Origin of the sequence: Weissella muntiaci (genome assembly GCF_008107635.1) — a bacterium.
Taxonomy (GTDB): Bacteria; Bacillota; Bacilli; order Lactobacillales; family Lactobacillaceae; genus Weissella; species Weissella muntiaci.
On record NZ_SDGZ01000025.1, the window covers coordinates 1 to 41,096 of the forward strand.

Below are 41,096 nucleotides of genomic sequence, written 5' to 3' on the forward strand. Positions count from 1 at the left end.
TACTTAACCAAGTAAAAGCAGTGTAATAGCTAGGAAAGATTTACAAAGAGATTCAGTTTTGAGAGGATTAAGAGTTCTTTCTAAAAAAAGAGTGTGGCTTCATCGATCAGACGAAGATCACATTTAAGAAACAAACGTGTCGTGATGATGGCACTGAGGATACACCTGTTCCCATACCGAACACAGAAGTTAAGCTCAGTAGCGCCGAAAGTAGTTGGAGGATCTCTTCCTGCGAGGATAGGACGTCGCGATGCAAAGTAGAAGGCACCCAGTGATGGGTGTCTTTTTTTGTGTCCGAAAAATCACCGGAAGGATTGACTAAGGAGATCTAGAAAACAATAATATACTTAAAGTACGACATATCGGACGGACAGGCACAAAATACTTATCGGGGATCGAAATCCAAATTGGATAAAAATTGAATAAACTGAATAAAGGTAAAATGGACCGAACTTGGAAATGTTTTATGTGAAAATTATGAGTTTAAATCAAGATTGCTTTGTACAGTTCTCAATGAAATTGCTTCATGAAAAGGGCATTCTTTTAGCTTAGCTGTGCAAAAGAACTGATGAAAGGTCACTTGTAAATAATTGCACAATAAATCGGACTTATTTTTAAGGAAACCAACTCAAATCCACCGTTTGCCTAATGAAAATGAAATTTCAAAATCAGCATAATTCTGAAAATGCATGAAAACGACTAGCGATATTTTTCAGAATCTGGGTACAAAATTAAGAAATGAGCTAGGAAATTCCTTGCTACAAGGGCATTTATAAATAGTAAGGGCGTTAAATGCATATTTGAAATTTTATGCAGATATCCTGCAAAAAGGACTGTTTATGAAAAATGAGCGGTTGATTTTTGAAAACATCATCCTATAATAATATCTGTAAGCGGTTACAAATAAGAGTACTTATTTTTAACCAAATAATTAATTTTCAACTTGAAAGGATGTATTAAATCATGGCCCAAGGAATTAATGTTAATTCAGAGATCGGTAAGTTGACTTCAGTACTTTTGCACCGTCCAGGAGCAGAAGTGGAGAATATTACTCCCGACACAATGGAGTCACTTTTGTTTGATGATATTCCATATTTGAAGATTGCTCAGAAGGAACATGATTTCTTTGCTCAAACACTTCGTGATAATGGAGCAGAGACAGTATATATTGAAGATCTTGCAACAGACGTATTTGCTAAGGATACAGCAGTTAAGGATGAATTCTTAACACGTTTCCTTACAGAGGCCGGCTACAAGCATGGTCGTACATTTGAAGGCTTGAAGTCATATTTGGAGAGTATGGACACAAAGGACATGGTCGACAAGGTCTACGCCGGTGTTCGTAAGAACGAGATTGACTTGAAGCGGACCGTTTTGTCAGACATGGCTGGTTCAGACGCCGAGAACCCATTCTTCTTGAACCCACTACCAAACGCTTACTTCACTCGTGATCCACAAGCGTCAATGGGTAAGGGAATGACGATTAACCGTATGACTTTCCCAGCACGTCAACCAGAGTCATTGATCACTGAATACATTATGAAGCATCACGAGCGTTTTGCTGACACACCAATTTGGCGTGATCGTAACCACACTACTCGTATTGAAGGTGGTGATGAACTAGTTTTGAGTAAGAACGTTGTTGCAATTGGTGTTTCACAACGTACTTCATCAAAGACGATCCAAGCTTTGGCAAAGGAACTCTTCAACAACCCATTGTCAACATTCGATACAGTTGTTGCAGTTGAGATTCCTCATAACCACGCAATGATGCATTTGGATACAGTGTTTACAATGATCAATTATGACCAATTCACGGTATTCCCAGGTATCTTTAGTCAAAATGGTAACATCAATGTATTTGTTTTGAAGCCTGGTAAGGATGGCGAAGTTGATATCACTCGTATGTCAGACCTTGGTCAAGCTTTGAAGCAAGTTTTGAACCTATCTGAACTTGATTTGATTGAGACTGGAAATGGTGATCCAATCATTGCCCCACGTGAGCAATGGAACGACGGTTCAAATACATTGGCAATTGCACCAGGTGAGATCGTAACCTACGATCGTAACTATGTATCAATTGAATTGTTGAAGCAACATGGTATCAAGGTTCACGAAATTCTATCTTCAGAATTGGCCCGTGGACGTGGTGGAGCTCGTTGCATGTCACAGCCATTGTGGCGTGAAGAGATCTAAGAAACTTGTTAGATAGACACAACACATTTATTAAATAGGAGATATAAAACAATGACAGTTGCAAAGATTAACTCAGTATTCCAAGGACGTAGCTTGTTGGCAGAAAAGGATTTCACACCTTCAGAAATTCAATATTTGGTCGATTTTGGGCTTCATTTGAAGGCAATGAAGCAAAACCATATTCCTCATAAGTATCTTGAGGGTAAGAACATCGCTTTGCTTTTTGCTAAGACATCAACACGTACTCGTGCAGCCTTTACTACCGCTGCCATTGATTTAGGTGCTCACCCTGAGTACTTGGGTGCCAATGATATCCAACTTGGTAAGAAGGAATCAGTTGAAGATACTGCCATTGTTTTGGGATCAATGTTTGACGCAATTGAGTACCGTGGCTTTGCTCAAGAAACTGTTGACGGTTTGGCAAAGCACGCTGGTGTGCCAGTGTGGAACGGTTTGACTGACTTGTGGCACCCAACTCAGATGATTGCTGACTTCATGACTGTTAAGGAGACTTTTGGTCGTTTGAAGGGAATCACTTTGGTATACGTTGGTGACGGTCGTAACAACATGGCGAACTCATTGTTGGTTACTGGATCAATGTTGGGTGTAAATATTCACATCGTTGCCCCAGAGTCATTGCACCCATCACAAGAGATCATGGATCTTGCCAATGGTTATGCTGCTAAGTCAGGTGCAAAGCCAATGGTTACAGCTGACATCGCTGAAGGTGTTAAGAACGCCAACGTTATTTACACTGACGTTTGGGTATCAATGGGTGAGTCTAACTGGGAAGAGCGTGTTGAGTTGTTGACTCCATACCGTGTAACAATGGATATGTTGAAGATGACTGGAACACCTGATGACGAATTGATCTTCATGCACTGCTTGCCAGCCTTCCATGATACTGAGACTGAGTATGGTAAGGAAATCAAGGAGAAGTATGGTCTTACTGAAATGGAAGTTACTGATGAAGTCTTCCGTTCAAAGTATGCTCATCAATTCGAAGAGGCCGAAAACCGGATGCACTCAATCAAGGCAATCATGGCCGCTACAGCTGGAAACCTATTCATTCCTGCTGTACCAGAAATCTAGTTTAGAAAGCGAGTAGGCAGATGGATACTGAGAACAAAAATGGTATTGGTCTCCTGTCACTGGTTGCCCTGATTGTTTCAGGTGCGATTGGTGGTGGGGTATTCAATCTATCAAATGACTTGGCAACAGGTGCTACACCGGGTGGAGTGATCGTCTCATGGTTATTCATCGGATTCGGAATCCTGATGTTGGTCTTGAGTTTGAATCACCTTGTTGTTAATAAGCCTGAACTTTCAGGTGTGTCAGATTACGCGCGAGCTGGGTTTGGTGATTTTGTCGGCTTCTTATCGGGTTGGGGGTATTGGCTCTCAGCCTGGGCTGGAAATATTGCTTTCGCGGTGCTAATGATGACGTCATTTAACTACTTTTTCCCTGGCATCTTTGCCAATGCAAATGGTAGTTTGACCCTGTTTGCCGTGATCTTTGTATCGATTATCTCTTGGTTGCTAACAATTCTAGTTGTTCAAGGAGTTGAATCAGCAGCCTTGATTAACACAATCGTGTTAATCGCTAAGTTGATTCCTTTGGTTGTCTTCATGATTACCGGAATCGTCCTCTTTAAAGCCGGAGTTTTCGACGCACATTTCTGGCAGAACTTTGTTTCAAACGTCAATGCTGACGGTGTCATCAAGAGTATGTCGTTTACAAGCATGACAAGTGGCGATGTCTTTAAGCAAGTTCAAAATTCATTGATGGTCATGATCTGGGTCTTCGTTGGTATTGAAGGTGCTGCAATGATGGGCGATCGTGCTAAGCGCAAGTCAGATGCTGGTAAGGCGACGATCCTTGGTTTGATCAGCTTACTCTTCATCTACGTTTTGCTATCACTTTTGCCATTTGGCTTCCTAAGTCAACAAGAATTGGCAAATATGAATCAACCAGGGTTGGTTTATATCATGAAGTCGATGGTTGGCGGATGGGGTGGCTCATTAATGGCCATTGGTCTGATTATCTCTTTGCTGGGAGCCTGGTTGTCATGGACAATGCTACCAGTTGAAGCAACTTCACAGTTGGCAGATCAAAAGTTGTTGCCAAAGTGGTTTGGTGCGTTGAATAAGAATAATGCTCCAGCTAATTCACTTTGGTTGACTCAGATCTTCGTACAAATCTTCATCATCATCACGTATTTCGTGGCAAATGCATACAACGTTTTCGTTTATCTATGTACAGCCGCTATCATGATCTGTTATGCACTTGTTGGTGCATATATGATGAAGGTGGGAATGGAAGAAAAGTCTGCTAAGCGTGCAATCATTGGTTTCTTCGCAGTTGCTTTCCAAGTAGTTGCATTGTGGTTATCTGGATGGCAGTTCGTTTGGATGGCGTCAATCCTCTATATGATCGGAATTGTTTTGTACTTCCGAGCTAAGAAGGAAAATAACCGCACAATTGGCCAAGGTGAATGGATCATGATTGCATTTGTGACTATTCTAGCACTTGGCGCCTTGTACGGATTGATTGCTAATCAGTTTGGACTAAGAGCTTTGCTTGGTTTGTAAAATTAAATTATAGATAGCAGGTAAATTAATTATGGTTAGACGGATAGTTGTTGCCTTAGGTGGTAACGCAATTTTGACGGATGATCCTTCCGCTAAGGCACAAGAGCGTGCTTTGGACGAAACGGCAGAACAATTGATTCCATTGATCAAGGATAATGATGTCCACATGGTTGTTACTCATGGTAATGGACCACAAGTCGGAAACCTATTGCTCCAACAATTGGCAGCTGATTCACCAAAGAATCCTGCAATGCCACTTGATACGGACGTTGCGATGACAGAAGGTCAAATTGGCTTCTGGATGAGCAATGCATTCACCAAGGCACTTAACAAGCATGGAATGGGACAAGTTCCAGTTGCAGCAGTTGTCACACGTGTTGTTGTTGATAAGAATGATCCAGCCTTTGAGAACCCAAGCAAGCCAATCGGTCCATTTTATAATGAGGCAGAAGTTGCTGAACTTAAAGCTGCTCATCCAGATTGGCAAATGGTTGAGGACGCTGGTCGTGGTTATCGTCGAGTTGTTCCATCACCAAAGCCAGAGCGAATTGTTGAAGCTGAAGCAATTGCTCCAATGATTGAAGCAGGAGTTTTGACTACTGTTTCAGGTGGTGGTGGTACTCCAGTGGTTGAGGTCGAAGGTGGCTTTGAAGGTGTTGAAGCTGTTATCGACAAGGACTTCTCAGCAGCTCGCCTAGCTGAATTAGTTGCAGCAGATGATCTTTTGATTTTGACGGCGGTTGATAATGTCTACGTTAACTTCAACAAGCCTGATCAGAAGAAGCTCGAGACAGTGACAATCGCTGAAGCTGAGGGTTACATTGCTGAGGGCCAGTTTGCTAAGGGATCAATGTTGCCAAAGGTTCAAGCAGCGATAAACTTTGTTAAGCGGACAGGTCGTCCAGCTACGATCACTTCACTTGAAAATGTTGAGGATTTCATTGCCAATGGTACTGGAACTCGCATTGTTAAAGACTAAAGAATAGAAATTAACAAAAAAGGTTGGGGCGGCGGTCTCAACCTTTTTTGTATTTTTATGGAGAATGATGTATATTTATACCACTTGTATTCGATAGGAGTTAGCTTATGAAAATTGCTGGATTTGGTGTTGAGGAATGGTTGAATGTTTGGGAGAAGTCGGCAAAGTATGATATTGCACAATCGACAATCTCATCAATGAAGTTGAAGGATATTTTGGCTTTGGAGCCGGATAGTGGTAAGGATTTCTTGGATGCGATTATGCAGGAGAAATTCAACTATGGTTGGATTGAAGGCTCACCCAGCTTTAAGAATGAGGTTGCAAAATTATACGAAAACATGCCAGCAGATAATATCTTGGCAACTAATGGTGCAACAGGTGCCAATCATTTGGCGCTCTATAGTTTGATTGAGCCAGGTGATCATGTAATCGCCGAATATCCTAGCTATCAACAGCTATATGATATTCCTAAGTCCCTTGGGGCTGAGGTTGGCTACTGGCATATTTATGAGGAAAATAACTGGTATCCTAAGCTTGAAGAATTACGGGCGATGATTCGTCCCAATACTAAGATGATTGCCCTAAATAATGCGAATAACCCGACAGGGACGATCCTTGATCGTGACTTTTTGAATGAAGTTGTGAAAATTGCCCGTGAGGTTGGTGCTTATGTCTTAGTGGATGAAGTATATTTGCCTTTGGAGTCGGACAGTAATTATGCACCGATTGTGGACCTCTATGAAAAGGGAATTTCGACTAATTCTCTGTCGAAGACCTACTCAGTGCCAGGGGTTCGGCTGGGCTGGACAGCCTCGAATGCCGAAGTGGCGGATATTTTCCGTAAATATCGTGATTACACGATGATTTGTGCCGGTGTGTTTGATGATGCATTGGGGGCATTAGTATTAAAGCACCGCGATCAGGTTCTTGCACGGAATCAAAAGATTGTTAGTCATAACTTGGCGATCTTACGAGAATGGGTAGAGAACGAACCAGCGGTATCGATGATTTATCCAAAATCTGTTTCAACAAGCTTTGTTAAATTTAACGACCTTGATCCGGAAAAAACGGAAGACTTTGCGATTCAGCTATTAAAGACTAAAGGGGTTTTGATTGTTCCTGGTAATCGTTTCGATTTGCCAGGTCACGCACGAATTGGATATTGCACCGACGAGGCGACCTTGCGTCAAGGATTGGCTGCACTATCAGAATTTTTGCATGAATATAAGTAAGGGGATTGAAATGAGGGGTTTTACAGAAGTTAAAGAATTGATGGCTGACCTTACAATCCCTTATGAGATTGTGGAACATCCAGCAAGTCACTCAACGGCGGAGTCAGACGCATATATCGAAGGGCATCCAGGGTCGCGCTCGAAAACCTTAGTTTTGGCGAATAAGAAATCAAATCATTTCTATATGGTGATTATGGATGATGATAAGAACTTAGATATGGAGGCGCTGGCCGAAAAAATTGGTGTTAATCGGCTACATTTAGTTTCTGAGGGTCGCCTAGCTGATTTGATGGGGTTAACGCCTGGAATTGTTTCTTTCTTTGGTCTAGCAGGAACTAGCTACGATAACTTCGAGATATACTTTGATCAGGCAATGCTGGATCGTAACGAGATTATGACCTTGCACCCAAATGATAATACCAAGACAATTTTCTTTGCGATGGCGGATTGTTTTAAGATTTTAGATGCGTTTGGGTATCCGTATCAGATTATTAATCTTTAATAGCCTATAAGAGCACCTCCAGTGGGGTGCTTTTTTATATAAAAAAGAGAGAATCGCTATATAATAGCGATCCTCTCTTTTAAATTATGCACCTAGCAGGACTCGAACCTGCAACCTTCTGATTCGTAGTCAGACACTCTATCCAATTGCGCTATAGGTGCAATAACTAACAACAGACTTAATTATATCTCAAAAATGAATAATTACAAGTTATTTTTGAAAATTTATTCATCAGTATACGGAACTTCAGCCAAGACTTGCCGCCCAACCTTGAAATCAATTTGACCGTTGGTTAAATCAGTTAGTGTTTCTTGCAACTGGACTAAATTAGCCTCATCAACTGGTAGCAGTAATTCAACTTGATCGGTGTAGGTAATCGCTGGTGCGGGATAATTATTCTGTTCCAGCCAGTATTGAACTTTATCTAAGGTATTGTAACTGAGCGAGATGTGGAGCTCTTTTTGAGGAACAAGTTGGACAAAACCGACAGCGGAAAGGGCTTCTGCGGGTGAGCCAGCATAAGCCCTGATTAATCCACCTGCCCCGAGCTTAATTCCACCAAAGTAGCGGGTAACAACGGCAACAACATCGTGGACTTGATTCTTTTTAAGAACCTCTAGGATTGGTACACCGGCAGTTCCAGACGGCTCGCCATCATCAGACATTCGTTGAATTTGATCACTGTCGCCGAGCACATAAGCAAAGACATTGTGATTGGCATGATAGTGTGTTTTGCGAATTTGTTCGATAAATGCGCGTGCCTCATCCTCATCCTTAACACGTGCTAAGTTAGTGATGAAGCGTGATTTTTTGATGACAACTTCGTGGGTGTAATTTGTTTTGGAAATTGTTAAATACATTTTTTAGCTCCTTTCGAAAAGTTGGCGTCCTGTTAAATTAGAGGAAAAGGAAGATGGACAAGCAATTATTATTTGGTCGTTTAGTAGCAATAGACTCATTATACCGAAAAGAATCTTTATCCCCAAATATTGAAATAATCCCGGCGCTTCAAAATGGTCAGTGTCAGAGATGTTTGATATCACTTGACCCGCTTTGGCAACAGGATAACGGAGTTGCATACTGTTGAAACTGTGCTATGTTCGGTCGATTGGATAGTACAATGTTTTTGATTCATTTAGCTGAAGAACGCGCATTTAACGTTGAACGACCAGTCTTATCATGGACTGGTGCGTTGACGTTATTACAGCAAAAAGCCAGCCAACAGTTGCTGGTGGCAGTTCGTAAAAAACAGACGACTTTAGTTGAAGCAGTTACTGGCGCGGGAAAGACCGAGATTCTTTTCGGCACACTGGCAGATGCAATTGAACAAGGACAGCGTATTGCGGTTCTATCGCCACGGGTTGACGTATTGAATGAGTTGTTGCCACGGTTACAAGCGGCTTTTGCGCGAGTTAAAATCTGCTTGATGCATGGTCTTGTCGAGCAAAGCTACCATTACTCTCAATTTGTCCTAGCGACAACGCATCAAATTATCAAGTTTAAAGCCGCCTTCGATTTGATTGTGGTTGATGAAGCAGACGCTTTTCCTTTGAGTAATAATCGTGAATTATGGCAGGGAATTTTTAGAGCAAAACATCCCGAGGGTACTTGTGTTTTCTTGACCGCGACACCTAATCGTTATTTGCGAAAGATCACGGAAACCACCATTAGTTTATTAAGCCGTTACCATGGGTACCCGCTGGTAAACTTGGAATTTTATCAAACTGCAAACTGGCGGAAGCAGTTGCCAACTAAATTATTAAGGTATTTAGAAGATTTTCATCAGGTTACACAGAAGGTTTTAATATTTGTGCCAGAGATTGATGATATTTCCGATGTGGTTAGCAAGGTGCAAGCCATTTATTCGGGGATGGTTACTGGTGTGTTTGCTGCAGATCCAGAACGGTTGACGAAGATTGAGGATTTTCGAACGAATAAACTTAGAATATTAGTTACAACAATTATTCTTGAACGTGGAGTTAGTTTTTCAAATCTTGATGTAATGATTTTGGGTGCTGACGAGGCAGTTTTCACTCAAGCCAGCTTATTACAAACCTACTAAGATATAGGAGTAGATGATTATGTTTGATTTAAGGATCAAACACAGTCACTTACTCCTATTTTTTTTTTGCCAGGAAGATCCTGGATTTTTTTTGAAACAAATCGCTCATGCATGAGCAGAAAGGAAGCACTGAATGGTAAAAGACAAGTCATTAGCTAATGCGTTGAAGAGTTGGCGCATGGAGCGACAATTTAGTGTTCAAGCTGCTGCTGATTATGCACAAATGAAGCGACAAACCTTTGCAAGATTTGAGAATCGATCAGGAGGGGAGCCTAGTAGTGAAAATATGCTGCGAATGGCCAAGATCCTCGATGTTGATCCAGAAGAAATTCTTAGGTTAGCTAAGTTTGATAAACAATGCAGAGCAAAACAAAAAGACCAGCAGGCCTAGTTGAGTAAATCTCGCCAAAGATTAAACATTACTCAACAAACTACTGATCTTTTTCAAAAATCAATGACCAAAGGTCAAAAAATTTAAAATCGAACACCCTAACTTTTGTGTGCCATTAAGCCCACGCGTTAAAGTTTCTACAAATAATAATATCGTGTTTTTGCTGATTTGGAAAGCGCAAACACTCAATAAAATATAAATTTTTGTAGGATTCTGCTTATTTTTTGGTTAAGCAGCATTATCTGAATTGAATAAGCAGAAGAGGAAACTGAAATTATGGAACGAATTAATATAAATCAAGTTCTTACAAGTGAACGTTTTTACCAGGTGCCGAAAGCATTGTTTGAATTATCGTACTACAAACCAATGTCATTAAGTTCAAAAATGGCGTATGGAATTTTGAAGGATCGCTTCCAGTTATCACTTTCTAATAAATGGATAGATGAAAATGGTCATGTATATTTTATTTTCACTATAAAAAATCTCCAAGACATATTGGATATGGGTAAAACAAAGGTAATTCAAGTTAAGAAAGAACTTGCTGAATACGGTTTGCTGGTAGAAGTAAGACAGGGCATGAATAAGCCTAACCGATTGTATATTGGATCCATTCAAGAAGTTATCCACAGGGACGAGCCCAGTGATAGCAAGGAGGTTCAGAATGTGAACCTCCGGAAGTTCAGAAAACGAACCTCCGGAAGTTCAGAAAACGGTCGTCCGGAAGTTCAGAATATGAACCCTAATGATACTGATGTTAATGAAACTGATTATAAAGATACTGAGATTATTTCTTTTTTAGATGATGATCAAATCAGTCAAACAACGCGTGTGCAAATGGCAAGTGAAGAGCAAGTGATTGCTGACGAATTACAAAAAGACATGGGCATTGATTATTCCAAGCTAAATACGGCTCAGAAGAAACAACTACTGGAGTGGGTTAGTAAGACAGAACTTTCCACTGTATTAGCTGCAATCAATAAAAGTGGTTTAGCTGGCGGGAAGACTGTTGGTTACGTTGTTTCAACAGTGCAGACAATTGAGAATGAAAATCAGGAAAAAATGAGAGCTGCGGCTGAAAGGTATTAGGAGGTACGGAACTATGTTTGTTTTAAAGGGGGTAGGAATGATTATTAAGGTATTGTTCAACTTACTCATGCTGATTGTTAGCTTGTCATTGAAGATATTTGAAGCAATATTTTGGATTGCTTTAGTTTTGATCTAGGCGGAGGACGAAATCATGAACGAGACAGAGCGTAAATTGAAGAATGACAGAGCAAAGTATAAATCCGAATTAATTCGGAAACGGGAACTTGAAGAAGATGAAACTCGTCGATCGAACCAGGAGTTTATGGAACGGTTGTCTATCAGAAAAAATGTAGTTGAAGATGATATCCTCAATCAGCTTGTTAAACATAAAGTTGTAAAGGTGTATGTAAATCAAATTCTTAATATTTCGAATGATGAGCGCATTGTTCATCGTCAGGAAGTCCATTTGTTTTTTAAGGAATTTGCCGAGCAGACAGGGTTAAAAATTATTAATTTAAATAAGCAAGAGGCTAGGTATTTTTTTGAATTAAATTGGCATGAAGAAGAGCAGTTTTTTGAAAATTGGAGACGTGATGAAATATACATATTTTCCACCGAAGGTGATAGGAATTTGCTGTTTGCAAAAAGGTATATTAATACCTGGTCTGTGCCATTAGGAATAATAATATCTATTGTGATGATCTTATTTGGAATTGGTCAATTTACCGAATGGCTAAATCCTATACTTACTTTTGTGTGGACGCTTGGGCTCAGTCTAGGTTATCTACTAATTGTGGGGATTTATAGATTGGTCGTAGTTGATATATTTGATTCAATTTGAGAAGTGAGAGAGTAGGAAAATGATAGATATTTCCATGAATGCAATTACTATTTCTTCTTTGGTAATAGTAGGTATTGGTTTGATTTTGCTTTTTGGAATTATGGAAACTATTTCGCATTATGAAACCATAATCAACCTAAAAAAGTGGGACGAAAAAGGACATTACACTTTGGGAGAAAGAATTGAAATAGTAGACAAATGGATCCGTATTTCTATGTTACTGTCTGTACTAGCATTTATAATGTTCGCATTTCTAATGTTAATAAAATACAGTTAGCAAAGCTTTTCATAGTTTTTCAACTTAGCGAAAGCTAAGATACATATTCGACACAGCAAAGTCGTTAAAACACCAGCTTGTAATACTGAGGTTGGTAGTTCATTGACAATTGAAAAACAAAACTACTTTCTGATTAGCGTCGCTATGGATAAACAAAGAATACAGAAAGTAGTGGAGTAAGCAATTACTCTAAAGACTGCGAAACCAAGCAGCCCCAGCGAGAACGATAAAATCCCTGCGCGATCAGATCAAACAAATTTTATGGCGTTTGCGGTAAGCCAGACGACAAACCGTGCGAAAGAATTATAGGAAACATTGAAATACAAATATAACCTAAGGAGGTTGGTGCAAATGTATGAGTTGGAATTGAACGAATTACGTCGAATTGGACGGAAACGAAACGCAACTGCCAAATTGACTACTGGAGAGGTCGGAGAATTAAGACATGACGGTTTGTACGTCATTCACGATCACGCCTATATCAGTGGAGAATTTGGTGAGGTGAAGCTACGTAAGAGTTATAAAGACGCTTACCCATTGATTAAGACAATTAAACAAGGCAGAGCATTGATAGCTGAACGTAGACACGGAAAGCTAATGACTACTTACAAATATAACCAAAGCCAGTCGCGCTAGTATTACGCCTAAGGAGGCAATTAAGATGAAGATCATAACAGTGAACGTAAACAAAGGTGGAGCAGGTAAAACAACTCTTTCATTCAATATGGCAGAGTATATGAGGAAAGAAAGTAGAGTTTTGCTACTGGACTTTGATGATTCAGCGAACTTAACCAACCGTTATGGATATTTTCAAAACATGGAGAACACTGTAATCGACTTGTTCGATAAGAAGCAGGTTACACCAATCCATGCAGCGGAGAACCTGGATTTAATTGCAGGACACAGAGAAGTAGAGCTTTTGAAAGAACGCTTATCCTCACGTCGTCGTCGCGAATATATCTTTGGTAGTTGGTTGGCTGAAAATGAAGAATGGTTAGCTGATAACTACGACTACATTATTATTGATACAGAAAATGACGAGGGTATCTTAACTTTGAATGCGATTGTTGTTTCTGATGTAGTAATAGGCGTCGCAGAAGCAAGCAAGGATTCATTTCTTGGTCTAGTCAGTTTACGCAAGTTCGTTACTGATCTGAATAAAGAGTTTGAGGGTAACACTCAGTTACTCTTTGTTGCCAATAAAATCAGCAATGATAATCCTAGTAAGGACTTAATTGAGGATTTGTCGGAGTATGAAGAGTACGCAGGGTATATGCCACAACGTACGATACTGAAAGATAACAAATCGATCTTTAGCAGCAAGAATTACAGAGATAAGGCTGTTGCTAATCAAATGGCCGAGTTGTTTGCCGGATTGAAAGCAAAGTTTGACGAGGTATCGATCTAATGGGACGTTTTGATAAGTTTGCTAAGGAAGCTGGAGACGACGTTACGCCGGTTCCATTGGAAAAGAAGCACATAGGACGTAAAAGCGTTAAGGCACCTGTAAAAAAGCCTGAGGCAGTCCCAACAAGGTCAATTAAGATTAAAGAACTGAACTATGATCAACTAGGTTTGTTAAAGGCAGTTGGTCAAGGAAGTTATGTTGAACTATTAGATAAAGCAGTCACACAGTACCTTGAAGAGTTTTTGAAAGACAATCCTCAGTATCAATCAATGTTTTCAGAGATTGATCAGCGAGCTGAGAATCCTGATCAGATGTCGATTGAAGATTTTTTAAAATAATGCAAACTAAGCAACCACTTAAAAACTAGTGGTTGCTTTTTTTTTGCATTAAATCAGCATGGAGCGATTAGCTAATGCAAAAGATCAGGCCACCATAGCTAAACAAGCGTTTAGTTATCAGAAAGAGAAGGAATTAAGAATGAATAATAGAGACGATAAACCACAATTGAGTTTCTACCGTCCAGAGGAACACCGCTGGTGGAAAAGCCCCAAGAAAATTGGAATAGGGTTGGGGGTAGTTGCTGTATTAGGACTTAGCTATTACGGCTATGACAAGTTTAATCACTATCAGATTGAACAACGAGTGTCAGCAAATCAAAAAGCTGATTCAGGTAAAAAGCACAAGGTTGCTAGTCATGCAGATAAGTTAGCTAACAAGGATATTTCTTTTGATCAGAATACTGATATACCTGACGCAGCAACATTGCAGAAGTATCGTTCGTCAAGCGAAAAATTGAGCTTTGACGGCTATATTAGCGTGCCTAAGCAAAATGGTGTCACTGTACCAATTACGCCTCTACAAATCAACGAGGGAGCCTCTAATAAGGTGTTAGCCTATGGAGCCGGTACGGTAAAGCCAAATCAAGTTATGGGGCAGGGCCGCTACACAGTGGCAGCACATAACGTTGGTTATGGTGGCGGGAAATTGATGTTTTCACCAATGCAAAAAGATTCATCGATTGACGTTGATAAACAACCAAAAGTTTATTTAACGGATATGAAGAAAATCTACGTGTATCAGTTAAACAAAAAATCTGACAATCCAACCGGAAAGCAATCGATTTCATTTAAAAACAATGGAAAGATTGCTGATGATTCGCAAGTTAAGGACGGCGTGCCGGAAATTGCAATGGTTACCTGTGATGAGGACGGACTTGTGTTTAATTGGCACCCAGAAAAACGACTTATTATGATCGGAAAGCTGATTAAAACAGTTGATGTTCGATATGCTACGAGTTCCGAAAAGTCCCTTTTCCCAGCGTTAGCAGAGTAAGGAGGAGATTGTAATGATTCAATTCTACTTACGCTATAACGTGGCAAAACATGCCCCAGTTGGCGTATTTAATTCAAAAGGTAGTCAACAAGATTGCGTCGATATTCCTGTTGCTGTTGAAGAAATAGCAGAGGCAACTAAATTTATTTTTATTAATATTCACTATTCTGATAATCAGATTGAAATTACTAGTTTGTTACCGGTTGATGATTTAAAGGATCGAGTATTCATGGTCAAAACCAATGCCATTAACTCACTAGAGAGTTATGCAGCGGTGGCCTTAGAAGAATTGATCGAACAATTGAATCACGGCACGGCAACGACACATGACGGGGTTCAGCCAACGACTGAATATATGTATATAGGAGAGCACTACCAATGGTCTGTCATACCGTGGTAGCGACAATAGGAGATATTGAGAATGGAATTTTTGAAGAACGTACCAAGTAAGAAGGCTTTTGCATTATTTAGTACAGGATTGATGTTAATAGGAAGCAGCCCTGTTGGCGTAGTTACTGCACAAGCATTAGCAGATGACACTGATACTAGCCAATCAACCAGCTATAACGTTGATTATACGGATAGTGATAAAAAGATCGCGGACGCAAAAGCGAAAGGCATGGCAATTAAAGAGACCACAAAGACGGTCACTGTTAATACAAGAGCCGACGCGAAGAAAGCTCAGGAACAAGCCAAGGCTGATAAAGGAACCCAAGATACGTCACTTGATAAGTCGATTAGCAGTTACAATGATTGGTCAGGCGGTAATACAGGTATTAATGGAGTGAAGCCTGGTGACATTAATCAGCAATTGATTATGAAGAAAGAGCCTAACGCCAAGACAGAGGTCAATATTACAAATAACAGCGTGACGGCCAAGAAGTTGACGTTGGATCAAATGAACAGCGGAACAACTGAATTACCAGGAGGATTTAATCCAAGTAATTCTGGAATCAAGTCAACTTATGGCTTGTATGTACACTCTGCAAATGGAACAAAGGGCGTTAGCGGTGACTTTGGAACAGTTACTTACTCAAATCTTGAGAATACCACTTACAATGGAAAAAAGATTTCTAAGCTTGAAGTTGGATTATCAGATTTGGGAGACAATCCGGTAAAAAATTCATCATGGGCTCCAGGTGTAATTATTTATCAAGATCCAACAGATACAATTCGAAATATCCAAACTTTGGGTACTAGCCTTACGTATCGGTACTATGATGAAAATGGAAATAAGATTGATCCAGCAGATAATACTGCTGAATTCACAGTTGGTTCGTTGAACACTGGGTATGGGGATTCAAATGGTGTGGAAACAGCAACCGGTGATACAAATTCAGCGCACTACTTACGTGAAACTGTTCAAGTTGTGGACGGTTCAGCGAAAATGTATAAGTTGGAAGGTTCAAGTGTCACAATTCATGATGACAATAAGGCTTATGCGGACGCAAGTAATACCGCAATTGGCGGGCTGAGTGATCCAAATCATGTAATGCCTAAGTCTTGGGACGGCTGGGATAGTACAAGTGCTTCTAATCGAATTGTTGGTTCTGTGTTGATTGGATTTAAAAATGGCGATGATCCTAAGATTCGTTTCGCGACGGAGACTAACGGGACTAGTGATGATGCCTTTGATCAATGGGGAACAGTTTCCACTACAATCGATCCTTCCCGTCCAGCACCAACAGGAAATTATGAGAAAACGAATATCGTAGTTAAGGGCGAGCAATCAGAAGTAGAGAAAGCATTTATTGCTGATACATCGAGTTGGAAACTATCAAAGGTTTCAGATGAGACTGATGCCAAAGGAGCAAGCAACGACGCTGCAACGCCAATTGATGAATCAACTAGCAATGACACACCGAAATCAGATGTTGAAAAGAATGATGTAGCCTTAGATCAATCATTCGGTTATACGCTGACAACATCGATTGATTCATTCGATAAGGCTGGGCAACCAGTTAATTCGTTCAAGCTAATTGATAATTTGGCGGCTCCATTGTCGCTTGAAGGTGTACAAATTATTGATAAGACGGATGAAAACAAGGATATTACTAATGACTTTAGTTTGACCGGTAAAATCACTGCCACCCTTAATGAGGGAGAAGCTGAGAAGCTTGAGGGACACGTAATTGAGGCACGTTTTGGAGTAAAAATCCCGAAGGACGCAGACCTATCAGGTTATAAGCAAGACGACGGATCATACCAAATTCCAAATATCGGAAGTAAGTCGCAGAATGAGGACACCACGACATCGAATGAGGTTGATGTTGTAAATACCCCTGACGCTCCAGCACCTACTAAGGAAGCTCCGGCAAAGGACTTACCAACGACTGGAACAACTAATCCGGTAATGTCATTCTTCAACCAGCTATTCAATAGCTTCAAATAATGGTGGCTTGAATGAAGAAAGCATTATTATTTGCCGCTACTTTACTGTCATCAATAGCTATCGGTCTAAGTGTTGCTGAGGTGCATGTAAATGTTGACGCACAAGTGACGTCTCAATCCTCTGCTTCTAATGACGATCCGCAACAAATGGGAACGGTAACCTATCAATTTATAGATATGGATAATGGCGAGAAAATTAGAGATGATGAAACATTGACTGGAAAAGTCGGTGATACATGGTCTTACGATCCGCGCAAACACGTTCATGATTATCAAATGCCAAATGCTGTGGCCTTTGACGGTACTTTTACGGTTGAACCACAAGTTATCAAAGCATTCTTTACACCCGCCAAAGACGGTAGTCTCAATGTTTATTACAAGTATTCAGACCAAAGTGGTAAGGAAATTAAGACTACTGATAGTACAACCTACGGTATGTGGGAAAATTTTCAAGCTGATATTAACAAGTTTGAGTTGAAAGATTGGGAGCTAGATTTAGATAAATCAATTTATTCTATCGACTTTGGAGTTGGTAATAAAATTGAAGTACCTTTACGTCAATTAGCGGGTACAAATTCATTAGCAAATACAGTTAGTCAAATACAAGCGTCCCCTGGTTATGGCAGTGATGCAACAATAGGTTTCGATTTAGTCTATACACGAGTTCAATCGAACGTTACGGCAAATTATGTTGATGAAAATGGCAATTCAATTAGTAATCCTAAAGTAATGACCGGAAATGTTGGTAATACGTATAGCTTTGAAACACAAGATATTGAGGGTTATTCATTATCTAGTGTATCTGGCCCTATCAGTGGCACGTATGGAAATGAGGATCAAACAGTTACTTACGTGTACAAGAAAATTAAACAAGACGTTACTGATTCACAGATAGTCAACAAGGATTCTGACACTGATAATTCGTCATTAAGTAGCAATGTTGTAGCAAATAAAGGAGATATTGCTATAAATATCGGTGGAATTGCACTGAAAACAGCTAATTTGTCGCAACAAGCTACAACACCATTTAACAATTTAAAAGCTGCTGAGATGAGTAATCAAAATTCGTTACCTGATACAGGGAGCAACCCAGGAGTGTCGATTACTCTTGCTGGGCTATCGATGTTAGTGGTTAGTTTAATGATTATTTTGAAGAGCGAAGAATATTAAAGAAGAGGAGGTAAGGTTTTGGTAGACAAGTTAATTCAAATACGGGTTAAGCAAGATGTAAAACAAAAAGTTGATGAGTTATTTGAACGTAATGGGATAACAACTCAGGTAGCAATACAAATGTTTATAATGCAGGTCGCCAATACGGAGAAAACACCGTTTGACGATCTTTTTTAATTCAAAAATGAGGCGTAAGCGGTGGTTAGGGGATATAAAAAGATAGGAGAAAATTAACATGGCAATGTATAAGCGACCAACTGAAAGAAAGCCTGAAACGGTTCAATTTCCAGCAGGCTTGAATCAAGCCAAGATCGAAGGAGCGAAGCTTAGTATTAGTAAGAATGGTGATACTAATATGATAGTGCTAAAGCTTGTTGGTTCATTGAATGAAGTTGGTTATTACAACCTAACGTTTGGCAACTCAATGACTGACACTAATCTTATGTATATTTTGGCAAGTATTGAAGATCACGGTGTAGTAATTCCGGAGATTGATTTTGGGTACAACCAACTTACTGTAAATTTCTTGAAAGGTAAGTCAGTCTTTATCAATGTGGTAAAGAAAAAGTATCAAGGAAAGGCACGCTCAGAGGTCGAAAAGTTTTTAAATGCGAATGAGTTTGGCATTGAACAACATGGCAGAGAAGATTTACCAGAGGAAATGGACGAAGAACTAGGATTTTAATTTAAAAAGTAGAGAACTCTACTTTTCTACTTTGCACAAGCAACCTGAATCGAATAGGTTGCTTTTTTATTTTGAGGAGAAGAAAAACATGGAAATTGTTATTAAACTAGTTACCGCGTTAGGGACCGTTGGTGTAGTTATTGGTCTTTTTGCGGTTTATACCGGTTATATGAAATTCTCAACAGGGCAGAAGAATGATAATGGCCCAGCTGTTGATCAAGGAATCCAATCAATGGTATTAGGTGGAGTTATGGCTGCAATGAGTGGTGGTATTGCAGCAACTATTATCGCTGCACTAAACAATCTGCCAAAGTAGGTGTGTTGAATGAACGTAGACAAAGATACGCTTAACAAATTGCTTTCTAGTCTTAAATCATATAATCCGACAGCTAACACGTTTTCTGAGGCTGTTGCTAAGGTTGTGTTGCCCGTTGCGATAATTATTGTTGGCATTATGTGGTATATGGACTTTGTTGATGTGAAGAAGCAATTAACGAGTAGTGACGCGAATATGGGTTTCGAATTTTGGATTCAAAGTAGTATGAAATATGTTATTGGAATTATGTTGATCACATTTTCTCCAATGTTAATAGACGCAGTGATGTACATCTCATCTGTTATAGGACACCTGATTAATTCAGTTAGTCTACAAGGTGGTCACGGGAGTGTTAGTATTCCAGAGATTACAAAGAAAGCGCATGGTTGGGAAAAGTTTGTAATTGGGTGGCTCCAATCTGTTGGAAGAATTGGACTTTGGACTAACCAGATAATTGCAAAGCTCCTAATTTTTTTAAGATTTTTAATGTTGTACGTCATGAAAGCAGTAGCTCCAATTATGATTGCTTCGTATGTAAGTGACGAATTTAAATCCGTTGCAATAGGATATATCAAACAATTTACTGCGTTAATAATTCAGGGTTTTGTGCTGTTATTAATTTTGAAGATCTATCCGGTGTTAATTAACAATGACATTTTCAATGTGGCAGCAAGCGGTGACGTGGCTCAGAATCTTGCGGCAATGTTCTTAGTAATCGCAAAGGCATTTGTAATTGCTGCAACATTAATTGGATCCCAAGTATTAACAAGACGTTGGATGGGGGTTTAAGACATGGCTTTACAATCAGAGTTTCATCCGGATTTATCAAAAATTGAACCGATTGTTTGGAAAAGTTTGACAAAATCTCAGTTGATTATGATCGTTCAGATCATACCAGCGATTGCAGTAATAGGTGTTGAACTTTTTGTGATTAAGGGCTTCATGTTTTATATTACGGCATTTCTAACTGGCACGTTGTTTGTTGTACCCGCGTTTCTAAAGGGTACAGGACGGTTGGAAGCTGCAAAAGCAAACTGGTTTTTTAACATGAAAATTCAAGAACGATATTACAGTAGTGGACAAATAAGGAAGTATACAGCAGATGAGTTTATTCAAAAAAAAGAAGTCAAAGAAACTGACAGTTTCACAAATTAGGAAGCAAGAACGGCTAAGGAAAACAGCTCCAACAACCCAAAATACAATCAAATACACATCTCAATTTCAAAATGGACTAATGCACATTGTTGAAAATGAATATTCTAAAATGTGGAAGTTGGGAAAAATAGATTATGAAGTAGTATCACGAGAAGATCAGGAAAATGTTGCAGTTAGTTATGCGAATGCCCTTAATGTATTGGATAAGGACTCCAGGTATCAACTGATAACTGTCAATAAGCGACTCGGAACTAGTGTTTTGGACGGCATTTTAATTGAGCCACAAGGTGACGGTTTCGACGATTATCGCAATGAGATGAATGAGATTGTTCTAAGTCGATATAGTCAAGATCAGAAAAACTTTGAAGCTACAAATTATATGGTACTGACTAAGGAAGCCAGAGACAGTAAACAAGCCAATAGGTTGCTTAATAATTTGCATAGTAAGTTTGACAAAGAATTTAACGATACTGATCTAGGATTAGGGTTTCAAGAATTAGACGGTATGGATAGATTAAAGATCATGAATAGTATTTTGAGGCCTGGGTACGAGTTCACAGTTGACTATAAAGACATGGCAATAAGTGGACTAAATAGTAAGTCATTCATTGCACCGAACCGTTTAGAATTTAAGGATTCGTATTTTAAAATTAATGGAAAATTTGGTGCTGTACTTTATATACGTGAATATCCAAAGAACCTAGAGGATCGATTGATACAGAAGCTAACTGATTCGGGACACGAGTTGGTTATTAGTATTCATGCTAGGCCTTATAATATGGTTGAAGCACGTAAGGAAATCAGAAAAAAACAAACTTTGAATAATGCCGAAAAGGTACGTCAGCAGAAAGAAAATTTTAAAAATGGAATATCCGATGATATGATCGCTGGAAGTGTTTCGGAAATTGGAGAAGCAACAGACGGTTTGAACAATGAATTTCGGGAAAATGGTCAAAATTTATTTTCAGGCATTTTTACAGTCATGCTGGTTGAAGATACTAAGGATAAGCTCACAGATACAATAGAAAATATTAAAGATATTGGTCATGAGGAATCAGTAGACTTTGAAGAGACTTATCAGTTCCAGGAAGAGGCACTAAACACAATTCTGCCAATTGGTAAACCATATCTTGATATTGAACGGAATTATATGCGTGACATGACAACAAGTAATGTAGCGATTGAGATACCGTTTACTAATGTTGACCTTCAAAGTCCCACGGGGCAATACTACGGTCAAAATCAAATGAGCCATAATTTAATCACAGTCGATCGAAAGCGTGACTTAATCACTCCCTCTGGGCTATATTTGGGGTCTTCTGGGTCGGGTAAGTCGATGAATGTTAAATGGGGTATGACAACTACGTTGTTAAATCCAGCAAACGCAAACGACAAAACAATTATTGTTGATCCAGAAAGTGAGTATCTAGAGATCGGTAAAGAATTTGGAGCTGAAATTTTGGATATTTCGTCAGGAACAAATAACCATTTGAATTTGCTTGATTTACCGGATAAAAACCTTTTGCAAAAGGAAGATCAAAATGTTGATGTTGTTAAAGAAAAGGCAAATTTGTTGGCCGGATTATTCGCTTCAATTTTGAATGATTTCACAGATGAAGAAGCAAGTATTGTTGACCGCGTAACAAGATTAACTTATGAGCGTTTTGCTGATGTTAATAGAACTCCGACCTTAGTTGATTGGTACGCTATTCTTAGTGACCAGCCAGAAGATGAAGCAAAGGGATTGTACATTAAAGTAGAGCCATATACAGTAGGCTCACAAAATATATTTGCTTATGAAACAAATATCAACATGAACGGTAAGTTTTTAATCTTTAATATCAAACAGCTAGATGAACGATTAAAGCCATTCGCAATGAAAGTGATTTTAGACCAAATTTGGAAGCAAGTTGTAGCTAACCAAAATAAAATCACTACCTGGTTATACTTTGACGAATTACAGCTTAATTTTGACACAGCTGAAAATGCGGATTGGTTCTGGAAATTGTGGAGCCGTGTGCGTAAATATGGTGCTGTCCCAACTGGAATTACACAAAATATCTCAACATTATTGGAACAGCCAGCAGGGCGGAAAATGATTTCAAATTCAGAATTTCTTGTACTATTGAGACAGAAAGCGGTTGATTTACAGGACTTGACTAAAGTTATCAAAATATCACAGCCGATGCTTAAATATGTTGGTGAAAAGGTGCAGCGTGGAACGGGTCTGATTTCAGCCGGCGGTACAGTTGTACCATTTGAGAACCCAATTCCAGAAGATACTAAGCTCTTTGAACTCATGAATACAGATTCTATCTAAAGGAGGCTAAATATGAGTGAGGAGCAAGAGCCTAAACTCAAACGGGCTTTTAAAGATAGTAAGGATTTTAGAAGCGATGTGAAAGATCGTATTGGTAACAATAAATTTGTTAAGCCAAGAGAAGCTACTAAGGTTACTAAAGATTCATTTGTTAAGGCAAAGAAAGAATTAAAGGAAGAAAAATCAGCGTTCAAGGAAGCCAAAAGGGACGCTAAGAAATTTAATTCTGAGGAGCCAATAAAGAAATCTAAAAAAATGAAGGAAGCTGAACGTGAGAGACGGCTCAGTAAGAAAGTGTACCGACGTACCAAGAAAAACGATACAAGCAGGCTATCTAACAAAGCCAAACGAGCCACTAAATATCAGGCCAAAAATTTTGCGAGTAATAAGACACAACAAAAGCTTCAGGAAGATGACACGCTGGCTTCTGCGATCGAGGCAAAACGCCATATTCGTCAGGCAAAAAGGTATTATCAACAATCGAAACCAGTTGTAAAACTAGCTAATAAAGGCGTTCGAACTACTTATCATTTTGCTGATAAGACGCAAAATATGTTTCGTGGGAAAGGGTTTCAATCTACACCAGATCAACTAAAAACAAGAAACAAATTGCGTCGAGCAATGCAAAAGAAAATTGCGACGTCAAAAAAGGCTACGACAGCGACTAAGGGACTATCCAAGATAGTCTCTTTTTTTAAAAAGAAAACAAAGGTCAAAGCCTATTCTTTGGGAATAGTAATCTTGCTGTGTATTTCATTTTTTATGGGCGGAGCACTTGGCGGTAATATGGCAATATACCAAGAGGATAAGGATTTAACTGATTCGTGGACGTATTTATCATACGTAGACGCTCAGCACTCTAGCTCAGGTAATGTGTTCTACTCAAAATTGGACGATGTAATGTTCTATATGAACTATCGTTTTGAGGATTATTCACTAAACGATGTAATGGATCCAGGGACACATATTGGTACTTATAAAGGCTACCTGAATGATATTTGGAAAGGTCTAAATGGATCAGAGTTGAAGTACGAACTAAATACTATGGATAACCTGGAGAAAGACAAAAATTCGCCTTTCAAGTTAGATTCAGATGATTATGAGGAAATGAAAGAAATTGATGATGACACAGGTTATACAGATTTATCAAACCAACTGGATTTTCCGATTGATACTGATAATTTAATAGTTAGTCATCGTTACGGCTATGAACGAAATGGTGAAGATATTAAGTTACGAGACAATATTGACGCGGTTACTACTGCTCAACAAAACGTTAAGGCACCTTTAAACGGTAAGATTGAATTACCAGCAAAAAAGGGTCAGTTAATAATTACTGATGGGAAAGACGTAAGATTAACCTTTACTGGAGTAACAACTGACCGTTTTGTTGGCGGAGAAAAGGTAAAATCGGGCGACGTTGTGGGCCAAGTCACAGGTACTACTTTAAACATCAAGTATGAAAAATATGACGACGATGATAAAAAATGGTTTACAGTCAATCCAGGCTTCTACTTTCCGAAAGTCACATATACTCAGTTCACAACCCTTGCAAGTTCAGATTTTAGTCCGACAGGAGACGTATCAAAGCGCGCTCAACAAATTTATGATTACCTTTCAAAGTTGGGATATACAAAAGAGGGTATTGCAGCAATGATTGGAAACTTTGATGTTGAAAGCCATATCACAGCTAAGCGTGCAGAGGGAGACTACTTGAAGCCACCAGTTGGAGCAAGTGACAGCTCTTGGGACGATCCTAATTGGTTAGCTATGGGTGGGCCAGAAATATACAACGGGCGTTTTTCCAATATCAAACATCGAGGCTTGGGATTGGGTCAGTGGACTGATACTGGTGACGGTGGTAATCGACACACCTTGTTATTAAACTATGCTGGTAGTAAAGGTAAGCCCTGGTATGATTTAGGTTTGCAAATTGATTTCATGTTAAATGGCGACAATCCAGGGTCACAAACGGCATTAAAAAATGTGTTGTCGAGAAAAGCAGGATCAACGATCCCAGCGCTCACTCAATACTTCCTAATATTTTATGAGGGGAATCCTGGAGATAAATTAGCTCAACGTATTCAATCAGCAACGAACTGGTATAACTACTTTAATAACAATGGTGGATCCCATTTAGGAGAATCTGGTCAAAAAGTATTTGACGCATATAAAGATAAAATTCAACCTGAACCAACGAATAAAGAACAGAAAGACGGTTATCCTGGGAACGCGTACGCGCTTGGAAACTGTACTTGGTATGTCTATAATAGAGAAGCACAGCTTGGCCATAGTATTAACCCCTATATGGGTAATGGTGGTGAGTGGTCGCGAAACTATACAAAGACACCAGGAGCGAGCTTAACGGGTAATCCACAACGTGGAGATATAGCGGTTTTCAATGGTGGAGTTGCAAGTACGTCGGCACAATACGGTCACGTTGCGGTTGTAGAATACGTTAATCCAGACGGTAGCTTTGTTGTATCAGAGATGAATTATGGCGGGATATACATTATGAATTGGCGCGTTCTGAATAAGCAACCAGGTATTTCATTTATTCATTTAGGTTAGGTTAATTGGAAAGGATGTTAAAAGTAGAAAACTCTACTTTAATTGGGTATTAAATTATGTATGATGAGAAGAAGATTAAACGTTTTAAGTATGCTGCCGGTGTTGTAGTAGCGATTGTGTTGCTTGTAGTTGGTTACAGTGTTGGTAATCTAACAACTAGTATGTCAACAAATAATAAGGTCACAACTAAGACTACTGAAAGCAAAAAAAGTGAATTAAGTCGAGCAACGGTCGAAAAATTTGACTTAGCTTTTTTCACTAAAAAAGATCTTGGTGAGAATCGTAATCGTTACAAGGGCTTGATGACTGAGGCGATGTATAACCAGGAAGTATCAGAAGAAAATAAACCAGTAAATCAAGCTTACAAAGGCTTGGTAATCGATCAAGTTTTGAAAGACCAAACAATTTATATTGATACGAAAGATAATACAGCGATTGTAGATGTTGAATATACTAACACTCAACTGCAAGAGCCAAATAATTTGAAAACAGCATTAAAAGATCAATCAAATAAGGCAACGTTGAAACTAACATTCGATAAACAAGGTAACAAATATCTTGTGAACGAAATTAAGTGGCTTTCAACTAATGAATTATCTAGCGATACAACAAATTATTCGCAATCTACTAGCTTTAGTAATACCGCATCGTCGGATACAGCGAGTTCTACAAGCACTAGTTCAAATGTAACGAGTGGTACTTCAACTTCAAGCACCTCAAGCTCATCGGAAAGCAGTGGAACTAATGGTGACTTAGCTGGAACTTTCCAACTATATTAGGAGTAAATAATGGCTAAATTAGCAGCTTTACAGGCAAAACAAGATAAACTTGCTAAACAGATAGAAAAGAAGCGTGAGGAGCTTAATATAGCTGAAAACGAGCTAGAAGCTTTAAACACTGAAATCGTGTCTCAATTGTTGGTAGAGAACAATATGACAATGAATGACCTGGTTAAAATAGCAAGTGGAAATTCAAATAACTGATAGCAAAGCAATCTCAATTGAGGTTGCTTTTTTTACATACCTAGGAGGTTATAGTGGGAATCTTTAGTAAGAAATACAATTATGAACTTGTGAATCCAGTAAACTTTGGAGAGTTTGACCCAAAGAGCGCTGAGGAACTAATAAGTATTATTGAATCTGAGAGTTATCGCTTAGAGGATAGTAATCAAAAAGGATCAGTAGTCGCTGCGAAAAGTCTTGCGAATAAGCGTAAGGAAATCTTTGTTGCAATCAAGGTGGATTTACCTTTGTCTCCAGGTACAGATATTGATGAATTGCTAAGCGATCTATACTCAAAGAAGTACGTGCCGTTTGATGAAAAGATTTTCGATGACGGTCCTGTATTTGTAAAACCACAGGAACCACATGATAAGAACAAAGCAAGTCAGCAAGATGTTGAACCGGATATGCCAGAAGAGATGAAAGCATTGCTTGCACAATCAAAGGGCGGTTCAAATGCACCTGCTCCGACAGAAAAGGTACCGGAGCAGACAGGAAATTCTGAGCTTGAAGCAATGCGTGAAATGATGAAGACCCAGCAGGAAATGATGAAAGCTCAGGACGAAAAAATTAATAGATTGACTAGGGAGCTAGTAGATCGAGAAGTTGAAGAAACTCCAGTTTCGTCTGAGACACAACCAATAACTGAAAGTGCACCTGAATCATTAGCAAGCACAGTTGTAGTTGATCCAGTAGAAACTAAAACTGATACGGAAATAACGAGTGAGGAGACAGCACCAGGGCATTCTGTTGAAGCTAAAAGCGCAACGGTAGATTTACGGGGTATTGTGAAGCAGACAAGTTCAGCAATCAGTGCTAGCTTGCTATCCTACGTGGCGGCAGAAAAGACCAGGATTGCAACAGAAATGCGGCAACTGGATAAGCGTCACTTGATCGAGCCCGAAGTTAAGGCCCGTTTGGAGAAGCAAAAGCATGATACTATCAAGAGCCTAACCCAAGAAAATGACACTCAAAAGAGTGCAGCTATTACCGAAGAAAACACCAGGCATGAAGCAAAATTGTCCGAGATCGATCAACACTTTGCAGCTGAGTTGAAGAGCGACGTAAAGTCGGCAACGGATCAATTAGCCAAACAAGCTACACAAGAGATCGATTCAGAGTATAAGAAGCAAACCGCTCAACTTGATAGTATCTTGAAGGGTAAGACAGACGAGTTGCAAATGCTCCAGCGTGAAGTAAATGAGGGCTTGCATAATGGCCTGGAGGAAGCATTGAATGATTTCAATACGGATCACGAGCAAGTAATCAAAGATGTTGAAAGCCAAAGAGTTGGCGACAATGTTGTAACTATGCACGCATAAATAAAAGTAGAGAAGTAGAGTTTTCTACTTTTTATACTTGAATAGGGTAAACTAGGGTTAATAAATTAATTGGACTGGAGCGAGACTATGGTTTTAGATAATAAATTAAATATTACTGATCAGGTTGAACTTAGCCGTAAGGAAGAGTTAATTAGTAAGACACGTGCTAAGCAATTGTTTGATACGGGCGAAATTAACAATGTTGAGGTTGGGACTTTTAAAGGCCTTGCATTAATTCATAAGTACCTTTTCGATGATATATATGATTTTGCGGGTCAAATTCGCAACGTAAACATCGCTAAGGGTAATTTCCAGTTTGTCCCACGTATTTACCTTGAACCAGCTTTAAAAGCCATTGATAAGCTCCCACAGAGCAATTTCAATGAGATTGTTGAGAAGTATGTTGAAATGAACGTGGCCCACCCATTTAGAGAGGGTAATGGCCGCAGTACAAGAATTTGGCTTGACCTGGTATTTAAAAAAGAACTAGGTAAGGTTGTTGATTGGCAAAAGGTAGATAAAGAAGATTATTTATTAGCAATGGAGCGTAGCCCCATTAAAGATACTGAGATCAAGGTGTTGTTAAACGACGCAATGACCACAGAAATTAATGATCGCCAAATCTACATGAAGGGTATCGACGCAAGTTATTTCTATGAGGGTTACTTTGAGTACCCTACTGAATCGTTGAAGTCGATCGAGAACAAGTTTGATGAGCGTCTTGCTAAGACAGAATGGCAAAAGGATTCACAGGTCATAGACCAGGAGCCATTTATTGAAAACGATCTTAAAGCAAGAAAATAAATAGATGACAGAAACAGGATCTTTCGAGGTTCTGTTTTTTTATTGCAGAAAAGTAGAGTTTTCTACTTTGTACTTTGAGTTGGAGGATTGTATGACTAGTAAAAGAATTTTAAAAATCACAGGTACGAACTTATATATTTTGCAGATTGAGGCCGCAGACACCTTTGTGCTGACCGGTGATCCAGTGATTGCAAGCCCAGCAGACGAAATTTTAAAAGAACCAACGAGTAAAACAATTTCTGCATATTTTCCAGCAGGAATTGAAGTTGTCAATCAATTAGGCGAGTTACCAAAATATTTGGAAACAGAAGCAGGTATTGGAATATCTGAAAAGATTTAGTGATAGAGAAGTAGAGTTTTCTACTTTTTTTATTGGAGAAAATTATGGAACAAAAAGAAGTTATTCATAAAATATCAGTTGGCTCAAATATGACTATTCGGGCAACGGTACAGTTGTTAGATCAGATAGAAAATTGGTTAAGTGACACGATTAAGTCACATATCAATACAACAATGGTGGGCGAGCAACCGTTGTATAAGTTGCTAAATAATTCAAATAGTCCTTTAACGTCAGAATTGGTCAATGAATCCGTTAGCCTGGATAAGCTAAAGGAATACTTGAATGAACAAGGCTTAGCTTTTGCATTTAAGGAAAACAAGGACGGCAGCCGAAATTTGTTCTTTAAAGTCCAGGATAAAGAACTTGCATTTAAAGCCCTGGAGAATGTTAAGAACGATATGCTAAGCAATCCCGACGGTGTAGCTAACAGAATCGTTAAGGATCCTACTAAAGTGACCTTTGCTGAAAAGGTTGCAATTGCCCTGGAAGATCAACGCAAATTACCAAAGCAAAATGCACCAGAGATCAAGGTTAATACACCAGAGATCGGAGGTATTAAGTAATGCAGACATACAAGAAGAATGGCAAGATCTATTTTGTTATCAGTATGATATTGGCAGCCGTTGGATTTATATTAGGGAATTGGGTCGTTTCGGCTCCAGGACTGACCGGCCTTGATAAATTTGTCTACGTAACGTCGAGTTTAGGTTGGCATGAACTAGCTGATCACTTATTGAATTATGTATTCATGTTTAACTGGTGGTCTGTTGGTGCAGCTGGCATCGGAATGATCTTAGGAATGTTCTTATACATGTATGGTAACGATCATGGAATCTATCGCGTTGGAGAAGAACATGGTTCAGCGCGTTTTGCTAAACCAGAGGAAATGAAAAAGTACCAGGATAAAAATCCTGATAACAATATCATTTTTACAGAGAATGCTCAAATGGGATTGTTTAACCGCAACCTTGATCGAGATGCGCAACGAAATAAAAACACTGTTGTCATTGGAGGCCCTGGTGCAGGTAAAACATTTAACTATGTCAAACCAAATATTATGCAGATGAACGCTAGTTTTGTCACCACTGACCCAAAAGACTTATTGGTACATGAAATGGGTCAAATGCTTGAAGACAATGGCTATAAGGTCAAAGTTTTTGACTTGGCCAGCTTAGGTGAATCAACTGGCTTTAATTCAGATACATTTAACGTGTTCAATTACATGAAAACAGAACTAGATATTGATCGAGTTTTGGAATCGATCACAGAAAGTACGAAAAAAGGCGATAAGGGCGGTGAAGACTTTTGGGTACAAGCAGAAGCAACGTTGATTCGTGCTTTTATAGGCTATCTATGGTTTGACGGTCGCGAGAATGACTACACGCCACATTTGGGTATGGTTGCAGATATGCTTCGGTTTACTGAACGGAAAGACCCAAAGAAGCTAAGCCCTGTTGAAGACTGGTTTGAGGAATTAAACGAGAAAGTCCCAAATAACTATGCTTACAAGCAATGGCAGAGTTTTAACAATAATTTCCGATCTGAGACTCGTACTAGTGTTATCGCCATCGCGACGGCCAGATATTCAGTGTTTGATCATGATGATGTGATCGATATGATCAAGCGAGACACAATGGATATTGAATCATGGAACGAGGAAAAGACAGCAGTCTTTATTGGCTTACCTGAAACTAGTACAGCGTTTAATTTCTTGGCCGCAATCTTTGTTACTACAATCATGGAAACCTTACGTCATAAGGCGGATCGCACGTTGAATGGTACTTATAAGCCTAAAACGGCAGACGGCCGGTTGTTACACGTGCGGTTTATCCTTGATGAATTTGCCAATATTGGTAAGATCCCTAACGTCGATAAAGCCCTAGCAACATTCAGAAGTCGTGAAATGTCAGTTGTGATAATTCTGCAAGCCCTAGATCAATTAAAGGTAATGTACAAAAACGGTTGGGCCTCGATGATCAACTTAGCAGATACGTTGTTGTTTCTTGGTGGAGATGAAAAGGAAACGGTTGAGTATCTTTCAAAGCGTGCCGGTAAGCAAACTATTCAATTGAGAAATCATACTGTACAGAATAGCACTAGAGGCGGCAGCGAGAATCGACAAACACAAGGTCGAGACTTAATGACACCTGATGAAATTGGCCGCCTTCCTGGAGATAATGCTTTGCTTTTCGTATCACGTGAGTACGTCTATATGGATCATAAGTACAAGGTTACAGATCACAAGTACGCAGATCAGTTGGCTAATGATCCTTATGATCCGAATTGGTACAAGTATCGACGCTTTAGAAATGAAACCGAGGAACTGCTATACATGGTTGACCCTGAAAATGTGATCGATCATGGTGAGTTGGAAGTAATCTAAAAGTAGAGAAGTAGAGAAGTAGAGAAGTAGAGAAGTAGAGAAGTAGAGAAGTAGAGTTTTCTACTTTTTAATTTGAAAGGGGAATTAACATGAAAAACATTAATGTTCGTTTACGCGCCTGGAGTTTAGAAGCAGTTGGCTACACAAATATCACAGCATTTAATACAAATACAAATGGTGAGATAGTTACTGTGGATGTGAAGTTGCCAAACAAAAGCTTTCCGAACCAGCCAGAGGATTTGTATGATATTGAACGTTGGACTGGTGAGTTTGAAAAAGGATCAGGTAGTAATAAGTCAATTTATGAACATGATATTTTACTTTATGTATATCCTGGCAAGGAGAAGAATACGTCTACTGTTTTTGTTGGGGCAGTGATTGAAGAGGACAATCAATGGGTTGTAACGGACGGATTAACTAAAGCTACTCCATTGCATAAGATCATGAGTACAAACGATTCACTTGTTGACGTGGTTAGTAATTTACATGAAGCAGTTGAGACCTTGTATGAGGATCGCGTTGATGAATATTTAGTTGAATTGGAAAAGGACACGCCCATTGAATACTTTATTGAACCAACTATTAAACAATGCAGAGAAGCAATCCACAAAGAATTGTCGCCATATATGAAAAAGTAGAGAAGTAGAGTTTTCTACTTTTCTACCAAGCAAAGCAACCTTAACTGGTTGCTTTTTTATTTGGAGGAAAGGACATGAATTATCATTCGTTAAAGGAACGTCAAGAAGCGTATAACACAGCAAGACAAATGAATATCCTCGATGTGGCCCAATCCCTGGGCATGGATATGAAGAAGATTGGTTCAGGAAAGGAATATGAATGGCGAGATCACGACGCTTTAAAAATCACCCCAGCCTGGAACCATTTTAACTATTACTCACAGACAGATGAAAACGGAGAACGAGTGCATGGTGGCCCGATTCAATTAGTCCAAGAGATTCAACATGTGAGTTTTGGTGAGGCGGTTGCGTTTCTAACTGGTCAAGATATTGAGAAGTTTAAATACGTACCCGTTGAACGCAAAGAATTTGAGTATAAGTTCAAGGAACACGAGTATACAGATTTAACAGTTGAATATCTAACCAAGGAACGTGGCATTTCACAAAGCACTGTTAAGAACTTGCTTAAACGTGGACTAATAGCTCAGACAAACTTTACTACCGATTTTGAGAATCATAAATCCGAGCCGGTTGTTGTTTTTAAGAGTATCGACGCAAAAGGTGTTGTCAAAGGAGTTTCATTACAAGGCATTTGGGCCAAGGAGGAATATGGTCAACGTGGTCATTTAAAACGGACGCTAGGAGACGGTAATCAAGGTATGGTATTGAAAGTTGGTAATCCTGATTTATCTAACGCCACGCCAGAAAATCCATATACAGTCTTTGTATTTGAAGCTCCAATCGATATGTTGAGTTATTACGACTTATTCAAAGACAACCTAAACAATGCTGTACTTGTGGCTATGAACGGTAAGAAGCCGGTTGTGATCAGCAATGTATTAGCAGACGCCATTAATCCAAACGCTCGACCTGAGCTAAAAGAGAAAGCCCTGGAGACAGTCGATAAGAATATGCGATCGGATATATTCAAGATCGTATTTGCTGTTGATAATGACGTACATGGAATTGAGTTTATCGACAAAATCAACATCGAGAATATTCCAGTTGTACGTCATTTACCCAAGATGTTACCTGGTAAAGAAAAGACGGATTGGAACGATATGTTGAGGTATGTAAGATCTAAGGCTAAGACAAACTCTTTTGAAGCAAGGCTGAATAAGGCACAAGCAGATAATACTGGATCAGTTCAGCCAGAAAAAATGGCAGCGAAATCAATTTAAATAACGAAGTGGAAAAGTAGAGAAGTAGAAAACTCTACTTTTGTCAGGAAAACGAAATGAGGAAGAAGTTATGTTATATGGAAATTTAGATGATCTAATGGCAATTGACGACGGTATTAAAGACTTGTACCTAAAACGTCAAGGTCTTGAAACAAACTACGTGCATTTAAATGACCAAATTTTAAATTTGGATCTTAAAATGATCGATCAACGGCAGTTCATTCAACATCACCCTAATAGCTTTTCGGGTACGCTCGAGAAGCGCGCCCTAAACAGAAATAAAAATGAATATCAGGAATTGGTTAAGCAAAAAGAATCAATTCAAAATGAGTACAAAGAAGTCAATCAACAATTAGAAACTCGACTTGATTCAGCATACAAACAGGAATTTGGTTTCAAACAAAGTGTTCGTGAGGCAGTTGATAAACAAGCGGCGAAGCAAACGGCAAGTAAATCAACCCCGTTTAGTGATCGAGTTGAACAGGCACAGGCAGCACAAAAATCAGTGGGACAAAATACAGAGGTCAAAGAAGCAGCTAAGACAATGAAGTAGAAAAGTAGAGAAGTAGAAAACTCTACTTTTCTACTTTTTCAAATAATCGCGGAGTAAGTTATGAATCAGAAATCGATTAAGGGTTTGAAAAAGGAAATCGTCCGAGAGAGCGCACTAGAAGTGGGATATTACGAAGGTACTCGTGAAGCAATAATGGTCGCCGCACCAGATATTCTAGAGAAAGTTATGGCAAGCGATGTTGCTGGGTATCTAACAAAATTGGCGACCAACAATGACATTGGTTTTGATAATTTGTTTGTTTCAGAAGCAGTCAGGTTAATGAGTTACTCAGAGTTTAAACAGGTAGCCCACAAGTTCTTTGGCTACACCAGGACAAATGAAGAAATCTTAGCTGAGCCTATTACATTATCGCGGGCCGCCTATGAGAATCTTCAAGAAAGAGCAGAAAACAATTTTATGAATAAAACAACTAGCAAAGCAATAAGCACAAAAAGTTTGGAGATCCAGGCTGAAAATGAACCAGTGGCATACAATCCATTAACAGAGGAGATTGCATACCTGGTATCAGATAGCAGCAATGCAGTGCCTTATTTTGACGAGAATTTGATCAGTAATTACAAGAGTGAACAGCCTGAATTAAGTTTGATTCTTGCGAAAATTAAATCCCACGTGAGTCCGGATTTGTATCAGCAGATTCATTCGTTTTTGCAAGGTATGGATCCAATTGGCTCGTCAAAAGATCCAGTGTTTATGGAAACTTTTGTTGAGTTGGCTAACCAAGTATTAGAAGCTAATGATCAACAAATTATTCAGCACTCGGCACAAGATCAGGCTACGAATGAATCATGGCAGTTACATTATTTCCTTGATCAAAATACAATGCCAGGTATCAATAAAGACGAAGTTATCAATTACTTGGAGCACGAGGTTGCTGCATATTATCGTGGTAGTTTGGCTGAGTTGAGGATCTTTGATAAAGACGACGTGGAGGTTGAAAGTTATTTAGTTGATCGAGATACCTTTATAGGTAATGAGATTAATCAGGTTAAGTCGTATACACAAAACGATAATTATGTTGACCTAGCTACCGGCTTTAAATTACAAAACTTAGGTGTAGAGATTACACCAGAGGTTTTGAATGATTTTCTTAACGCTGAACCAAAACAAAGTAATTTAAAAAAGTAGAGAAGTAGAAAACTCTACTTTTATGTATTGTGAAAATTTTATATAATTGGAGGATACAGATGATCGGAGAATATAGCGTTATGAATTGGGTACAACTACTTGGGATCCTTGGAGCGTTGGGGACTATAATAACAGTCTTCATTACTATGTCTCGGGATAATAAAAGGCTTGATAAGGGGATTGATGAATTATCAACTGACCATAGTAAAATTCTAAATAAGCAGAATGATACAGAAAAATTTCAGATAGAGCATCTTACTAAAATAGAAGGCTCGATTTCTTCAATTAATCAAGATATTACTGATGAAAAGAATAAAATAAGTTTGATGAATGCAAATGAAGAAAACGCAAGATTTTCAGCAAAACTCCTAGGTAAGTATGTAGATGACGCACAAACTAATCGGCTGGCAGCAGAAAGTGAAACGAAAAGGTGGGAAGCTAAATATTATGAACTTGCACAACGTTATGATCAACTACGTGAAGAATTAAAACAGGCGCAAAACTTGAATGTTGAACTCAGTATAGAAATAAAAAATTTACAACCACACCATGGTCCAACTTTAGGTGGTCGTAGTCGTTAAATTTGAAAGCAACCTTAATTTAAAGGTTGCTTTTTATTTTGAGAAAAGAAAGGTAGTAACAACATGGCTGATGTAGATAAAAATAGTCAGGAATACTTTAACGAGTGGTATGGAAGTTTAGCGGATAATATCAAGCAAATTAATTCAATGGTTGGAATACAAGCAGTGCCAAAAGAATTATTTCCAGCACGTTTAGATACATTGTTATTATTTGCAGACGATCCAAACGAGCCTTTGAATGAACTCTCAAAGGCATTTATTAGAAAAAATCTAAAGCCTAATAGTAATAGAGATTTTGTATTTACTTATGGATCGGGAACTCAATTTAAAACTGTGATTTATGACTTTAATGGGGAATCACAATCCAATGATTTTAGAACTTTGGCAGGGGCATTATTGAATGCGACAAATGATTTACCGTTAGATGAAATTTATTCTCAAGAGGAAATACTTTTAGCAAACAATCGAAGTGATCTGTCAGTAGATCAAATAAAGAAGTTGTTTATTCAAAATGTTAAGGGCGGACAATCAACGGCAGTAAATGAAAATACTGATGAGGTCGATCTGCAAAATATGATCAAAAACAAAGATTACAAGGGACTTTCAGATACGTTGAAAAATGGCGTGAAGAATTATCTTAATACTGATCAGTATAAGAATTATTTGAAGTTTATTGCGAAGTTTCATAAGTATTCGAGTAGAAATAATCAGTTGATCTTAATGCAAAAGCCGGAAGCGAGCAATGTTGCCAGCTTTAAAAAATGGAAAGAGTTAGGCCGCTCAGTTCAAAAAGGATCTAAAGCTTTATATGTATATGCGCCTATGAAGGTCAAAAAGAAAGACGCCAATAATAAGCCGATTGTAGATAAAAATGGCGAAATTCAAACAGAAACATTTTTTAGATTAGTTCCGGTATTTGATGTAAGTCAGACGCAAGGAAAAGAATTACCAGTGCCAATTTCTGAATTGACGAATGACTTAGGTGGATCACAAAATTTCCCAGAAGTGTACCGATCATTGAGTGGAGTAGCAAACGTACCAATTGAAATGCGCGATGAATCCAAGATAGAAGCTGGAGCAAAAGGTTATTACTCTCCAACTGAAAATCTGATTGTTATTAAGGCGGCAATGGGCCAAGAACAGACCATTAAAACTTTAATTCATGAAATTGTGCATTCAGAATTGCACGCAAATTCACAGGCAAGATTTGGTAGCAACGATTATTCAGTGCAGGAATTTGAAGCCGAATCAGTCGCATATATTGTGGCAAATCATTTGGGAATCGATACAGCTCAGTATTCATTCGGTTACTTAGCTTCATGGACTGATAACGGAGCAAAGTTAGAAGAGTTTCAAACTAGCTTAGAAACAATTACCAACGAGGCTAGAAGTTTGATCAACAAGATTGATGAAACGTTGGAAAAGTCGCTTAGTTTATCGAAGCCAGAAAATAAGTTTGAAGAGCGCGTAAGTGAAGCTCAACAAGTTGTAAAAGCAGTTAGTGCAGCAGTTGGAAGTAAGGTGGTTGAAGCCACCCCAAAAGTGACAAGCCTGTAAATCTATTAGAAAAAAGGGTGCAGGCGCTTTCAAGTAGAATCAATCATGACCAGGAGGACGATGATTAAAATGGCATTCAGTGAAGTTGAAATGTTAGAAGTGATTAGTGAAATTATGTTGGTAGATCCAGCGAGTGAGACGCCCAAAATCAAAGAAGATTTAAAAGATGTGAACCAACATCAATTAACCAATTTGATTATTGGGTTAGCAAACAGCTATCACGATAATGAGATCGATGTGGATCTTGATAAATATAAGCAGACCGTTTTAGCAATCAAAGATATTAAGTCAGATAGTGATTTTGATACGCTGATGGATAGTTTTTTTGCGGCATATCCAGAATAGTTAGGGTAGAGCAATCGGGGTGCTCGGCACCCCAAACCCCGCGGAATAAAGAGAAGAAAAACAAGCTTTTTCTTAGCCATGAAGAGTAGGCTTTATCTTTTGCAAGCAGAGCAACATGGTACCATGTCGCGATATTTTAGATATAACCCCACCAAGAAAACGGTTGGGTTGTATCTAATAGTTGGGGCGTTGCCCCAATCCCCATTTATAAAACATAGTAATAATTTTTGCACCAGCTATTTTGTAGTTGGTGTTTTTTACATAACCAAAAAGAGAAAGGAAATCATTATGACAGCTCAAAAAAAATATGAATTACAAAGACCAATACAGAAAAAATTCAGAGTTAGCAAAGAAGAAAACGAGTATATCAACAAGAAAGTTGAGGCAAGTATATTCAATAATTTCCAGAATTTTGCACGAATGATGTTGATTAATGGAGAAGTAAAATATGTTGATTATTCTGAATTGCGAACACTAAACAGCGAAGTGAATCGAATTGGAAATAACGTTAATCAACTTGCTAAGTTGGCCCACTTGTTTAATGAAATATCGCCGGAAGAAGTTGCTGAACTTGAAAAAATTTTGAGTGATTTAAAGGAACTTGTATCAAATAAATTAGATCAGGAAATCAGAACAGAGAAGATAATCGGCCAGAATGAGGAACAGATTACGCCGTCAGATGTGATTAATTCGCTGATCGAAAATAATAAAGAAGAGAGTAATTAAAATGGTTTATACGAAGCACAAAACAATTGGCAAGCTATCTCATTTAGGAAGTGCCACGAGTTACGTCGAGAATGCTTTGAAGACAGTAGTTGAAAAAAGTGAGAGTTCACACCTGGATAATATTTTTCCTTACATCATGAACGACGATAAAACTCTGAGTAAACAGTTGGTTTCGGGTTACAAAATTATCGACGTATACAATGCAGAAGAAGAATTTTTAACAACCAAAGAGATCGCGGCAAAACAAAAAGGCACTAACTATGAATTGAATCCGGAGACAGGGGAACTTGTATTTCAACGTAGTTCTTTAGAGAAAAATAATGCGGTCTTAGGACACCATTTGATTCAATCCTTTTCGCCAGAGGATCATTTAACTCCAGAAGAAGTTCATGAGATAGGTAGGAAAACAGTTCTCGAATTGACCGGAGGAGAGTATGAATTTGTAATTGCTACTCACGTGGATAAGGGACACTTACACAATCACATTATCTTTAATTCAACTAACCTGGTCACTGGTAATGCTTTTAGGTGGCAGAAAAATACCAAGCGTACCTTTGAAAAAATATCGGATAAGATTGCGGAAAAAGCTGGTGCAAAAATCATTGTTAAGTCGCCAAGACAGACCCACCAGAAATATACGTTGTGGCAAACTCAAAATATTTACAAAAGTAAGATCAAGCAACGTTTAGATCACTTGTTACAATTCAGTTCAGATATTGAGGACTTTAAAACAAAAGCAGCAGCATTAAATTTAGAAGTAGACTTTTCGGGAAAGTGGGCCACGTATAAATTGCTTGATGAACCACAGATCAAAAACACCCGTGGTCGATCACTACAAAAAAGCGATCCAGAAAAATATAATCTTGATAAAATCATCGACACATTAAAAGACAACGTGGATCAAAATATTAGTGTTGACGATGTAGTATCGAGTTACGAAGAAAAAGTAGAGACAGTAAAAAATGATTTTGATTATCAATTAATTTTGGAACCTTGGCAGATCGATCAAGTCACTGATCGTGGAATATATGTAAAAGTAGACTTTGGAATTAGTCAGAGTGGTCAGATATTTGTACCAGGGTTTAAGATCGATCAATTAGAAAATGGTGGAGCGTCATTGTACATAAAGCAGAGTGATTATTTCTACTTTATGAATGAGAAGAAAGCAGATAAAAACAGATATTTGACTGGAGCAAGCCTGGTTAAACAGATGAGTTTGTACAATGGCACAATCCCAATCCGAAAGGAAATGGTTATTTCAACAATCGATGAAATGATGAAAGCAATTAATTTTTTGGCTGATCATGGCGTAACGAGTGGTGCACAAGTTGATAACGCAGTAGATAAATTGAAGAATGCCGTACAGGAAGCCCAGGACAAATTGAGCGAGCTAGATGATAAAATTATTGAACTTAATTTGACAGTTAAAAAAATTGCGACGGGGGATATTGCAGAAAATTCACCCGAGGGTATCACAATTGACCTCATTCAGTCGGAGATACAATCTAACCAAACGTCGAGAAAACTCTTAGATAAAAAACTAAACTCAACGTTGAAAGAATTCGAGTATTTGAATGAAGTAGTTGCAACTAAACGAAAAGTCGAAAATAAAGAAGGCCCAAAATTACATTTTTGATTATGTATAATAAAAATTGAATAAAATAAAGGATATGTGATATATGATATTAGCAAATGGTGAATTTGGGTTGCTTTTTAAAAATTGGAAAATGGAGAACTGGACGGTTTTTTATACGGCTTCTGCTTCATTTGTCGCGTTGTTGGCAATAATAGCAGGAACGGCATGGGTCGTGTATCAAGTGAAAAAGGATAATCGAAGGGCACTGTATAGTAACAAAGTAGAGGTTTTTAGTTTGTTTAACATGATTTTATCTGATTATGATAAAAGTTTGTTGAATGTGTACGAATATACTGAAAGAGATGACGAACGTGGGGTAGATTTAAATCATTCTGTTTGGGGAACAGCAATCACTGCTTTTAGAACTACTAGAATGGCGAATCTTAGTTTAATGTTAGTTCTCGATGACAGTGGAAAATGGAATCAGTCGAATGACCCAAATCAACTTGAAGTAAAATTTAATAATGAAATATTATATATAGAAAAAATGAGGCAGTACGCTGCCACGTCATTTAAAAAAAAGGAAACTGCAAAATTAGTTAGTACATTTCTTAAAAATTATAAAGAGGTGTTAGCAACTTTTATGTTTCTTTTGAAGTTTGCTGAAAATAATGGAGAAACATTTGAAGAAGTGTTTGATGATTTAAAAGGTATTCCTGTAATTGACGAGCAACATAACCAAGAGAAGCTTGAATTACAAATTGAGGAATTGCATAAAGTTTATTTGGACCGAAAAAATGTATTGAACAAAATAACAAAAGAGGCGAAAATAATTTCTTGAATTTGTTTGATGAGGGGGCACGATCGACCGAGCTCAGTCTGAGGTATAATTAAAGTGAATATCGAGCAAGTTTTGGAAAAGACATTTAAATTCAGTGAATCAAAATTGAAGAATTAGGAGAAATAAACATGGTAGCAAAACCAGTACCTTATGAAGTAGAACTTCGAAGTGAAGAAATTTTGAAGGGACTGCTTAGAAATGGCAAGTTAAGTAGAACTGGAGAAGACAGTGAAATTGAGGTTCGCCTGGTAAATGGTAAAATCATGCACGATTATTGTGACGTTCTTTATCGTGTAAATGATTATGGTCAGTCTGTGGTGGATATTACATGGGTTAAAATTGAAGACTTTAAAAATTTAAAATTACATGGATCTTATAATACCCATTTCAATGAAATGAATTATGACGTCAACGGATTGATTATTTCAGATACAGATGGTGCGACAATTACCATATCCATTTGAATTGGATATACCAAAGTTCGTTTACATAATGCGTATTATGAATAGTTGCCGCAATGGCGCGTTTTAAGACACTTTGTGAACAAGGATCAATTCACAAACTAAAAAGAACCCTCTCAGGACGTTTCACAAGCGTTGATGTGAACCCCAAAAGTTG

The 41,096-nt window shown here is 38.5% G+C and carries 43 protein-coding genes, 1 tRNA gene, 1 rRNA gene and 1 pseudogene; 44 read left to right on the top strand and 2 right to left on the bottom strand.

Annotated features, from left to right (window positions below):
* The first annotated feature begins 137 nt into the window (after positions 1 to 137).
* From rrf to ESZ50_RS10170, 7 genes are all read left to right on the top strand, one after another.
* Positions 138 to 254: ribosomal RNA gene (rrf, locus tag ESZ50_RS10140) — 5S ribosomal RNA — on the top strand.
* Between the two features lie 709 nt (positions 255 to 963).
* The gene (gene arcA, locus ESZ50_RS10145; protein WP_148623631.1) at positions 964 to 2,196 is read left to right on the top strand and encodes an arginine deiminase; all 1,233 of its coding nucleotides are present in this window, start codon (positions 964 to 966) and stop codon (positions 2,194 to 2,196) included.
* Between the two features lie 51 nt (positions 2,197 to 2,247).
* Positions 2,248 to 3,288 (top strand): ornithine carbamoyltransferase, encoded by a 1,041-nt coding sequence (argF, locus tag ESZ50_RS10150; RefSeq protein WP_148623633.1) that lies wholly within the window; start codon positions 2,248 to 2,250, stop codon positions 3,286 to 3,288.
* A gap of 20 nt (positions 3,289 to 3,308) precedes the next feature.
* Positions 3,309 to 4,787 (top strand): basic amino acid/polyamine antiporter, encoded by a 1,479-nt coding sequence (locus ESZ50_RS10155; protein ID WP_148623635.1) that lies wholly within the window; start codon positions 3,309 to 3,311, stop codon positions 4,785 to 4,787.
* Between the two features lie 31 nt (positions 4,788 to 4,818).
* Positions 4,819 to 5,766 (top strand): carbamate kinase, encoded by a 948-nt coding sequence (gene arcC / locus ESZ50_RS10160; protein WP_148623637.1) that lies wholly within the window; start codon positions 4,819 to 4,821, stop codon positions 5,764 to 5,766.
* A 107-nt stretch (positions 5,767 to 5,873) separates the two neighbouring features.
* Positions 5,874 to 6,998: an aminotransferase gene (locus tag ESZ50_RS10165; RefSeq protein WP_148623639.1), complete on the top strand. Its 1,125-nt coding sequence runs from the start codon at positions 5,874 to 5,876 to the stop codon at positions 6,996 to 6,998.
* 10 nt (positions 6,999 to 7,008) lie between these two features.
* The gene (locus tag ESZ50_RS10170) at positions 7,009 to 7,500 is read left to right on the top strand and encodes a YbaK/EbsC family protein (RefSeq protein ID WP_148623641.1); all 492 of its coding nucleotides are present in this window, start codon (positions 7,009 to 7,011) and stop codon (positions 7,498 to 7,500) included.
* 87 nt (positions 7,501 to 7,587) lie between these two features.
* Here the strand turns inward: ESZ50_RS10170 and ESZ50_RS10175 are convergent.
* Positions 7,588 to 7,661: transfer RNA gene (locus tag ESZ50_RS10175), tRNA-Arg, on the bottom strand.
* A gap of 63 nt (positions 7,662 to 7,724) precedes the next feature.
* Entirely contained in the window at positions 7,725 to 8,360 is a 636-nt protein-coding gene (locus ESZ50_RS10180; protein ID WP_148623643.1) for a YigZ family protein, read from the bottom strand.
* 236 nt (positions 8,361 to 8,596) lie between these two features.
* Between ESZ50_RS10180 and ESZ50_RS10185 the strand changes: the two genes are divergently transcribed.
* From ESZ50_RS10185 to ESZ50_RS10360, 37 genes and pseudogenes are all read left to right on the top strand, one after another.
* Positions 8,597 to 9,562: a DEAD/DEAH box helicase gene (locus ESZ50_RS10185; protein WP_148623645.1), complete on the top strand. Its 966-nt coding sequence runs from the start codon at positions 8,597 to 8,599 to the stop codon at positions 9,560 to 9,562.
* Between the two features lie 133 nt (positions 9,563 to 9,695).
* Complete coding sequence (locus ESZ50_RS10190) at positions 9,696 to 9,953, top strand: helix-turn-helix domain-containing protein (RefSeq protein WP_148623647.1); 258 nt, start codon at positions 9,696 to 9,698, stop codon at positions 9,951 to 9,953.
* A gap of 276 nt (positions 9,954 to 10,229) precedes the next feature.
* Positions 10,230 to 11,039 carry a replication initiator protein A gene (locus ESZ50_RS10195; protein ID WP_148623649.1) on the top strand — a complete coding sequence of 270 codons (810 nt, stop codon included), beginning with the start codon at positions 10,230 to 10,232 and terminating at the stop codon, positions 11,037 to 11,039.
* A 13-nt stretch (positions 11,040 to 11,052) separates the two neighbouring features.
* Complete coding sequence (locus tag ESZ50_RS11945) at positions 11,053 to 11,175, top strand: hypothetical protein (protein ID WP_281282894.1); 123 nt, start codon at positions 11,053 to 11,055, stop codon at positions 11,173 to 11,175.
* Between the two features lie 15 nt (positions 11,176 to 11,190).
* Positions 11,191 to 11,820: a hypothetical protein gene (locus ESZ50_RS10200; protein WP_148623651.1), complete on the top strand. Its 630-nt coding sequence runs from the start codon at positions 11,191 to 11,193 to the stop codon at positions 11,818 to 11,820.
* Between the two features lie 628 nt (positions 11,821 to 12,448).
* Entirely contained in the window at positions 12,449 to 12,733 is a 285-nt protein-coding gene (locus ESZ50_RS10205; RefSeq protein WP_148623653.1) for a hypothetical protein, read from the top strand.
* A 25-nt stretch (positions 12,734 to 12,758) separates the two neighbouring features.
* The gene (locus ESZ50_RS10210) at positions 12,759 to 13,505 is read left to right on the top strand and encodes a ParA family protein (protein WP_148623655.1); all 747 of its coding nucleotides are present in this window, start codon (positions 12,759 to 12,761) and stop codon (positions 13,503 to 13,505) included.
* Positions 13,505 to 13,843, top strand: a complete 339-nt coding sequence (locus ESZ50_RS10215) for a hypothetical protein (protein ID WP_148623657.1) — start codon at positions 13,505 to 13,507, stop codon at positions 13,841 to 13,843. Before ESZ50_RS10210 ends, ESZ50_RS10215 begins: the two co-directional genes overlap by 1 nt.
* A gap of 139 nt (positions 13,844 to 13,982) precedes the next feature.
* Positions 13,983 to 14,837: a class A sortase gene (locus ESZ50_RS10220; RefSeq protein ID WP_222860811.1), complete on the top strand. Its 855-nt coding sequence runs from the start codon at positions 13,983 to 13,985 to the stop codon at positions 14,835 to 14,837.
* A gap of 13 nt (positions 14,838 to 14,850) precedes the next feature.
* Positions 14,851 to 15,237, top strand: coding sequence for a hypothetical protein (locus ESZ50_RS10225; protein WP_148623661.1), 387 nt, complete (start codon positions 14,851 to 14,853; stop codon positions 15,235 to 15,237).
* Positions 15,238 to 15,258: 21 nt separating this feature from the next.
* Positions 15,259 to 17,229, top strand: a complete 1,971-nt coding sequence (locus ESZ50_RS10230; protein WP_148623663.1) for a GbpC/Spa domain-containing protein — start codon at positions 15,259 to 15,261, stop codon at positions 17,227 to 17,229.
* Between the two features lie 11 nt (positions 17,230 to 17,240).
* Positions 17,241 to 18,398, top strand: a complete 1,158-nt coding sequence (locus ESZ50_RS10235) for a MucBP domain-containing protein (protein WP_148623665.1) — start codon at positions 17,241 to 17,243, stop codon at positions 18,396 to 18,398.
* An 18-nt stretch (positions 18,399 to 18,416) separates the two neighbouring features.
* Positions 18,417 to 18,575: a type II toxin-antitoxin system RelB/DinJ family antitoxin gene (locus tag ESZ50_RS10240; protein WP_148623667.1), complete on the top strand. Its 159-nt coding sequence runs from the start codon at positions 18,417 to 18,419 to the stop codon at positions 18,573 to 18,575.
* Positions 18,576 to 18,633: 58 nt separating this feature from the next.
* Positions 18,634 to 19,083, top strand: coding sequence for a type III secretion system protein PrgE (locus tag ESZ50_RS10245; protein ID WP_148623668.1), 450 nt, complete (start codon positions 18,634 to 18,636; stop codon positions 19,081 to 19,083).
* An 88-nt stretch (positions 19,084 to 19,171) separates the two neighbouring features.
* Positions 19,172 to 19,399 (top strand): hypothetical protein, encoded by a 228-nt coding sequence (locus ESZ50_RS10250; protein ID WP_148623670.1) that lies wholly within the window; start codon positions 19,172 to 19,174, stop codon positions 19,397 to 19,399.
* A gap of 9 nt (positions 19,400 to 19,408) precedes the next feature.
* A complete protein-coding gene (locus ESZ50_RS10255; RefSeq protein WP_148623672.1) occupies positions 19,409 to 20,188 on the top strand; it encodes a hypothetical protein in 780 nt (259 codons plus the stop codon).
* 3 nt (positions 20,189 to 20,191) lie between these two features.
* Entirely contained in the window at positions 20,192 to 20,554 is a 363-nt protein-coding gene (locus tag ESZ50_RS10260) for a hypothetical protein (protein WP_148623674.1), read from the top strand.
* Positions 20,502 to 22,874 (top strand): VirB4-like conjugal transfer ATPase, CD1110 family, encoded by a 2,373-nt coding sequence (locus ESZ50_RS10265; protein ID WP_148623675.1) that lies wholly within the window; start codon positions 20,502 to 20,504, stop codon positions 22,872 to 22,874. The genes ESZ50_RS10260 and ESZ50_RS10265 overlap by 53 nt, the downstream gene beginning before the upstream one ends.
* Positions 22,875 to 22,886: 12 nt before the next feature.
* Positions 22,887 to 25,445 carry a phage tail tip lysozyme gene (locus ESZ50_RS10270; protein WP_246111550.1) on the top strand — a complete coding sequence of 853 codons (2,559 nt, stop codon included), beginning with the start codon at positions 22,887 to 22,889 and terminating at the stop codon, positions 25,443 to 25,445.
* Positions 25,446 to 25,501: 56 nt separating this feature from the next.
* On the top strand, positions 25,502 to 26,224 hold the full coding sequence (locus ESZ50_RS10275) for a hypothetical protein (RefSeq protein ID WP_187387625.1): 723 nt from the start codon (positions 25,502 to 25,504) through the stop codon (positions 26,222 to 26,224).
* A gap of 9 nt (positions 26,225 to 26,233) precedes the next feature.
* Positions 26,234 to 26,428 (top strand): hypothetical protein, encoded by a 195-nt coding sequence (locus ESZ50_RS10280; protein ID WP_148623677.1) that lies wholly within the window; start codon positions 26,234 to 26,236, stop codon positions 26,426 to 26,428.
* 53 nt (positions 26,429 to 26,481) lie between these two features.
* The gene (locus tag ESZ50_RS10285; RefSeq protein ID WP_148623679.1) at positions 26,482 to 27,768 is read left to right on the top strand and encodes an MICOS complex subunit MIC60; all 1,287 of its coding nucleotides are present in this window, start codon (positions 26,482 to 26,484) and stop codon (positions 27,766 to 27,768) included.
* An 87-nt stretch (positions 27,769 to 27,855) separates the two neighbouring features.
* Positions 27,856 to 28,458, top strand: a pseudogene (fic, locus tag ESZ50_RS10290) (protein adenylyltransferase Fic); the annotation flags it as partial.
* A gap of 205 nt (positions 28,459 to 28,663) precedes the next feature.
* On the top strand, positions 28,664 to 28,912 hold the full coding sequence (locus tag ESZ50_RS10295) for a hypothetical protein (protein ID WP_148623683.1): 249 nt from the start codon (positions 28,664 to 28,666) through the stop codon (positions 28,910 to 28,912).
* A 44-nt stretch (positions 28,913 to 28,956) separates the two neighbouring features.
* Complete coding sequence (locus tag ESZ50_RS10300) at positions 28,957 to 29,475, top strand: DUF3801 domain-containing protein (protein ID WP_148623684.1); 519 nt, start codon at positions 28,957 to 28,959, stop codon at positions 29,473 to 29,475.
* On the top strand, positions 29,475 to 31,295 hold the full coding sequence (locus ESZ50_RS10305; protein ID WP_148623686.1) for a VirD4-like conjugal transfer protein, CD1115 family: 1,821 nt from the start codon (positions 29,475 to 29,477) through the stop codon (positions 31,293 to 31,295). Before ESZ50_RS10300 ends, ESZ50_RS10305 begins: the two co-directional genes overlap by 1 nt.
* Before the next feature lie 89 nt (positions 31,296 to 31,384).
* Positions 31,385 to 31,933 (top strand): hypothetical protein, encoded by a 549-nt coding sequence (locus ESZ50_RS10310; protein WP_148623688.1) that lies wholly within the window; start codon positions 31,385 to 31,387, stop codon positions 31,931 to 31,933.
* 74 nt (positions 31,934 to 32,007) lie between these two features.
* Positions 32,008 to 33,153, top strand: coding sequence for a toprim domain-containing protein (locus tag ESZ50_RS10315; protein WP_148623690.1), 1,146 nt, complete (start codon positions 32,008 to 32,010; stop codon positions 33,151 to 33,153).
* A 70-nt stretch (positions 33,154 to 33,223) separates the two neighbouring features.
* Positions 33,224 to 33,706 carry a hypothetical protein gene (locus ESZ50_RS10320; RefSeq protein ID WP_148623692.1) on the top strand — a complete coding sequence of 161 codons (483 nt, stop codon included), beginning with the start codon at positions 33,224 to 33,226 and terminating at the stop codon, positions 33,704 to 33,706.
* A 60-nt stretch (positions 33,707 to 33,766) separates the two neighbouring features.
* A complete protein-coding gene (locus ESZ50_RS10325) occupies positions 33,767 to 34,852 on the top strand; it encodes a hypothetical protein (protein WP_148623694.1) in 1,086 nt (361 codons plus the stop codon).
* Between the two features lie 59 nt (positions 34,853 to 34,911).
* The gene (locus ESZ50_RS10330; RefSeq protein ID WP_148623696.1) at positions 34,912 to 35,433 is read left to right on the top strand and encodes a hypothetical protein; all 522 of its coding nucleotides are present in this window, start codon (positions 34,912 to 34,914) and stop codon (positions 35,431 to 35,433) included.
* 63 nt (positions 35,434 to 35,496) lie between these two features.
* Positions 35,497 to 36,990 (top strand): ArdC-like ssDNA-binding domain-containing protein, encoded by a 1,494-nt coding sequence (locus ESZ50_RS10335; protein ID WP_148623698.1) that lies wholly within the window; start codon positions 35,497 to 35,499, stop codon positions 36,988 to 36,990.
* A gap of 69 nt (positions 36,991 to 37,059) precedes the next feature.
* Positions 37,060 to 37,335 (top strand): hypothetical protein, encoded by a 276-nt coding sequence (locus ESZ50_RS10340; RefSeq protein ID WP_148623700.1) that lies wholly within the window; start codon positions 37,060 to 37,062, stop codon positions 37,333 to 37,335.
* 99 nt (positions 37,336 to 37,434) lie between these two features.
* Positions 37,435 to 38,061 carry a plasmid mobilization protein gene (locus tag ESZ50_RS10345; RefSeq protein WP_342781912.1) on the top strand — a complete coding sequence of 209 codons (627 nt, stop codon included), beginning with the start codon at positions 37,435 to 37,437 and terminating at the stop codon, positions 38,059 to 38,061.
* 1 nt (position 38,062) lies between these two features.
* Complete coding sequence (locus ESZ50_RS10350) at positions 38,063 to 39,697, top strand: relaxase/mobilization nuclease domain-containing protein (RefSeq protein ID WP_148623702.1); 1,635 nt, start codon at positions 38,063 to 38,065, stop codon at positions 39,695 to 39,697.
* Between the two features lie 43 nt (positions 39,698 to 39,740).
* Positions 39,741 to 40,478 (top strand): hypothetical protein, encoded by a 738-nt coding sequence (locus ESZ50_RS10355; RefSeq protein WP_148623703.1) that lies wholly within the window; start codon positions 39,741 to 39,743, stop codon positions 40,476 to 40,478.
* 128 nt (positions 40,479 to 40,606) lie between these two features.
* On the top strand, positions 40,607 to 40,942 hold the full coding sequence (locus tag ESZ50_RS10360) for a hypothetical protein (protein WP_148623705.1): 336 nt from the start codon (positions 40,607 to 40,609) through the stop codon (positions 40,940 to 40,942).
* Positions 40,943 to 41,096: the final 154 nt, after the last annotated feature.

Excerpts from the sequence above, each read along its gene's own strand:
- arcA (WP_148623631.1), top strand. The coding sequence starts at position 964 with ATGGCCCAAGGAATTAATGTTAATTCAGAGATCGGTAAGTTGACTTCA.
- argF (WP_148623633.1), top strand. The coding sequence starts at position 2,248 with ATGACAGTTGCAAAGATTAACTCAGTATTCCAAGGACGTAGCTTGTTG.
- ESZ50_RS10155 (WP_148623635.1), top strand. The coding sequence starts at position 3,309 with ATGGATACTGAGAACAAAAATGGTATTGGTCTCCTGTCACTGGTTGCC.
- arcC (WP_148623637.1), top strand. The coding sequence starts at position 4,819 with ATGGTTAGACGGATAGTTGTTGCCTTAGGTGGTAACGCAATTTTGACG.
- ESZ50_RS10165 (WP_148623639.1), top strand. The coding sequence starts at position 5,874 with ATGAAAATTGCTGGATTTGGTGTTGAGGAATGGTTGAATGTTTGGGAG.
- ESZ50_RS10170 (WP_148623641.1), top strand. The coding sequence starts at position 7,009 with ATGAGGGGTTTTACAGAAGTTAAAGAATTGATGGCTGACCTTACAATC.
- ESZ50_RS10180 (WP_148623643.1), bottom strand. The coding sequence starts at position 8,360 with ATGTATTTAACAATTTCCAAAACAAATTACACCCACGAAGTTGTCATC.
- ESZ50_RS10185 (WP_148623645.1), top strand. The coding sequence starts at position 8,597 with ATGTTCGGTCGATTGGATAGTACAATGTTTTTGATTCATTTAGCTGAA.
- ESZ50_RS10190 (WP_148623647.1), top strand. The coding sequence starts at position 9,696 with ATGGTAAAAGACAAGTCATTAGCTAATGCGTTGAAGAGTTGGCGCATG.
- ESZ50_RS10195 (WP_148623649.1), top strand. The coding sequence starts at position 10,230 with ATGGAACGAATTAATATAAATCAAGTTCTTACAAGTGAACGTTTTTAC.
- ESZ50_RS11945 (WP_281282894.1), top strand. The coding sequence starts at position 11,053 with ATGTTTGTTTTAAAGGGGGTAGGAATGATTATTAAGGTATTGTTCAAC.
- ESZ50_RS10200 (WP_148623651.1), top strand. The coding sequence starts at position 11,191 with ATGAACGAGACAGAGCGTAAATTGAAGAATGACAGAGCAAAGTATAAA.
- ESZ50_RS10205 (WP_148623653.1), top strand. The coding sequence starts at position 12,449 with ATGTATGAGTTGGAATTGAACGAATTACGTCGAATTGGACGGAAACGA.
- ESZ50_RS10210 (WP_148623655.1), top strand. The coding sequence starts at position 12,759 with ATGAAGATCATAACAGTGAACGTAAACAAAGGTGGAGCAGGTAAAACA.
- ESZ50_RS10215 (WP_148623657.1), top strand. The coding sequence starts at position 13,505 with ATGGGACGTTTTGATAAGTTTGCTAAGGAAGCTGGAGACGACGTTACG.
- ESZ50_RS10220 (WP_222860811.1), top strand. The coding sequence starts at position 13,983 with ATGAATAATAGAGACGATAAACCACAATTGAGTTTCTACCGTCCAGAG.
- ESZ50_RS10225 (WP_148623661.1), top strand. The coding sequence starts at position 14,851 with ATGATTCAATTCTACTTACGCTATAACGTGGCAAAACATGCCCCAGTT.
- ESZ50_RS10230 (WP_148623663.1), top strand. The coding sequence starts at position 15,259 with ATGGAATTTTTGAAGAACGTACCAAGTAAGAAGGCTTTTGCATTATTT.
- ESZ50_RS10235 (WP_148623665.1), top strand. The coding sequence starts at position 17,241 with ATGAAGAAAGCATTATTATTTGCCGCTACTTTACTGTCATCAATAGCT.
- ESZ50_RS10245 (WP_148623668.1), top strand. The coding sequence starts at position 18,634 with ATGGCAATGTATAAGCGACCAACTGAAAGAAAGCCTGAAACGGTTCAA.
- ESZ50_RS10250 (WP_148623670.1), top strand. The coding sequence starts at position 19,172 with ATGGAAATTGTTATTAAACTAGTTACCGCGTTAGGGACCGTTGGTGTA.
- ESZ50_RS10255 (WP_148623672.1), top strand. The coding sequence starts at position 19,409 with ATGAACGTAGACAAAGATACGCTTAACAAATTGCTTTCTAGTCTTAAA.
- ESZ50_RS10260 (WP_148623674.1), top strand. The coding sequence starts at position 20,192 with ATGGCTTTACAATCAGAGTTTCATCCGGATTTATCAAAAATTGAACCG.
- ESZ50_RS10265 (WP_148623675.1), top strand. The coding sequence starts at position 20,502 with ATGAGTTTATTCAAAAAAAAGAAGTCAAAGAAACTGACAGTTTCACAA.
- ESZ50_RS10270 (WP_246111550.1), top strand. The coding sequence starts at position 22,887 with ATGAGTGAGGAGCAAGAGCCTAAACTCAAACGGGCTTTTAAAGATAGT.
- ESZ50_RS10275 (WP_187387625.1), top strand. The coding sequence starts at position 25,502 with ATGTATGATGAGAAGAAGATTAAACGTTTTAAGTATGCTGCCGGTGTT.
- ESZ50_RS10280 (WP_148623677.1), top strand. The coding sequence starts at position 26,234 with ATGGCTAAATTAGCAGCTTTACAGGCAAAACAAGATAAACTTGCTAAA.
- ESZ50_RS10295 (WP_148623683.1), top strand. The coding sequence starts at position 28,664 with ATGACTAGTAAAAGAATTTTAAAAATCACAGGTACGAACTTATATATT.
- ESZ50_RS10300 (WP_148623684.1), top strand. The coding sequence starts at position 28,957 with ATGGAACAAAAAGAAGTTATTCATAAAATATCAGTTGGCTCAAATATG.
- ESZ50_RS10305 (WP_148623686.1), top strand. The coding sequence starts at position 29,475 with ATGCAGACATACAAGAAGAATGGCAAGATCTATTTTGTTATCAGTATG.
- ESZ50_RS10310 (WP_148623688.1), top strand. The coding sequence starts at position 31,385 with ATGAAAAACATTAATGTTCGTTTACGCGCCTGGAGTTTAGAAGCAGTT.
- ESZ50_RS10315 (WP_148623690.1), top strand. The coding sequence starts at position 32,008 with ATGAATTATCATTCGTTAAAGGAACGTCAAGAAGCGTATAACACAGCA.
- ESZ50_RS10320 (WP_148623692.1), top strand. The coding sequence starts at position 33,224 with ATGTTATATGGAAATTTAGATGATCTAATGGCAATTGACGACGGTATT.
- ESZ50_RS10325 (WP_148623694.1), top strand. The coding sequence starts at position 33,767 with ATGAATCAGAAATCGATTAAGGGTTTGAAAAAGGAAATCGTCCGAGAG.
- ESZ50_RS10330 (WP_148623696.1), top strand. The coding sequence starts at position 34,912 with ATGATCGGAGAATATAGCGTTATGAATTGGGTACAACTACTTGGGATC.
- ESZ50_RS10335 (WP_148623698.1), top strand. The coding sequence starts at position 35,497 with ATGGCTGATGTAGATAAAAATAGTCAGGAATACTTTAACGAGTGGTAT.
- ESZ50_RS10340 (WP_148623700.1), top strand. The coding sequence starts at position 37,060 with ATGGCATTCAGTGAAGTTGAAATGTTAGAAGTGATTAGTGAAATTATG.
- ESZ50_RS10350 (WP_148623702.1), top strand. The coding sequence starts at position 38,063 with ATGGTTTATACGAAGCACAAAACAATTGGCAAGCTATCTCATTTAGGA.
- ESZ50_RS10355 (WP_148623703.1), top strand. The coding sequence starts at position 39,741 with ATGATATTAGCAAATGGTGAATTTGGGTTGCTTTTTAAAAATTGGAAA.
- ESZ50_RS10360 (WP_148623705.1), top strand. The coding sequence starts at position 40,607 with ATGGTAGCAAAACCAGTACCTTATGAAGTAGAACTTCGAAGTGAAGAA.